Genomic DNA, 43,921 nt, shown 5'->3' with positions numbered 1-43,921 from the left:
ACGCTCGCCCCGTTCCGGCAGCAGCCCTGAGCTCAGCTCAGAAGATCACTGCCTTCGGACCGCTGTGGAGGGAGCCACGGCCGTCACATACTTGATGCTCGCGCGGCTACCTGAAGGAGGCTTGTGTGCCTTCGACGCTTATGAAAGCGCTGTTTGTCGGCGCGCCCGCGTGCGGTTAGGCGCGCCCCGACCAGGACGTCGTCGAGGCCCGCGGGATCAGGTCGGGCTCGACCAGCACGCTCCGGGGCGCCCGATCAGGATCTTCCAAGCGGTCCAGCAGCAGCCGCGTCGCCCGCGCGCCTACGATCTCCGGGTGCCCCGCGGCGCTGGTGAGCGGCGGTTGCTGGAAGGCCGCGTCGGGCACATCGTCGAAACTCGCCACGGCGACATCGCGCCCTGGGATGATTCCCCGGGCCCTGAGCCCGTTCATGACGCCGACGGCGTACATGTCGTTGTACGCCACGATCGCGTCCGGGCAAGGGATCCGCTCGAGCATGCGATCCACCAGCGAGATCCCGCCCTCGTCGCCGATCGCGGGCAGCGACAAGGCCAACGGCGACGTCACGCCGGCGCTTCTCAACCCCACGTTGAGCCCCTCGATGCGATCACCGCGCGCGGACGATCCCTCGGCGCCTCCCAGGAACGCCGCCGAGGAGACCCCGAGCGTGCCCAGATGCTCGCCGACCAGCACGCCGGACCGCACGTTGTCGGCTCCCACGTAGTCGCAGTCGTACCCGCGCACCGAGCGAGCAATCAGGACGTGCGGCAGTCTCGCCCCGCCCAGGGCCTCCCGCAGGTCCTCCTGGCGGGAATCGTGGGAGGGCAGCAGGATGAGCCCGTCGATGCGGTGCTCGGCCATCGTCTCCAGGAGCCGCCGCTGCCGCGGCACCTCGTCCCGGCTGAAGCCCTGGAACAACGTGTAGCCGTTCGTGGAGGCGGCGTCCTCGATGGCCATCGTGAGCTCGGCGAAGTACGGGTTGCGGAGATGCGTGACGACCAGCCCTAGAGTCCGCGACCGCTGGCTGCGCATGTCGGCGGCCCGCCGGTTGTAGACGTAGCCGAGCCGGACCATCGACTCCCGCACCCGCTGCTTGGTGTCCTCGCCGATCTGCGGGCTGTCCCGAAGCACCAGGGACACGGTCGCCTTGGAGACACCGCAGTCAGCGGCTACGTCCTTGATCGTCGGACGTCTCATCACCCCTCCATGGCCGGCCCCCGAACACGCCGTCCAAAGCTACCGGAACGGGATCTCTCTCAAGGTCGTTCTCTCCTCGACCCGGCGGCCCGCCACCAGCTCGGCAGATCATCTGACTGGCTGACTCCGGATAAAGGCATCGAAGGCGGACCTGTCGATGAGCGTCAGCTGGGTATGCGTCTGATCGGAGGCGGAGGGGTCGAGGTCGCCGAGGAGGGCGTGGGCGTGGCGCCAGTGCTCGCCGGCCACCGCGTGGTCGCTGGCGACACGCCTGCACCAGATGCCCCCAGCTTCGGCCGGATCCCGCCCAAATGCCGCGGCTGCCGCAAATCCGCGACAACCTCCTCGCTCGCTTCCAGGAGGCCAAGGACCAAGGCCGGCTCGGCGAAGTCGCCGCGATCGAGGTCAGCATCACCGCAGCCGACCAGAAACTCGACGCCATGCAACGTCTGGCGGTCACGCACACCACCGTCGATCTCGGCATGCCGGACTTCCATTCTTCCGCTGGCCGCACCGCTCCCGAGCCCTGGTCCCGCAGGCGCCGTTGTCATCCCCAGTAGGGGGCCGCCTCCAAATTCGTGCGCTCAACCGAGTACGCCCAAATCCGTATATCTGGCAACACCGGAATCGACGGCATATAGCGGCCGAATTGGCCTGAATTCAGTTAAGGTCAAGCGCATGGATCGCCTCTCCGAAATCACCTTCTCTTTGCCCACGACTCCGGAGTCACGTACCTTTCTCGGCGAACTACGCTCGCTGCTCGCCGAGGTCGTATACGCCACATCCGGCGGGGCGGCTGACCATCTGATCCTCACCCCGCCACAGCCCGCCGGCGCCCGTCCGGTGACGGCGTTCAAATTGGCCGACGTGCCCGCGCCGCAGGTCGTCTTCGACACGGGCCAATCCATCGGCGTCTGGCGGGGCGAAACGCCCGATGCACAGACGCCGCCTGCCACGGTCGAAATAGGGGACCTGACCCGCCGTCTCGCCGGGCACGTCCAGCGGGTCGATCACACGGGTGTGAACCTGCCCGCCGGCCACACCTCGCCCGAGCAATGGCAGAACCTTGTCAACGCACTCGCCTCGGCCTCCACCATGTACCGCTTTCCCACCGGTGAAACGTGGCCCTTCGTCCTTCCTTCGACATCAGATGAGCTTCTCGGCGACATCCACGATTTCGTCGCCGGCCGCGAGCCCCGGTTCGAGTTGGTCTACGACCAAGGACTAACGCAGACGGAATGGCAGTTCGCGCTCTGGACCGACCTGACCCGCGCAGAGCTGGAGCAGCTATTCCCCGAACCCGAAGGGACCACATTCCCAGGCCTTGAGGAGATCTTCCGCGTCGTCACGGTCAACCATCCCTGGTCGAACCTCGAGATCCGATTCGACCTGTGCTACCGCATCGAAGACGGCCCATCCGATTGGGAAACCGGCGAGTGGCTGGTCACCGAAGGCGGCCGCATCCGGTAGCACCCGCCAAGATTCTTTGCGCTACTTTCTGTGAGCGAAATGGCGGCAACCAAGCCATCTGGAAGCTTAAAGACCATTTCGGTTAAGAGCCGCCATGGGGAGATGGTCCCGAACAGGCGTCACGCCCCCGAGTGCAGGAACGCCGCCCGGCCGACGGCTGCCCCGGCTGCGCGACGGCGGCCGGATCATCAACATCTCCACGATGCTGACCCGCGGCTCGGCCATGCCCCAGTCCATCAGCTATGCCATGTCCAAAGGGCGCGCTCGACGTGCTCACCACGACGCTCGCCAAGCAGCTCGGGCCCCGCGCGATCACCGTCAACACCGTGGCACCCGGCGTCATCGACACCGACATGCACCAGGGCAGGCTCGTCGGAGACGCGCTGGCGCGGCTGTCATCGCTGTCGCCCATGGGCCGTGTGGGCGCACCGGAAGATGTCGCCGACGCGGTGGCCTTCCTGGCCTCCGACGACAGCCGCTGGGTGACCGGGCACTGGCTGGACGCCTCGGGAGGAACCCTGCTGTGACCGAACGGCGCGCCGGCTCACGTCTCGCAAGCCGGCGCGCCGTCTTCACCACGGCCTTGGCGGCCAAGACCCTCGCCCGCTACAGGTCGAGCTGCAGTGTCACCCTCTTGTGGGTCGGCACGTAGCCGAGCGCGTCATTGATGACGCGCATATGGCGGTTGCTATCGGCGGTGTCGGTCAGCAGGCCGTCCAGGTCCGGGTAACGCTCGCGTGCCTGCCGGATAGCCTCGGCCTTCATCCAGCGGGCCAGGCCGTGCCCGCGATGCTCGGGGAGCACACCCGTGGCGTAGTGCTGGGCATCTCCCTTGCCGTCTCCCGGGACGACCAACTCGGTGAACCCTGTGATCGAGCCGTCGGACTCGTCGACGGCGACGACGGTGTGCAGGAGGTCGCCCCGGTTCGCGATCGCCTGAGCTGCGGCCCGCACGCGGTCCACGTCCCAGCTCACGGTGCCGTAGTCGGTGTCGTCCATCGGCATGTCGTCCATGGCGCGGCGGGAAGCGGCGAACGTCTCGGCCAACTCCTCGGGCACGGTCCCGTCCCACGAGACCAGCCGGTAGCCGGGATGCGGGCTGTGCACGATCTCCCTGAGGGCGGCGAGGTCGGTCTGTGCCAGCGGCAGCCGCGTGTAGGTCAGGGTCAACACCTTGCGGAAGCCGCGCGCCGACAGGAAGACGTCTCCCGGCGAGCCAGGCTCGGCCTGCGCGATGACGCAGCGTCGACCCTCTTGGCGGGCTGCGGCCACCGCGGCCGTCAGCAGGCGAGAACCGACGCCGCTACGCTGCTCGGCCGGGTGGACTTGGAGATCGAGCTCGGCCAGATGATCCTGGCCCGCCCTGATGAACAGGCGGAGGAAGGCCGATCCGAGGGGTACGCCTGTGGATCGGGTGGCGAGCCAGGCAAAGCGCCGGCTGGACGGCGAGAGCTGAGAGTCAATCAAAGGGGTGATGCGAATCGACACGATGTCTCCGGCTTGACGAGGTTGGAAGAGCAGAGCTGCGGCTTTGCTGCTGAACGGTCCTGCGCATCTGCTGCACACCTCCTGAAGAACGGCCTCGACATCGGACGTGATCCAAAACCATAGCGGCAGCACCGCATCGCCCACCAGTTCGGCCCGCACCGCCGCACCAAGGTGACCTTGGTCAGGTCCCGCATGCGGAAGTGAGGGGATCTTTGTGCCGCGGCAAGCGCCACGGTCACCCGGGAGAGCACAGCCGACCTGTTCACGCTCGGACGCACACAAACGGTCCTGACCGGCCCGTACGGGACACTCCCGGACGAATGCCAGGATGGGGGGTCATGGGCGCGGGGGAGCTGTACGGGAGAAAGCCCGAAGCGGATACGATCGCCGAACTGCTGGCGGGAGCCCGGGCGGGCACCAGTTCGTCGCTGGTGCTGCGTGGCGAGCCGGGCATCGGCAAGACGGCGTTGCTCGACCACGCCGCCGCAGCGGCCGGGGACATGCGGCTGGTCCGCGGTACGGGGGTTGAGTTCGAGGCGGAGCTGCCGTTCTCGGGGCTGCAGTTGTTGCTGCGCCCGGCGCTCGGATCCCTTGCCGCGCTGCCCGGCCCGCAGCGCGAGGCGCTGGAGGCGGTGTTCGGGCTCGGGCCCGCGGCCGGCTCCGAGCCGATGCTGGTGGGGCTGGCGGTGCTCTCCCTGCTGGCGGAGCACGCGGACGAGACCGGGCTGCTGTGCCTGGTCGACGACGCGCAGTGGCTCGACCGGGCGTCGCGGGACACGCTCCTGTTCGCCGCCCGGCGCCTGCACGCCGAGGGCGTGGTCATGATCTTCGCCGCCCGGGACGGCGAGGGTTCCTTCCCCGCCCCCGGCCTTCCCGAGTTGCGCCTCTCCGGGCTGGCCCCGGAGGCGGCCGCGGCCCTGCTCGACCGGCATCCGCTCGCGCCCGCCGTGCGCTACCGCGTGCTCGCCGAGGCCGGCGGCAACCCGCTGGCTCTGCTGGAGCTGCCGGTCGCCCTGGCCTCCGAAGGCGGCAGCGCGTTCTCGCCGGGGGCGCTCCCCCTCACCAGCCGCCTGCAACTGGCCTTCCACGGCCAGGTCAGCCGGATGCCGGAGGCCTGCCAGAGTCTGCTCCTGGTGGCTGCGGCCGACGAGACCGGCGAGCTCGCCGTGATCCTGCGTGCCGCCGCCGCGCTGGGGGCGGCCGTCGAGGACCTGTCCCCCGCCGAGCGGGCCGGACTGGTGCTCCGCGGCGACGCCGACGGCACCACGATCCGCTTCCGCCATCCTCTGATCCGCGCCGCCGTCTACCAGCGGGCGCCGCTCGGGCAACGCCTCGCCGTCCACCGCGCGCTCGCCGCCGCCCTCGGCTCGCCCGAGCACGCCGACCGCCGGGCCTGGCATCTGGCGGCCGCCGCCACCGGAGCCGACGAGGAGGCCGCCGCCGCGCTGGAAAGCACCGCCGCCCGCGCCCGCGAGCGCAGCGGCCACGTGGCGGCCGCGGCGGCGTACGAACGGGCCGCCCGCCTGAGCGTCGAGCCCGCCGCCAGGGCTCACCGCGAGGCCCTGGCGGCGGAGGCGGCGCTGGAGGCGGGTGATTTGGAGCGTGCCCGAGCCTTCGGGGGCCGCGCGGCCCGGCGGCTGGAGGAGGCTCCGGCGGTGAAGGCGCGGATCGCCCAAGTACGGGCGCTCGCGGACTTCTGGCAGGGCTCCTACCCCGCCGCCCACCGGTTGCTGCTCGACGGCGCCGAGCTCATCCGCGACACCGATCCGGGCCAGGCCGCCGTGTTGCTGATCCAGGCCGTTCACACCTCCTGGTACCTGGGAGAACGGCAGCTCGCGGCAACGCTGGACAGGCTGATAGCGCTGCCGTTGGACGATGCGGATCCACTCGCGCCGGTGGGGCCCTACCTCGTCCACCTCGACCGGGGCCGTTGCGAGCGGCCGCCGCCGCTGGGCGACATCCTCGCGGCGGTGCGGCGGCGGGGCCGGGCCCCCGACCAGGCGTTGATGATCCTCTGCGGAGCGGCACTCGCGTTGGGCCAGGACGCCGACGCCTACGAGCTTGCGACCGCGCTCGCCGCCGAACACCGCGCCCGGGGCGGCGCCGGGCGGCTGCCTACAGTGCTGTTCTTCATGGTCGAGGGCGAGGTGTTCACCGGACGGCACCTGGACGCGCTCGCCACGACGACCGAGGCCCTGGGGCTCGCCCGCGACACCGGCCAGCAGCAGTGGGTCAGCCAGTTCAGCAGCGTGCTCGCCTACCTCGACGCGGCCAAAGGGGAAGAGGCGGCCTGCCGGCGCAACGCCGAGCAAGGGCTGGCGGGGGCCACCGCCGGGGCCGTCTCCCCCGGCGCGCCGTGGGCGCACTGGTCGCTCGGGCTGCTGGACCTCGGCCTCGGCCGCGCCGAGGCGGCGCTCGCCCGCTTCGAGCGCCTGACCCGCGAGCCGATGCGCCATCACATCTGCGCCACCCGTTCCACTCCCGACCTGGTGGAGTCGGCCGTACGGGTGGGAGCGCCGGAACGCGCCGCCGAGCCTCTGGCGCGCTTCGAGCGGTGGGCCGGGTCGGTCCGGCAGCCGTGGGCCGACGCGCTCGTGCTGCGCTGCCGTGGGCTGCTCGCCGCCGACGACCAGGCCGAGGCGTTCTACACGGCGGCCCTCGAACTGCACGACCAGGACGGCCGCGCGCTGGAGTACGCCAGGACCGCGCTGCTCTACGGCGAGTGGCTGCGCAGGGCTCGGCGGAAGGCCGAGGCACGCGGTTCGTTGAATGACGCCCTGGAGGTCTTCGACCGGCTGGGCATGCGGCCGTGGGCCGAACGCACCCGCGGCGAGCTCACCGCGACCGGCGCCCAGGACCAGGGCGCCAGGCCCGCCGAAGGCGTGGCCGCCGGCCTCACCCCGCAGGAACTGCAGATCGCCCGGCTCGCCGCGCAGGGCCTGTCCAACCGCGACATCGCCGCGCAGCTCTTCCTCAGCCACCGGACGGTGGGCTACCACCTCTACAAGGCCTATCCCAAGCTCGGCGTCGCCTCCCGGGGCGAGCTCAAGGATTTCGCCGATCAACTGGGGCTGTGAGATCGTGTCGCGGTGATTACTCCGGAACAGGTGCTACCTGGACAGATACTCCCCGTGGACGTCGACGAGGTCCCGCCGATCGAGCTGGGTCCCGGCGTCCACGTACGGACGCTCCCTGGCATGCCGGGGATCAGGGCGTGGGTGATCGACATCGCCCCGGGCGCCGAATGGCCGGACCTCGACGTCCACGAGACCTACGGCGAGGCGTACTTCGTCGTGAGCGGCGAAGTCATCGAGGGCGACCGCACCCACGGCCCGGGCACCTACGTCGCCTTCGGCCCGAAGACGAGTCACCGGCCCCGTACGGAGACCGGTGTGCGCGCCTTCGGCTTCAACTACGACGTCACCGCTTGACGAACTCCAGGAGATCGGCGTGGAGCCGGTCCTTGTGGCCCCCGAGGACTCCGTGGCCCGCCGCCGGGTACTCCTTGCAAACCGCCCCCGGCACGAGAGGCGCGATCCGGCGGCCGGTCACGTCAGCCGGGCGCGGAGAAGTCTCGCGCTGCCGGCCCGGCCCGAACCCGGGGGCTACCCGGCAGGCAGCGCCTCCCGCATCGCCTTTGCGGTGGAAGCCGGGTCGTAGCCCTCGGGGATGCCTCCGACCAGGACGATGTCGCTCTCGACGTGCCGCGAGCGCAGCGGTGCGATCTCCTGGTATGCGGGTGAGTCCCACCAGGCCCGCGCCTCGGCGAGCCCGGGGAAGGCGATCATCACGACGTGCCCGGGCCAGTTGCCCTCCTTCACCTCGTGCTGCGTGCCGTGCACGAGGAAGCGGCCGCCGTACGGCTCGAAGGTAGCGGAGATGCGCTCGATGTACTCGACGATCTCCGGGTGCGGAGTGACTTCCTGCAGGTGTGCTATGGCGTAAGCGGTCATGGTTCCTCCTGTTTTCCATGGACGACTGGTGCGGAGCGGCCCAGCGGTCCGCCCCGAGGTGTTCAGGTTCCGGCCGGCACCTTGTCGAGGAAGCCGAGCACCTGGCTGATCCGCCCGTCGTCACCGATCACCGCGACGTCGAAGCCGATGACGATCGGCTCGGCGCCCTCAGGTCCCAGGTGCCAGGTGAACCGGGCGATGTCGTGGTGGGCGTCCACGGCGCCGCCGAGGCTGAAGACCAGCCCGCCGAACTGCCCCTGGACCGCCGCAATGGTGGCGTCGAGCCCGTCCCTGCCCCGGACGGAGACCAGCGGGTCGGTGTACACCGCGTCCTCGGCGAAGACCTCCGCCAGAACAGCCTGCCGCGCGGCGGCGTCGGTCTCGTTCCACGCGGCGAGGTAGCGCTGGACCAGCTCGTTCATGTCGCTCATGTCTCTCTCCTCAGTGGTCGTGCTCTCTTGTGACCACCAACTTAGGGAGACGGGAACGACGGGGAATCTGACATGCTTAAGTACTTCCGCCCATCCCTTCAGTACGCGGCCGGCTCGCCACGTCCGTGTGAGCCCGGGCCGCGCGTCAGGACGGTGGCCGCGACAGCCGCGGCGACGGCGGCAAGGACCAGCCGTCGCGTCCGGGACCGCGCATCTGGCGCCCGCCGGGCGCTTCCGGTACGGGCTGGATCGCGTCCTCAACGGAATCGGCGCGCAGATCGCGCCTCGTTGACCTCGGCATGCCATTAGATCGTACCGATCGGTTCGTTCTACTGCTAGCATCCAACTTCGTACCGATCGGTTCGATGTTTGGGAGTGCCATGGCAGAACTTCTCGCCCCGCCGATCGTCCGGGACGCCTCGGACGATCGGGCCGCGCCGCCCCAGGGCGCTGCAGCCCCGGGGTGGGCCCGATGACGCAGGCCGAGCCAGAGGCGGGGCCCAGGGAGGCATGGCGGGCGGGACGGCTGGCGCTCGGCACCGCCTCGGCGCTCGGGCTCGCCCGCTTCGCCTACGGGCTGCTCCTGCCGGCCATGCGCGAGGATCTGCGCTGGACGCTGGCCGAGGCCGGCGCGATGAGCGCCGCCAACGGGCTCGGCTACCTTCTCGGCGCGTTGATGACCAGCGCAGCCGTCCGCCGCCGGGGCGCCGCTGCCGCCTTCCGGGCGGGGATGGTCCTCACGGCCGTGTCGCTGGCCGCCACCGCCGTGAGCGACGGTTATCCGGCGCTGCTGGCCGCGCGGGCCGCGGCCGGAGCGTCGGGCGCGGTGGTGTTCATCGCCGGCGGCGTGATCGCCTCACGCGTCGCCGCCCGCACCGCCTCGAGCGTGCCTATCACGGTGTACTTCGCCGGCACCGGGCTGGGCATCGTGGTCAGCGGCGTGACCATCCCGGCGATGGGCGTGCACTGGCGTCTGGCCTGGGTCGTCCTGGCGGTCGCCGCCGCGCTGGCGACCGTGGCGAGCTGGACCGCGGCGGGCACGGAGGAGGACTCCCAACCTGCGGCGGCCGGCCGGGCCCGCATGCGCTCACTGTGGGGTCCCGCTCTGGCCTACCTGATGTTCGCCGCCGGATACATCACCTACATCACGTTCCTGTCCGCCTACCTCGCCGACCGCCACGCCCCGCCCGCGCAGGTGGTCCTCACCTGGACGGCGCTGGGCGCGGCCGTCGTGGCCGCGCCCGCACTGTGGAGCCGCCCGACCGCCGAATGGCCCGGCACCAGAGCCCTGGCCACCCTGCTCGCCGTCCTGGGCGGCGGCGCCGCGCTGGCGCTGGCAGCGCCCACGCCACTGGTCATCCTCGCCTCCGCGCTCGTCTACGGGGCGACGTTCATGGGCGTCCCCGCCGCCGTCACCGCCCTCATCAAGAGCAACGTCCCGCCGGTCGATTGGACCGCCACGCTGGCGGCCTTCACCACCGTGTTCGCGGCCGGGCAGACCGCCGGTCCGTGGATCGCCGGCGTCGTCGCCGACCACACCTCCACCGAGGCCACCCTGGCATGGACCGCGATCCTGTGCGCCATGGCCGCCGCGATCGCCGCCGTCGGCGGCCGCGTCCCACGAGCTGCGAAATGACGAATCCGACCAGAGAAAGAGATCACCATCATGTCCGACTTCGTCCTCATCCCGGGAATGTGCCACGGCGGCTGGTGCTTCGAGGAGCTCACCTTGGAGCTTCGCGCCCACGGGCATGCCGTCTACCCGCTGACGTTGACCGGGCTCAGCGAGCGCAGCCATCTGCTGCACGGCGGAGTGAACCTCGACACGCACATCCAGGACGTGACCGGCGTGCTGACGGCTGAGAACATCCAGGACGCGGTGCTGGTCGGCCACAGTTACGGGGGGATGGTGATCACCGGTGCCGCCGACCGTGCGCCTGAACGCGTGAATGCGCTGGTGTACCTGGACGCCATGGTGCCGGGGCCCGGCGACTTCTGCTGGGGGCTCGTCTCGGATCAGGAGCGGCAGTGGTACGCGGACGTGGTGGAGACCGGCTACGCGGTACGGCCGCTCCCCTTTTTCGACCCCCGGGCCACGCCCCACCCGCTCGCCTCGCTGCTCCAGCCGCTCCGGCTCACCAGCGACCTCGCGCACATACGCCGAAGAGAGTACGTGTACGCCACGGGATGGGACGGCCCGTCCCCGTTCACCACCCTCTACCAGCGGTTGCGCAAGGAGCCGTCGTGGCGGACGCACGCCCTGGACAGCGGGCACAACCTCATGCGGGACGCGCCGCAGGAGCTGTTGAAGATCTTGCTCCAGGTCGTTGCACCGGCCGAAGAGCCGAGGATCGAGCCACCCATGACCCGCTGATGCCCCTGGTGGCCGCCGGGCACGCGTTCGGCGGCCAAGCCCCGTCAGCACCAGCAGCGGAGCCGGCGGATGCTCATCGCAGCCGGTGGCGCCGGCCCGCCCGCTCGGCCGCGTTCGGGCCGGTGAGAAGAGCAGATGCGGCTCATGCGCGGCGATCAGCCGTTTGAGCCGGCCCCGTAGCCATGCAGGAAGGCGTGGACGCCCGCGGTGACCGTCTCGTCGATCTCTTTGGGACCGGGCTCGTCGGCACCCGCCGGCAGTCCGGCCGCGACCAGCAGCATCAGGTGCAGGGCGGCGCGCTCGGGATCGGCGGTCGCGAGGAGCCCGCGCTCGGCCATGGCCGCCAGGTGTTTGGCCAGTTCCCGGCGGACGCGCCGCGGCCCCGCCTCCTGCCAGGCCTCGACGGCCTCCGGCGGGATGTGCCCGGCCTCGGCCTTGACCTGCCGGACCAGCGCGAAGTGCGGGGCGTACTCCGGCATCGGCGTCACCCATTCACGGCCGAAGTCGATCAGATCGGCCTTGACGTCGACGACCTTGCGCAGATGGCGCTCGACGATCGCGATCTGCGCGTCCGCCGCCCTGGCGGCGCTGTCGTGGATGACGGCCAAGAACAGCTCGGCCTTGTCGGTGAAGTGGTTGTAGATGGTGCGCGTGGACACCCCGGCCGCGGCGGAGATCGCATCGACGCTGGCGCGGGTGTAGCCGTCGCGGGCGAACACCGTCAGCGCCCCCGCCATGATCGCCCGCCGCTTGTCCGCCAGCCCGCCGCGCGGCCTCCCCTTCGCCCCGTCCTGCCCGCCCACACCCGTCTCCTTGCTGCCATCGTTGCATTCATTGCCGTGTACGTTTTACTTTACTCGTCGTCGCGCCACCACACTGCCATGAGGAGAGACCAATGTGATCGGATTCGCCGTCAGCGCCGCGCCCTCGGCCCTTCCTGCGGATCTTGATGCCGCGCACGCCTCTCGCCGCGACCTGCATGATCTCGTACGGGTGCCCGTGTGCGTCCAGCGCGGCCATCGCGTGCAGGGCCTCCTCCTCCTCGCCGTCGTCCGGCCCGGCCGGCCCGCTCGACGGCGCGCCGGACGGCGGGCAGGTGGACGTGGAACGGCCGGACGACCACCGCACTGGCCGGCAGCGCGTCGCGCACGGCGTGGGGACGCCCCTGCTGATGCCGCTGAGTACCTCCCGCAGCACAGAGAACAGCGTGGCACCGGGCGAGCGGCGCACGTCGACGCGCACCTCGTCCAGTGAACCCAGTGACAGTACGCCTCCGGCCACGCGAGTCTCCTTGTCGCTCGACCCGACAGCGCCGGTGAGCCCGCGCCGGGGATGGCGCGGGCTCACATCGGTGGTCGAACGAGGTGTGTCAGGGGGTGTCGAGAGAGACGGCGATGTCGGTGATGGTCAGGGGGAAGGGGTTGCCGACGGGGGTGGCGGCGCCGGTGAGCAGGTCGACTGTGTTGAGCGTCGCGTCGCCGCTCGGGGTGACAATGGTGGCGAAGGCCGAGTTCGAGACGGTCTTGCCGTTGCTCAAGTCGCTGAAGATGTCGAGACCCGCGTTCGTGGCGACAGGCGTGCCGAGTTCGCCGGTCGGGGCCAGCAGGCCATTGTTGGCCGGTGATTGGATGACGATCTGAGCGGTCGTGGTGTTGATGTCGAACAGCGTGGTCACGGTGGCGCCGTTGAGGTCGTTGTTGGTGTAGGCGGCGGCGGTGACCCCGGCGGCCGGCGAGCCTGGGCCGTTGCTTAAGGGGATGTCCGACACCGTTGTGCCGTCGTTGAGGTTGTGCCGCAGGTTCTGGCCGGTGTCACTGATCACGCGCAGCCGGTCGGCGGCGGGGTTGAAGTCGACGCCGAACGCCGTGCCTTTGAGCCCTACGCTGAGCTGGGAGACCTTCGTGACTATCACGTTCTGGTTGCCCGTCGGAAGCGAGATCGTGTAGATGCCGCCGTGGTTGCCGACGGCGTAGAACTTGCCGTCCTGCACGCGGAAGTCGATCCCGATCACGAAGGTGTCGGTGACCAGCCCGGTGATCCGTCTGACCCAGTCGAGTTGCTCGGGGTTGTCGGTCGTGAACGTGGCCATCAGCCTGCCGTCATCGGTGATCCCGTACGCCCGCAGTGAGGCGGCCGCGGCTGAACTGGAGCTTGCCGCCAGGCTGGTCCCCGCCGGCCCGACAGCGATTGCCGCCGCTGCCGCCAGCGCGATCAGCAAGGCGACCTTCCTCTTGATTCGTCCCCGCATCAGGTGCTCCTTCATCGAGTTATGCCGGCAAGTTCAGACGGTCCTTGTCACCTGGATTTACCGACGTGTCTGTGAGCAGCAGCTTGCCTGGAGCCGGGGGGGAAGCGTCTTCGTGACAAATGTGAATATGCCCCGCCATGAGCAAGGCTGGATTTGTTATCTCTCGCAACCTTGGCGCTGATGAACCCGGCGCCGGCAGCGAGGCCGCAGTAACGCCGATCCTGAATTCGTGTATGCGCCTAGGAAAAACGTGCGGTCATGGAGTCGTACGCGAACCTCATCGACGGCCGCCCCCTGATTTCGCCACAGACGACCTTCTTAGGGCGCGAGTGATTCCAGGAGAGTGTGAGCGAACGCCGCGGCCGCCTTGTCGTCTCGCTGGCCGGACGGCGACATGTGGCCCAGGAAGGCGAATTGGAAGCAGGCTCCGAGCAGCAACCCCGCCGGCATATCCAGGCCACCATCGCCCAGCCGCACAACCGGGCCGCCCACCGGCGGGCCGAAGGACGGCACAGTGGACGGCCGCCCGCCTTCGATCGCGCCCGCTACCGGCGCCGCAACAATCATGGTCTGGTTACGCGCCCACCCGGACCGAGCTCACCCTCCTGATCCAAAAAGACACGCTCTAAGATCGGACCATGGCCTTGACCGCGAACGACGTCGACCGGTTCGAGGCCTCCAGGCCGCGCCTGGAGGCGATCGCCTACCGCCTCCTCGGCTCCGCCGGGGAGGCCGAGGACGCCGTGCAGGAGACGTTCCTGCGCTGGCAGGCCGCCGATGTCGACCGCATCGAGGTCCCCGAGGCCTGGCTGTCGAAGGTCCTCACCAACCTGTGCCTCAACCAGCTCACCTCCGCGCGGGCGCGCCGCGAGACCTATGTGGGCCAATGGCTTCCCGAGCCGCTGCTCGCCGGGGACCCGATGCTCGGCCCGGCCGACACCGCCGAGCAGCGCGAATCGGTCTCGTACGCGGTCCTCACCCTGATGGAGCGCCTCTCCCCCAACGAGCGGGCGGTGTACGTGCTGCGGGAGGCCTTCGACTACCCGCACCGGGAGATCGCCGAGATCCTCGACATCACCGAGGCCGCCAGCCAGCAGATCTTCCACCGCGCCAAGAAGCACCTCGCGGACGGCAAGGCCCGCACCGAGATCGACGAGGCCGCCGCCCGGCGGATCGTCGAGGAGTTCCTGGCGGCCGCCACCAGCGGCCAGACCGAGCCGCTCGTGCGCCTGCTCACCGAGGACGCCATCTCGATCGGCGACGGCGGCGGGAAGGTCCCGGCCCGCGCCAAGGCGTTCGAGGGCGCCGTCGCGGTCGCGAAGTTCCTGCGGGGCCTGTTCAAACCCGGGGAGGCCAAGCGCGCCCTGGTCGGCGGCGCGCCCGAGGTCTACGCCTGGATCGCCAACGGCGACCCCGCCGTCGTGGCCGTCGTGGACGGCCGGGTCGTCGCCGTCATGTGCCTGGAGGTCACCGCCGAGGGCATCGCCGCGTTCCGCAACCAGGTCAACCCCGACAAGCTCGTACGCGCGACCGCGCACTGGGCAGCCGCCGACCACGGGGAGCCCCTGTTCAACGCCTTCTGATCGCTATGTGAGGTGCTTCACATCGCGTTCCTGTCAGGAAACGGCGGGCCGCCCGGTTCAAGTGGCAAACCCGCGCAAGACAGGAGCGAGGAAATGCAGCACCGCATCATCGTCCTCGGAGCCGGATACACCGGAGCCATCGCCGCCGGCCGCCTCGCCAAGCGGCTCCGCCGCGAGGACGTCGCCATCACCCTCGTCAACGCCGAGCCCGACTTCGTCGAACGCGTCCGCATGCACCAGCTGGCGGTCGGCCAGGACCTCAAGCCCCGGCCATTCAGCGAGATGTTCGCGGGCACCGGCGTCGAACTGAGACTCGCGAAGGTCACCGGCATCGACGTCGACCGAAAGACCGTCGCCGTCATCGACGCCAACGACGCCGGCGTGATCGCGCCCGGGTCCGGCGCCGGCGTGATCGCGCCCGGGTCCGGCGCCGAAGAACTCGCCTACGACACGCTCGTCTACGCCCTCGGCAGCGGCTGGAACGCCCAAGGCGTCCCCGGGACCGCCGAGCACGCCTATGAGATCGCCGGCCGCCCCGGAGCACTCCGGCTGCGCGAGCGCCTGGCCCGCCTCGACGCCGGGCGGACCGTGGTCGTCGTCGGCGGCGGCCTCACCGGCCTGGAGGCCGCGACCGAGATCGCCGAAGCCCGCCCGGACCTCGACGTCGCCCTCGCCGCCCGCGGCGGCCTCGGCGACTGGCTCTCGCCCAAGGGCCGCGAGCACCTGCGGAAGGTCTTCGGCAATCTCGGGATCACCGTGTACGAGCACGCCGCCGTCACCGGCGTCGAAGCCGACCGCGTCGCCACCGCCGACGGCAAGGCCATCCCTGCCGCGGTCACCGTGTGGACCACCGGCTTCGCGGTCCACCCGATCGCGAAGGCGACCGCCCTGGAGGTCACCGGCACCGGCCAGATCGTCGTCGACGGGACCATGCGCTCGGTCTCGCACCCGGACGTGTACGCCGTCGGCGACGCGGCCATGGCGATGGGCCCCGGGGACAAGCCGCTGCGGATGTCGTGCGCCTCGGGAACTCCGACCGCCTGGCAGGCCGCCGACGCGATCGCGGCGCGCCTGACCGGCGGGAAGCTCCCGAACACGCCGATCCGCTACTTCAACCAGTGCATCTCACTGGGCCGCAAGGAGGGCTTGATCCAGTACGTCACCGCCGACGACCGCGCCGTGCAGGCGGTCCTGACCGGACGGCTCGCCGCCGTCTACAAGGAACTGGTCTGCAAGGGCGCCGCCTGGGGCGTCGCCAACCCGATGCTCAGGCTGCCGACCCGGCGCCGCCGCGTCACGCGGGAGCGGGCCGCGGCGGGCTCGGCCGTCAAGGCGACGGCGTAGAGCACGAAGCGAAGCGGACGCCCTCGATGCGAGGGCACGCTCGTAGACGGTGAGCCCCATGGGCTCGGCGTGGCAAGACCATCACGAACTGCTGGGCCTGGAGGGCCTGGCCGTCGCCAGAGTCGTCGCTTCGAAAGGAGGGGCCGGTCGTGCGTCTGGTCACGGCCGATGAGCGGGCTCGGGCGTGATGGCTTTCCGCTACCAACTTCAGAACTTCAGATGGTCGAAGGCTTCGGATTCTCCACGGACCAGCGGCGCCCACGCCCCGATGACCATCGGGGCGTGTCGGTCGAGCCGCGACTCCAGTGCCTCCAGGATCTGGGTCAACGTCGCCCCCACCTGCCGCCGCCACAGGCGATCAGAGTGAGCATCCGCCCGGCCCACCTCCTGGCCGAACCGGGAGGAGACGCGCAGCGTCCCCGTCTTCTCAGCCTGATCCAGACCCGCGGCGAGGAGGAAGGCGAGGCCCTGCTGCTGAGGAAACTCCCCGCGAACCCCTCGCGTCGTCGCCCTGTCCGCGCACGCGACGCTGCACGTGTACGCCGGATGGCGCAGCAGGACGGCCGTGCTGTCGCAGGAGCAGGTCATGCGGCTGCGCCCGGCGCCGCCGCGGGAGGCGGAGATCCGCCTGAGCGAGCGGGATGACGCGCTGCTGCGGGTGCTGGCCCGCGACGGCCGGGCCGGGCTCGGGGAGCTGGCGGCGGCGCCCACCTGTTTGACCGCACCCGTGATCCGCACCGTCAAACGGGTGGGCGCCGTGTTTCCGTCCTGACGCCCGAGCTCCCGGCCCGACGGCTCACGGCATCGAGCAGGATTTCATCCGGTACAGCACCTAAGGTGTTGCCTTGCCGGAGCAGATGTTCCTCCGAGGGGCAGGCGGCGGCCTCTACGGATTCGATGCGAAGCGATTTGCAGATTGTGGGGTATGCGTGTCGATCGGACCACATTCGCAGGCGGCGGCAGGAGAGCCACGACTGTACAGGCGGATGATCATGCTGGCGGCGCTGGTCGTCCTCATCGATCAGACGTCGAAGGCCTGGGCGGTCTCGGCGCTCTCGGACGGCGAGCGCATCACGGTGATCCCTCCGCTGATCGGGCTGCGGCTCCTGTACAACCCCGGCGCCGCGTTCTCCATCGGGGCGGGAGCGACGTGGGTGTTCACGTTGGCGGCGGCCGCCGCGGTCGCCGCCATCCTGTACGCGGGGCGGCGGCTGCGCTCCCCCGTCTGGACCGCCGCGCTGGGCGGGCTCCTGGGCGGCGCCGCGTCCCACCTGCTTGATCGCCTCTCGCGTCCACCCGGGTTCGGCCAGGGGCATGTCGTCGACTTCATCGACTATGGCGGCCTGTTCGTCGGCAACGTCGCCGACATCGCCCTCACCGGGAGCTGTGCCGTGCTCATGCTGCTCAGCCTGCGTAGCGTCCCCCTCGGGGACGTAGCCGACAAGGGGCACGCCTGAAATCCCGATGGCCGAGCCGGTCTCCGCGGCGTGCACCGGTTGAACACCGGTGCACGTGCTCGACGGCGCACTCCTCAGCGGATCGGGATCAGCCCTCTCTGATAGGCGCGGACCAGCGGGCGGGGCACGAGCAGCTTGCGCCCGTCCACGGTGATCGGCACCAGGTCGGGGACGGCGGCCTTCCACTGGCTGCGGCGGTGCCGGGTGTTGCTGCGGGAGGTCTTGCGCTTGGGTACGGCCACGGTCACCAGCTCGCCTTCGTGACGCCGGGCAGCTCGCCCCGGTGCGCCATCTCGCGGAACCGCACCCGCGAGAGCCCGAACTTGGTCAGATGCCCGCGCGGCCGGCCGTCGACGGTGTCCCGGTTACGCACGCGGGTGGCGCTGGCATCACGCGGCTGGCGGGCCAGCTCCCCTGCGGCCTGCGCCCGCTGCTGCGGCGTGCCGGTGCGGATGAGCTCCTTGAGCTCGGCCCGCCGCGCGGCATAGCGCCGCACCACGGCCTTGCGGCGCTCGTTGGCCGCGATCTTGCTCTTCTTGGCCATCAGATCTTCTCTCCTCGCGCCCGGATCCGGGCGACGGCCTGCTCGATGCCGATCTTGTCGACGGTCTTGATCGCACGGGCGCTGAGCGCGAGCCGGACGAAGCGGTCCTCGCTGGGCAGCCAGTAGCGGCGGCTCTGGATGTTGGGGTTCCAGCGGCGCCGGGTGCGCCGGTGGGAGTGGGAGACGTTGTTGCCGAAGACCGGCTTGACGCCGGTGAGCTGGCAGTGTGCGGACATCGTTTCCTTCCATGGCGCCGGCGTGGGCGCGGTCATCGCTCTTCGCGGAACGGCACGTGCCTGCGCACGATGGGGTCGTACTTGCGCAGCGTGAGCCGGTCGGGGTCGTTACGCCGGTTCTTCGTCGTCACGTACGTGTAGCCGGTTCCGGCGGCCGAACGGAGTTTGATCACCGGACGCAGCTCGTTTCTTGCCAAAGCGGGTCCTTCCAGGTTGCGAATCCCTGCCATGATAACGACAACGGTTTTCATTTTGGCAACTGGAGGCGCACTCATGGGGCTCCGGCCCGGGCCCGGCCGCCCTATCGTGGTCCGGTGGACACCATCGAGACGCCGCTCCTCAGCCTGCTCCCCCTGCGCCCGGAGCACGCCGGCGAGATGGCCGCCGTGCTCTCCGACCCCGCCCTGCACAAGTTCACCGGCGGCGCCCCGCTCACCGAGCAGGAGCTGCGTACCCGCTACGAGCGACTGGCCGCCGGGCCGCCCGGCTGGCGCAACTGGGTGATCCGGTTGCGCGAGGAGGAGCGGCTGGTGGGCTACGTACAGGCCACGATCGACGGCCGCACCGCCGAGGTCGCCTGGGTGATCGGCACGCCGTGGCAGGGCCGCGGCCTGGCCAGAGCGGCCGCCAGGGCCCTGGTCGACCGGCTCACGGAGCAGGAGATCGACACGGTCGTCGCGCACATCCACCCGGATCACGCGGCCTCGGCGGCCGTCGCCGCCTCGGCCGGCCTGCGCCCCACGGACCGGTGGCTGGATGGCGAGGTCTGCTGGGAACGCGGGCCGGCCGGCACGATCCCTTCCGACAGGCCAGGCTGGTTCCTGAGATCCACACGAGGGGCAGCATGAGACAACTCCGGGTTCACGGCTGTGCCAGGCACTTGGCACCGGCGATTCCCACGGAGAGCTCCTTGCCGGACCTGCCCTGCACACTGATGGAGTTGGTGTCGCCGGAGTAGGCCACCTCGGCTGCTGAGTCGCAGATCTTCTGTGCTGTGTCTGACTCGCCGTCGCCGAGGGTGGTCTCGATTGACACCAGCGTGCACTGGCCCTGCATGGTGACCGATCGGATTTCGGGCTGCTGCGCATGCTGCTTGACCTTGCCGGCGGTCTCGCCGCAGGGGTCCTGGGCGGGTGCCGGGGTTGCGCTCTGACCGTCCCCGGGTGGTGGGCTCGGCGAGGGTGGGCCGGCTCCCGTCTGGCCGCAGCCGGACGAGATGACGAGAGCGATGGCCAGCAGGGCGTTCCTGGAGATCCTTGCCATCAGGCGGTCACCGAGAGGGTCCAGCCCTGCTTGCAACTGGAGCTGTAGGTTCCGTTGTCGCAGCCTTCGACGATGAATCGGTAGCCGCTGGTGGTCATCACGCGGACCCGCATCCGGCCGCTGGTGCCGCCGCCGATGTCTCGCTGTGTTCCGGCTCTGTCCGCGGCGCTGGTCCAGCGGACGAGGAAGCGGTCGTAGGAGCGGGGGGCGGTGGTGCGCCAGTCGACGTAGGCGTATCCCCCGATCGACCAGGCCGACACCACCAGCTTGGGCCCTTGCCGGGGTGACCAGACCATCTGCCCGCGCAGGAAGTTCTGCCTGCGTCCGGCCCAGACGCCGTTCAGGTAGACGTCCACCTCGGAGGTGCGCGGGCAGCCCAGCGCGCTGTTCTCGCCGCCGAGTTCGCTCCACCGTGCGCCGATCAGGCCGTAGGGCTGGATGCCGCAGGCGCTCGTCGCGGCCGCCATGGTGGCCGCCGTTGCGGTGCCGGCATGGGCGGGGACCCCGGCGCACAGCGTTGCGGCCAGCGCGAGCGGGGTGCTGATCGATAGCGCGCGGCGCAGGGTCATTGCTGTGGATGTACGGCTGGTGCCAACACTTGCCATGATGCGATCGTCTCGATTCTGGTGGTGTGTGAGGTTTCTTCGGGGCGCGCCAGGCGTGCGGCACCCATGATCGGCACGACGGCAGGAGCGCGTGGTCCGGGCATCCGCCGATCATGGTGCGGCCACGGCGGTGACCAGCCAAACCCGGCGGGAACCGGAAGCCGGCGCCGGGCCTGCGGAACCCTTCGAACAGCCGGGGGTGCCCGGTGCGCGAGCGCGGCACCTGGGCCCGGCTTCCCATGCCGGAGTGGCTTGGCCGGCCCGTGGTGAAGGGCTCATTGCTGCCGGCATCCCGACGAGGCCGGAGTGGATGGGAGCGGGACCGGCTCGTCGGCCGGCGTGCGTCTGCCGTTGCCTGATCTCGCGATCGACGCCAGGGGGACGAGGTCAACGATGGGCGGGCACGAGATGAGCTGGTAGGGACGCTGCCGAGGCCACGTGACCTGGCTCTGGTCAGGTCGTACTGGGCCCCAGAGAGCCGTCAGGCATTGGCGAGTCGCTCGCGGCTGGTTCCTTCAGCTCAACAAAGATCGTGTGTGTGTCGGTGTCGCCGATGTTCTCGCCGGAATGCTCTTGAGCGCCGACCCATCGCACCTGCCCGGCTTGGAGCTCGACATCCACCTGCCGGCCGCCGGCCGCGACCCTTCTCTTGAAGGAGCTCAGCGTGTACATGACGCTGTCGGGATGCCGATGGGGTGTGGTCTTGTCGCCCGGCTTGTCCTTGTACTCCAATACACGGATGCGCGCGTTCTCGAAGATCAGTTTATAGAGGTCGGGATTCGTGGCGGTGGGATCTTGGTCCATGAGCGCATCACCCGGTCTGCTTCGTCAGAGCACTGACGCCGATATGGGACTCAAGTCCCATGGGACGAAGATACCATGATGGGCATGCCAGTACCATATGAGTCGGGTGGCCGTCATCAGCAAAAGGCCCGCACGCGTCAAGCGCTCATCTCGGCCACGCGTGAGCTGCTGACACAAGGGGCCATCCCCACCGTGGAGCAGGCCGCGGCCGCAGCAGGGATCTCCCGGACAACGGCGTACCGGTACTTCCCCAATCAGCGCACGCTGCTGCTCGCCATACATCCCGAGACCCAGCAGCAGTCGCTGCTGCCCGAGCATGCGCCCAGCGATCCGCAGGCCCGGCTCGACCTGGTCATGGAGACTTTCACCCGGATGACGGTCGAATGGGAACCGCAACTGCGCACCTCACTGCGCCTGTCGCTGGAACCGGCCACTGACACCGACCAGCCGGTTCTACGCCAAGGGCGAGCCATCGGCTGGATAGAGGACGCCCTGGCGCCCCTGCGCGAGACCAACCCCGAGATCGACGTGCATCGGCTCGCCGTGGCGATCCGATCCGCCAGCGGCATCGAAGCGCTGATATGGCTCACCGACATCGCCGGCCTCTCCCATGAAGAGGCGGTGGAAACCATGCGCTGGTCGGCACGCGCCCTGCTGCAAGCGGCGCTCGTCAGCGCGGCACCCTCACCGTCGAGGCCCCGCTCATCCGCCTCCGAGCCCCATGCGAGAAACAACTCCTAGTGGAGCGGCCCCACATCGCACGGGGCAGGCCCGAGCCGCCGAACCGCTCGGCCACGTACGGCTGCATCTGCGTGATCTTGCGCCTGCGGGACGGGCTGCGCACGGGGGACGTCTTCGTGCCGCTACGCCGGCCCGGCCACCACCTGTACACGCCCGAGCAGCGGGCGCCCCGGCGAAGCGAGTACTGCCGCCTGGCAGGCAAGCCGCCGAGCGCGGCGGAGGCGCTGGAGCAGGGCAAGGAGGAACTGCACGCTGCCCTGGAAGAGCGGACGGCCGACTGAAGACCGTGGCCGGCGTCGAGGGTCAGCAGTATGGTCGGGACCGTGTTCAGGCGCGCTCACGCTCGGCCCGCTGCCGGACCAGTTCCTCGACCGCGCTCGGCAGGGTCGTCTCGAAGTCGATCAGCTTCGCCCACGTCGGGGTCACCACGATCCGGACGGCCTTCGGGGAGGATCGGACCGGATTTTGGCGCTAGAGAGACGATCTTGAAGACGATTCGGTGACGAGGGCTGTTTGCCCTGGTTGAGCGCTCTAGCGTGCCTGCTCATGCCCGTGGATTTCCTCTCAGATGAGCAAGTAGCCCGCTATCGCCGGTCCCGGCCCGAGGTGTCGGTAGCCGAACTCGAGCAGTTCTTCCGGCTGGATGCCAGGGCGCTGGAGGCGCTGGTGGGTAAGCGCCGCCCGGCGACCAAACTGGGTTGGGCGGTGCAGTGGGGCACCGTGCGAATGCTCGGCACCTTCCTGGCCGAAGATCCCCTGGATGTGCCGGGGGTGGTGCTGGCGTTCGTCGTCGAGCAGCTCGGCATCGACCCGGCGTGCGCGATCGAGTACCTGACCCGGCCGAAGACCGCCTACGAACACGCCTGGGACATCCGGGACCTGCTGGAGCTTTCGGAGTTCTCCAAACGTGAGCAGGAAGTCCGCGACTACCTGGCCGCCCGGGTGTGGTCGACGATCGAGGGACCGCGAGCGCTATTCGACCGCGCCGTGGTGCACATGCTGCGCGAGGGCATTCTGCTGCCCACGGGGATCACGACGCTGACCCGGCTGATCAGCGAGGTTCGCCGGGCCGAGCACGCGCGGTTGTATCGCACGCTGGCCGAGCGCGCGGGCCCGGAATCGCGGGCGCGGCTGGCCGATCTGCTGCGGGTTCCTGCTGATCGGCGGGTGTCGGAGCTGGAGCGGTTGCGTACCGCGCCGACGCGGGCCTCGGGCCGGGTGATGGTGGCGGAGTTGCATCGGGTGGCCGAGATCGTCGGGTTGGGCGCCGGGGCGGTGCGGGTGGAGCCGGTGCCGGTGGTGAAGCTGTCGGCGCTGGCCCGGTACGGGCTGGTCTCCAAGGCGCCGACGCTGCGGGATCTGGAAGGCGATCGGCAGGCGGCCACGCTGCTGGCCACCGTGCGGCACCTGGAGACCTCGTCGGTCGATGACGCCCTGGACGTGCTGGATTTGCTGATCACCTCGAATTTGCTGGCCCGGGCTGAGCGGGCGGGCAAGGCCGAGCAGCTGCGCACGTTCCCGAAGCTGCGTAAGGCGGCGCGCACGATGGCCTCGGCGGTGGAGGTGCTGATGTCGGCGCCGGAGGCGACTGCTGGCGATGGTGCGCATGGCCGCGGCGATGGCCAAGGGGCGTCGCCGCTACGGCCCTGGCGACGTCGCCGAGCACGAGGCGCTGATAACCGGGTCGTGGCGGCCGCTGGTCTACCGCAACCCCGATGTTCCGGAGGGGCAGATCGACAAGGCCGCGTTCGTGCTGTGCGCGGTCATGCACCTGCACGGCGCGTTGCGCCGGCGCGATGTGTTCGCCGAGGGGTCGGAGCGGTGGAGCGATCCGCGGGCCCGGCTGCTGGACGGGGATGCGTGGCAGCAGGCGCGGCCGCGTATCCTCACCTCGCTGGAGTTGGAGGTCGAACCGGCCGGGCATCTGGCCGAGCTCGCCGGCGCGCTGGAGGGCGCTTATGCCCGGGTGCTGGACGGGCTCGGGGCCAACACCGCGGTGCAGTTCGTCGGCGGCCGGCTGCAGTTGGAGAAGCTCGGCGCGACCGAGGAGCCGTCGCTGATGAAGGAGCTGCGTTCCCTGCTGGATGACATGCTGCCCCGGCTGGACTTTCCCGAGCTGCTGCTGGAGGTCTTTGACCGCACCGGTCTGCCGGCCGACTTCACTCACATCTCCGGTGCCGATCCGTCGATGGAGGACTTCGGGGTCAGTCTGGCCGCGCTGATCGTGGCCGAGGCGTGCAACGTGGGCCTGGTGCCGATCGAGAAGCCGAACGTGCCCGCGCTGACCAGGGCCCGGCTGCTGCAGGTGGATCAGGGTTACCTGCGTGGTGAGACGATCGCGGCGGCCAACGCCCGCTGATCGCCGCCCAGGCCGAACTCGACATCGTCCGGTGCTGGGGTGGCGGGCACATCGCCTCGGCCGACGGGCTGCGCTTCGTGGTGCCGGTGCAGAACCTGCACACCGGCCACAACCCGATCTACTTCGCGAGGCAGCGCGGTGCGACCTGGCTGAACGTGGTCAACGACCAGGTGATGGGCATCGGCGGGCTGGTGGTGCCGGGCACGCTGCGCGACTCGCTGTTCATCTTGGACGCCATCCACAACCTCGACGGTGGGCCCAAGCCGGATACGGTGGTCACCGACACCGCCAGCTATTCCGACATCGTCTCGGGCCTGTTCGCGATCTGCGGTTACCAGTTCTCCCCGCGTATTGCCGACCTGGCCGACACCCGGCTGTGGCGGACCAACACCCGCGCCGTCTACGGGCCGCTGGAGCACATGTCCCGCCACACCATCCGGCTGGACAAGATCCGCGCGCACTGGGGCGACATGCTGCGGGTGGCCGGCTCGCTGACGATGGGCACGGTGCGCGCCTACGACCTGATCCGGATGCTGTCGGCCGACGGCCGCACCACCGGCCTGGGCAAGGCGTTCGCGCACTACGGCCGCATTTCCAAGACGCTGCACCTGCTGCAGTTCATCGCCGACGAAGGCTACCGACGGATGATCGGCACCCAGCTGAACGTGCAGGAGGCCCGCCACCGGCTGGCACGGAAGATCGCCTTCGGCAACCGGGGCCAGCTGCGCCAGCGCTACCGCGAAGGTTTGGAGGATCAGCTGGGCAGTCTGGGTCTGGCGTTGAACGCGGTCATCTGGTGGAACAGCCTGTATCTGGATGCTGCTGTCAAGCACCTGCGCGAGCAGGGGTTCCCGGTCACCGATGAGATGTGCGCGCGGCTGTCGCCGATCCAGTACGACCACATCAACTTCCTGGGCCGCTACGCCTTCTCACGAGCTGATGTGGCCGGGGGTTTGCGTCCCTTCCACGACGGTGCCCACGCGAGCAGCTGAGCGTCGGTTCAGGGAACTGATCAGGAGGCCGCGCGAACATGGAGCTGGGTGAAGGTCAGTCAGTGGTTGACCGCCACGGTGCATGGGGCTCGGCACGGCGGGCGTCGGCGCGGACGCTCAGGGCGTAGATGGGACGGTCGTTGCCGGGCGCGGTGCCGAGGTAGAGGTGGCCGGTCAGATGGCACCAGGCCGGGGAGCGGCCGGACTAGAGCTGATCTTGTCCCCACCTGCCAGCCCCCGTGTCCGGGGGCAGGTCACGTACTCCTGAACAGCCGGTCCAGATGCACGTCGATCGCGGCGAGCGCGTCCTGGGGCTCGATCACGTCGAGTTCGATCAGGGAGGTGAAGCCGGTCAGGGCGAGGAGCAGGTTGGTCTCGGTCGCCGGGTCGCGGCCGGAGTCGATGTGCCCGTCGGCGATCGCCTGGCGGACCAACTGCTCGACGAGGGCCCGCCCTTGGACGAGGCCGCGGCGCGCCTGCTCGTGCACGGCCTCGTCGTGCAGCGCCTCCAGGACGTAGGCGGCGCTCATCCGGCTGGTCGCGCGGGCGTCGGCATGCAGGGGGAGCATTTCCGCGAGCGTCAGTCGCAGCACGTCACGGGGGTGCGGACGGTCACCGAGCTTTTCGAGCCCCTGGTGTACGCGCACCGAGGTCTGCTCGGACGCGAAGTCCATGGCGAAGGAGAGCATGGCGGTCCGGGAGGCGAAGTAGTGCTGCAGCTGCCCGAGTGACATGCCCGCCTCTTGCGCCACCACACGCATCGTCAGCTGTGTGACGCCGCGCTGCTCCACCACCCGCCACAGTGCGCGGGCGATCGCTTCGCGGCGTCCGCGGTGATCCACCTGTTTCGGCATCGCCGACCCCTCCCTCGTACCCCGGGACTGTTCCAATACGATTGACATAATACACCTGACCCATAATCCTGAGGTCCACTCGAGGGAAGGAATCGTCATGTCCGAACAGCCAAAGGTACGGACCACGGAAGGCGTGGTGCAGGGGCGCCGGCGGCAGGGGCACGCGGTGTTCCGCGGCATCCCCTACGCCCAGCCCCCGGTCGGAGCGCTCCGCTTCGCCGCGCCCGCGCCGCCGCACCGCTGGGAGGGGACGAGGCAGGCGGTCGAGTTCGGCCCCGTGGTGCCGCTGTCCCTGCCGATCGACGTGCCCCCGCAGGGCACCGACTGGCTGACGCTCAACGTCGGCACTCCGGATCCCGGCGCGGCGGGACTGCCGGTGCTGGTGTGGATCCCCGTGGGCGGCTACCTCTCGGCGGCGTCGAGCGACCCGATGTTCGACCCGGCAGCGCTGGCCGAGGCGGGAGTCGTCGTGGTGACCATCAACTGCCGCGTGGGCGCGGAGGGTTTCGCGTTCCTCGACGACGTGCCGCCCAACCGCGGATTCCTCGACCAGATCGCGGCGCTGGAGTGGGTGCAGCGCAACATCGCCGCCTTCGGAGGCGACCCCGGCCGGGTCACCGTGGCCGGGGTGTCTGCCGGGGCAGGGTCGGTCGCCGCCCTGCTGACGATGAAGCCGGCGCGCGGCCTGTTCCGGCGGGCCATCGCCCATTCGGTGCCGGGGCTGCACAGCACCCCCGCGCTGGCACGGCAGGTCACCGCCGCGTTCGCGGACCGGCTCGGCGCGGCGGCCCCCACCGCCGAGGCCCTGCGCGACATCGACCCATGGCACCTGGCCGCCGAGCTCACCTCCTTCAACGCCGGCCTCCACGCGCACCGGGAGAGCTGGGGACGCCTCACGGAGACCGGCACCGCGCTGTGCCCCGTCGTCGACGGCGAGGTCCTGCCGGAAACGCCCTGGCCCGCGCTGACCGGGGCGCGCGCGAGCGGGACCGAACTGCTCGTCGGCCACACCCGGGACGAATTCCGGTACTTCAGCGTCATGAGCGGACGGTACGGCACCTTCACCGAGGAGGACGCCCACGCAGCCCTGGACCTGCATGCCCCGCAGCCGGACGGCGCGCGGGCCTACCGTGCCGCGTTCCCGCAGGCAGGCCCGGAGGAGCTGGTGGAGACGGTGTACTCCGACGCCCTCTTCCGCATGCCGTCACAGAAGCTGGCCGAGGCGAACGCCGCAGCCGGCGGCACCTCGTACCTGTTCGAACTGTGCTGGGTTGCCCCGGCCCTCGGCGGCATCCTGGGCGCCTGCCACAGCCTCGACGTGCCCCTGGCGTTCGGCACGCTGGACAGCCCCGTCGGCACCCAGCTCATCGGCGAGGAGCCCTCTCCCGAGGCCGTCGCGCTCTCCCGCGAACTCCAGGAGGCATGGGTCCGCTTCGTCACCACCGGCGACGCGGGCTGGTCCGCCCACCGGCCCGGCGGGCACCTCACCCGCGTCCTGGACACCGAGTCGAAGACTCTGCCCTACCCCGAACAGGCATCCCGCCAGATCTGGGAAGGCCACTCCCCCGCCCCCTTCGATCTCTCGTAATTGTCCGGGTCGGCTCCTACGACTGCGACGCCGCCACTCACCTGCCCGTCGGGGACAGCGCGAATTGGCGTACAGCCAGGCAACACCCGGCCCGCTTGGCATCAGATCCCACCCGAGGGTGACGGACGACATCAAGAGCCGGGAGAGGCCGACGGGAGAGGGCCCAGGTCACGGATGATCCCGGCCAGGGCCCGGATGGGCTCGCTCTCCGCCTCCCTCCGCCACACCAGCGCGTACGGCAGCGGCTCCAGATCGGTGACCGGCAGGTAGGCGATGTCCGGCCGTGCCCAGTAGCGGGTGATTATCTGGGGTCCGTCTGGACCGTCAGGCAAGTACGGCAAGTGGCCTTCTGGGAACTTGCCTGACGGATTATCTGGGGTTGTCAGGCAAGTAGGGCACGTCAGTGGCGTGAGGTTTCTTGGATGACTCTTTGTAGTCAGATATGTGTGGCATGTAACGTGATCGCGTCTTGCCTCACGAGTGACTTCGGGGGTCTTCGGCATGTCAGGCATGTCAGGTGCACTGCCTCGGTTCTACCGGCCCGAGCGGGCGGTGGGCGCCGACGGGTCGGTGTGGTGGGTGGTGGTCGATGAGGATCTTAGGTTGCATGTCGAGGCGTGCGCGTACCTGGCAGGGCTACGCGCGGCGGGCCGGGCGTTCAACACCGAGAAGACCTACGCCGGCCGGATCGCCTTGTACTTGTCGTACTGCCTGGGGCACGGCGTGGACTGGTCGAGCCCGAGCCTGGCGCAGCTGATGGCGATGATGCGGTGGCTGGTGGACAAGCCGATGCCGGCGCGCACGCGCCGGCCGGGGGCGAAGGAGCAGTATCGCAGCGAGGAACCGCGAACGCGATCATGGGAACGGTGGGTGAGTTCCTGTCGTGGTGCTGCCTGCGGGGATGGGTGCCGCCGACGCTGGTCAACGCGCTGTCCCGGCCGAAGTATCTGCACTATCTGCCTGCGGGATTCGACGCGGGCGAGGACGGCCAGAACCGGACGGTGATGGCCCGGACGATCAAGTTCCGGGTGGCGGTCCCGGGCTATGAGTGGCTGTCGGATGAGGAGATCGGCGTGCTGCTCGGCCTGGCCCGGCACGCCCGCGACGCCTTCTTGATTCAGCTGCTGGCGGAGACCGGCATGAGGATAGGTGAAGCGCTGGGGCTGCGCCGCGAGGACATGCGCCTGCTGCCGGACTCCCGGGTGCTGGGCTGCCGGCACGAGGGACCGCATGTCCACGTCCGGCGCCGCCTGAACGCCAACGACGCCTTCGCCAAGGCGCGGCAGCCGCGGGCGATCCCGGTGGAGCGCGACACGATCGAGCTGTATTCGCACTACCAGTACGAGCGGGACGAGGTCAGCGAGGCCGCCTCGATTGACCTGGTGTTCGTCAACCTGTTCCACCCTCCGCTGGGCGAGCCGATGAAGTACGACAACGCCCATGAGCTGTTCTGCCGCCTGGCTGAGCGCGCCGGATTCCGGGCCCGGCCGCACATGATGCGGCACTCGGCGATCACGAAGATGCGGCGGGCCGGGGTGGACCGCCGGGTGGTCCAGGAGATCGCCGGCCATGTCTCGGCCTCGTCGCAGGATGTGTATTCCCACGTCACCGACTCCGACAAGCGCCAGGCCGTCGAGATGGTGGCCGCCGCGAGAAGGCAGGCGCGGTCGTGAGCGGGCCGGACAGCGTCATCGACAACGTGATCGCTCTCCGCCGCCCGGCCGAGGAGGGCCAGGCGGCCCCTGGGGCGCTGGCGCCCGCGGAGGCTGCGGCCTGGACCGAGTGGCTGGCGGCGAACACGCCGTCGCCCTGGCGGCCCGGGGAGTGGGACGCGAACACGAGGCTGTTCACCGGCGATGTCGACAACCGGTCCACGATGGCCTACCGCTGCACGGTGGCGGCCTGCGACCGGATCTCGCGCACCCAGGTCTTGTGTGATCTGTGTGAGAAGGCGTTCGCCAAGTCGAAGCTGACGGTCGAGGAGTTCCGGGCCACTTTCGTCCCGAACCGCAGCCTTGAGGATGGCAAGTGGGAGGTTGGCGAGCAGGCAGTAGCCGCGGCCGCGATCCCGCTCGGCGTGGTGTCCGGGTGGCCGGACGAGGGCATACGACATGTCGACCTCCCCTGCCAACACGGCGCGGACCGCTTCGGCCACCCCGCCCGCGCTCAGGGCGGCGATGTCGAAGGCGCCGGAGCCGAATCCGGCGAAGTCCCCGAGTTCGCCCCCTCCGGCTGCCGATAGCCGCCTGAACTCCTCGATGTATCCGGCGTCGTGCGCCCGGAGCAGGTCTTCGGTGTCCAAAGGAACGGGGTGAAGGGGGTGGCAGCAGGCCCGACTTGGCCAGCAGGTTCAGCAGGCGTCGGCGTGACGCCGGGGTTTCCAGCTCGGCTCCGGGCTCGATGTCGCCTCCCACGGCGACGATGGACTGGTGCCAGAAGTACCGTTCGTGGGTGACCAGGCCTACCCGGCGTAGGGCCCGGGGCTGCGTGCCGCCGGCACACAGCCCTTCGGTGAGGTAGTCGCCGATGCGGCGCACGGGGTTGATCGAGGCTCGAGGATCCTGGAAGATCATCGAAACCCGGGTGCGCCGCAACTCTCTGAGCTCCCTGTGGCCTGCGGCCAGCACGTTCATGCCGGCGACAGTGACGGTGCCGGTGGCGCTCGCCCCGCGTGGCAGCATGCCGAGGGCCGTCCTCGATGTGAGGGACTTGCCCGAGCCGGACTCGCCGACCAGGCCAACGGTCTCGCCGCGTCCCACGCGTACGGTGACGTCGGCCAGCAACGGCGTCGTTCCCAGCGACAGGTTCAGCCCCGAGATGTCGAGGGCCGTCGTCTTCTCCGTGAGCACCTTCATGCTCCTTCACCGTTCTTGCGGCCGACGGAGGCGCCGATGTGCTCGCCGATGACGTTGACGCTCACCACGGTCAGGAGCACCGCCACGCCCGGCACCAGCCCGCTCCACGGCGCGCCTTGCAAGATGGCGCTCTGCGCCTGGCTGATCATCGACCCCCAGTCGGCGTCCGGTGGGCGCACGCCGAGTCCCAGGTACGACAACGAGGCCAGGTCCACCAGCGCGTACCCGAAGGACAGCGCGCTCTGCGCGATGAGGACCGGCAGCACGTTGGGCAGCAGGTGGCGCAGGGTCACCCACACCTCGCCGAATCCCATGACGCGGTAGCTCTCCATGTACGGGCGCGTCCCCTCCTGGATGGCCACGCTGCGCACGACCCGGCCGATGAACGGCGTGTAGCTGACGGCCAGCGCGCAGACCGGCGCGATGACCCCCGGGCCGAACACGGCCACGACCAGCATCGCCAGCAGCAGGCTGGGAAAGGCGAAGACGATGTCCATGCTGCGTGAGAGCACGGCGTCCACCCATCCGCCGGCCCGCGCCGCGAGCAGCCGATCGCGGTGCCGAGCAGGCCTGACAGCAGCACCACGCCGAGAGGCGCGAGCAGCGACAGCCAGGCACCGTACATCACCCGGGACAGCACGTCCCGCCCGGTCGAGTCCGTACCCAGCCAGTGGGCCTGCGTGCCGGGCGGGAGCAACGAGTTCAGCAGGCTCGTGGCGTCGGGCGAGTGGGGTGCCATCACGGGCGCCAGCAGGGCCGTCACGGCGGCGAGGGCGAGGAAGGCGATGGCCAGGGTGACTGTGAGCGGCCGGCGGCGGCGCCGTCGCGCGTTCCTGGTCCGCAGTGCGGGGATCGTCAGCGGCTGGTCCGCTGATCCTGCCCGGCCGGCACGTCATCCGCTGACTGCGTACCGGCTCCCCCGTCGAGGAGCCAGGTCAGCTTCGCGATCACAGCGGAAGCAGAGGTCAGACCCGGCTTCGGTGGCTTTGCGGTCATTTCGGCAGGCGAAACTGATCTTGCGCCTGTAATGTTTCCTGCGTCGTTCGCCGGGCTCCTGGGATGCGTTCCCGCGGCGTGCCGGTGACGTCTTCATAGACACGACGAAAATGAGGAAAGCTCGTGATCCGACGCTCCAGGGCTCTGTTACCCGCAGCGGCCATCCTGCTGGCCTGTACCGTCGCGCAGCCCGCTGCCGCGGACGACGCCAGCATCGGCGGACCCGCCATCATACGGCCGGTCTCGGGCATCAGCCCGCTGCCCGCAGACTGCGGACTTCCCCCAGCCGACGGTTACACCCTGAACCCCAACACCGAAGTCCTGCCCATGCTGGCGCGGGACCCGAACCGCCCCAAGCACCTCGTCACGGTGTACCAGCAGGATCGCTGGAGCCGCTACGGCAGCAATGGCGCCGTCACCGCCGTATCGGACGACTACGGCCTGACCTGGCAGCGCTCCAAGAACCTGCCCGCCTTCTCCCGGTGCAACGGCGGCACGAGCGCCAACGGCGGGGACTACGACGTCACGACCGACCACTGGGTCACAGTCACACCATCGGGCGCCGCGGTGGCCGCCTCGTTGTCGATGTCCCGCGCCGGCGATGTGACCGCCATCCTGGTGGCCCGCTCCGGCGACGGCGGCCGGACCTGGGACGCGCCGGTCACCCTCCAGCGGGACGACAGCCCCCGCTTCTTCAACGACCGCCCGTCGGTGACCGCGGACCCGTACCGCCCAGGCGTGGTCTACGCCGTGTGGGACCGCATCGATGACCAGTCGACCAGCACCACGCCGAACTGGGTACAGCCGGTCTACCTGGCCAAGTCGACCGACGACGGACGCACCTGGACCACGAGCAAGGTATATGACGTACCCACCAACAGCGGCGTCATCGGCACCCAACTGGTGCCGCTCCCAGACGGGACGCTGCTGATCGCCATGCACCACGAGACGATCACCGACGGCTCCACCCAGGTCATCCGCTCGATCGACGGCGGCAAGACCTGGTCGACGCCGACGCTGAACGTCCCGGCCCCGCTCGCGGTGGGCCCCCGCATCCCGGACCCCGACAACTCGGGTGACCCGGTACGCAACGCCGCCCTGCCGCTGCTGGCCGCCCAACCGGGCACCCAGGTGGTCAACGCCGTCTGGCAGAGCCAGGAGGCCGACGGCACCTTCCACGTGGCCTACTCGCGCTCGGCGGACGGCGGACAGACATGGTCCGCCCCGATCCGCCTGGACAAGACACCCACCGGTTCCGCCGCCGTGCCTGTCGTCGCCGCCTCCAAGACAGGCACCGTGGCAGTCACGTACTACGACTTCCGCAACAACACGCCCGACCCGGCCACCCTGCCCACCGACCTGTGGGCCGTGACCTGCGCGAGCAACTGCACGAAGTCCGGGGCGTGGCGCGAGCAGCACATCGAGGGGCCGTTCGACACGCGGAAGGTCCCGTTGACGAGCGTGGGACGACTGCTCGGTGACTACACCGGCCTCGTCTCGGTCGGCAACGCCTTCACGGCCGTGTACGGCGTCTCCACCGACAATGCCGCCAACCCGGTGGACCTGCACAGCGCGATCTTCTCCGGCTGAGCGGTCCTACGCCGCCGGCGGGGTCCAGCCGGACCGGGCCCCGCCGCCTTCGTTGGGCGTTGACCTGCGGCGGCGCAATCGCGTGTACCTGGTGGTGCGAGTCATCGTGCGCCACCAGGCGCTGTCGTACCGAATGGAGATGAAAGACCGTCCATCTCCCCGCCGTCGTAGTGGTCGGGGTGAAGCTGTAGACAGCCTGAACCGCAAGTCGCCGGGGAGGGCGGGAGCAGCCTCGGCAAAGTCACGTCGGTCCAGCACTGCCGGACGGGCCGGGCACGGTGAGAGAGAGATGGGAAGGCACCATCCGCGAGGAACCGATGTTTTACGCCTCTTGACGCTGTCACCAGCTCTAACCCGGTGGATGCGGGCTGGGTCGCGGTGCGCACCCACTCCCCCTCGTGCGAGGCGGGGAACGCCATCCGTGGCCGCCGCTGGGACTGGAACGAAACCGGCACCACGCACTCGCCCGGCGTTCAGCCCGCCGACGTGCACGAACAGCTCGACCGAGGCTGTCAGGTCATCATGCTGTCCCGCGGTATGCCGTTGGCGCTGCAGACTCGCCCAGAGACCCTCGACCACCTCCGGGCCACGACGTCGGCCTCGGTTGTTGAAGGGCGTGCGGGCGGAGCCCGCTCCTTCGATGAGCAGGTGTTATTTTTGCTCAAACCCAACGCCTTTACATTGTAGATTCATAAGGTCACATCGGCGTCTCTACAGAGAGGTTCGTAGGTTCTGCTCGGGCAGAAACGAGCCTCCGGCGTTCCCTGTCGTGCCAGTCAGGATGGCGATGCATCCGGCGGTCACTGGCCATGCGGAGTGGCGTGTCCATGGTGGACCACCTGCACCGGCCATCTTGGATTGTCGGCCTCTTTTACCAGGTCAGAGCGAGATGATCTCTTCTGGCACGTGACGTCGCGGGCGTGCCGGGCCAGGCCCAGCAGCACGGCGATCTCCTCATCCGACAGCCACTCATAGCCCGGGACCGCGACCCGGAACTTGATCGTCCGGGCCATCACCGTCCGGTTCTGACCGTCCTCGCCCGCGTCGAACCCGGCAGGCAGAAAGCGCAGATACTTCGGCCGGGACAGCGCGTTGACCAGCGTCGGCGGCACCCACCCCTGCAGACAGCACCACGACAGGAACTCACCCACCGTCCCCATGATCTTGTTCGCGGTGTCCTCGCTGCGATACCGCGCCGTCGCCCCCGGCCTGCGCGAGCGCGGCCGCATCGGCTCGTCCACCAGCCACCGCATCATCGCCATCAGCTGCGCCAGGCTCGGGCTCGACCAGTCCACGCCGTACCCCGTGCAGTACGAGAGGTACAAGGCGATCCGGCCCGCGTACGTCTTCTCGGTGTTGAACGCCCGGCCCGCCCCGCGCACCCCCGCCAGGTACGCGCACGCCTCGACATGCAACCCGAAGTCCTCATCGACCACCACCCACCACACCGACTCATCGGCGCCTACCGCTCGCTCAGGGCGGTAGTACCGAGGCGCCGCACCTGACATGCCTGACATGCCTGAAGACCCCTAGATATCTGTGAGGCAAGTACACGCCAACGTTACTTGACGAACATGTCTGACTACCAAGAGTCACCCAAGATAACTCAAGCGATGCCGGGCCGAACGGATAGAGCCGCCCTCGCCGAACTGATCAACCAGTACGCGCAGGAGGAAACCGACCCTGAGCGGCAGCTGACGGCCTGGGAAGCGCCCGAAACCCTGGGTCTCCTGGTCTGAAAGCCTTCAGTGCCTGTTTTCAATAAGCGGCCCGATGACCAGGACACCGAGTCGTAGCGTTCACCGGGAATCGCTACGACTCGATGGCAGAATTCGACCCATGCCCGCACAAGATCCGCGCATCCACCTGTTGCAGGCCAGCCGGTCGCTCGCCGAATGCGAGTTCCTGCTTCGGCAGTTCAGCGGCGAACGGGCGGTCCCTGGCCTGATCGCCCAGGCTCGCCACCACTGCGACCAGGCCGAGCAGGGACCGCACGAAGACGCCGAGACTGCCGCCACCCTCGCGATCCTGCGTGCGGTGGCCTCGACCTTCGCCCTTCGGCAGGTGGTGCTGTCAGACGTGTGCTGCGATTTCGACGATGACGACGGAACGCTGCTCAACGGCTTGGGAAAGCATGACAGAAAGGGCGTGAGCCGTCCGCTCGCCGAGGAAGCCATCCTTACCGCAGAGGCGGCCCTTGTCGCGGACCCCCACGACGCCCTCATGCCGCTCTACCTGGGCCATGCCCTCACCTGGACGGGCGACCAGAACGCCGCAATCGCCGCCTACGAGGAAGCCCTACACCGCGCGCCCGACGACCATTGCGCCCGTTCCGCCCTCTCTTACCTTCATGCTCCGTCCGCTAAAAGGCCTCAGAGCGAGACGAGCCACCCCCGCCACGCCTTCGCGTTACTGCGCAGCGCCTACTGGATCAACAACAACGAATGGGAGGACGCCCTCTTCCTGTTCACCTCCGTCGCCGACGTTCGCACGCACCTGGCCGCCGTCCTCGGCCCCGGCCCCAACGCCGGCTCCCGATCCCCCTGCCTGACCGGTGAAGACCTGGACGATGAGGGTGCGGAGCTGACCCTGCACATCCACCGCCCCGGCCACCCCATTACCAAGTACGACCTGAACGCTCGTCTCCACGAGAACACCGAGACCACGTCCATCGACTGGACCGGCGTCCCAGTGGACGAGTTGCTGGAACCGCCTCTCCCACCCGGCCGCCCTCTTCGCCTCCACTCCAGAGTCTGCTTCCCCCACGACTGGTTCTTGCCGCGGCCGTAGGTGTGGCACAGGATCCGCCGGGGCGAGGTGTGTGCGTTCGGCCGCAGCCAGCAGGTGATGTCGGCGGCCAGCACCAGCCGGCCGTCCGCTGCCAGGGGCAGAGGGACAGCGGCCAGCGCCCGTCGTAGCCGTACCACCTCCACCTGGCCGGCGGCCAGGGCGTCATACAGCCCGCCGTGCCCGCGGCGGTGCTCGCCCACCAGCGACAATTCCACCAGCGACCGGACCGGGCCGTCCGCACACAGCACGGCATCCGCCAGCTCGAACAACCCATCCGCACGCTTGCTCAGGCAGGAGTAGAACTCACCCCCGGAAGCGTGACAGTTCCGCCAACGGCTCCCCGCTGGACGGCGTGATGCAACAGACTCATCCCACGGCCTTCGTGCTGGGCATGTGTATTCCTTGGTCGGAGCACATGATCAGCCGAAGGCCGCCTGCACGTACAGGAGTTACCGACGCGAGCGATCAAGTTCGAGACATCGTTCGACCGCCAAGCTTAAAGATCAAGCTGAGGGAGAGACGGACGGGTTTTGTCAGTGGGGCCGGTAAGAATGGCGTGATGACTCACGCCATACCCGTACCGCTACCGTCGCCGCTCGTTGATCACCACGCTATCGACCTGGAACGCAAGTACACCGACGGCTGGGGCGTGAAGGTCGACGACGTCGCCACCGCGTCCTCAGGAGAGATCTACGCCCTCTACAGCGTCCACCGCCACACCTGTGGCGTGGCGGACGAGGAAGCCGATCCGGCGAAGGCGGACTTCGGCTACTCGCTGGTGACCAGGTACGCGCCCGACGGCACCCTGCTCGCCACCGCGGTCTCGGGGCAGAGCGAGTACCTGCGCCAGGACACGACACTCGGCGGCCCCACGACAGGGCTGGGCAGGGACCTGTGGTGGGCCAAGGGGCTGTGCGTCCTGCCCGACGGGACGCTCGCCGCCACCGGGTCGGGAGACCACACCCATCTGGTCACCGCGGACCTCACGGCGGTGACGGCGCACCACGGAATGCCCCACCGACGCTACGACGACGGCCAGCGCGACCCGTTCGCCACCTGGATCAGCACAACCCCGGATGGCCGCCTGCTGTGCACGACCGGCGAGTACGGGCTCTACAACTACGCCAACCTGCTCGACAACATAGTGTCGATCACCGACCAGTCCCTCACCTCGACCTCGAAGCCGACGCTGCGGGCCCTGGCATCCATGGAGGCACAGCCCGTCAAGCACACCGAAGCCGACTTGCGGCCGGACGTCCTGTTCAACGGTGAGCCGGTCGGCATGGACCACCGGCCGCGTCCCTCGCTGACCGAGCACCTCACCGAGCTCGAGCAGACCGCGAGGCAGTGGGACTGGCACGACGCCCGGCTCGGCCGGCCCGCGGTGGTCCGTGAGGACCTGTTCGTCGTCCCCGTCTACGGGCACATCTACCGGGGCGGCAGCCGCGGCCAGAGGTTCGCCTTCGTCCTGGTCAGCGACGAAGGCGAATTCGTCGGCCAGCTCGGCGGCATGCACCTGTACCGCGACAGCCCCTTCACTGGCTTCTGCTTCGAAATCGCCGCCGACCCTGTACGCGAGCGGATCTACCACCTCAACCGGTACGGGCTGTTCGCCTGGACGGGCGGAGTGCGCGCCCAACGCCTCGATCTGGAGGACAAGCGGTACAAGCCGCTCAAGCACTTCACGCTCATGGACTGCACCCCTGCGGGCGAGCTGATCCTCGTTCACCGCACGCAGAACCTGCTGCTCCGCATCCCGTGTCCCGCTTCCCTCGGTGACCTCGGCCAGGTGGCGGAGGAGGCTGTGCGCTCCTACGCCAAGGAGCGCACGACCCTCAAGAAGCAATGGCAGCCGACGAATTGGCACTGGGTCGACAGCACGGCTTCGGTTCACCGCCTCTGATCGCGGAGCGCGGCCGGACTCGCGCCGTCGGACAGGCCGCTGGCCCTGAGGTATGAAGACCATGACAATAGAGTGATCCGTGTGCAGAACGTCCAGCCCCCAGCTGATGGGTGCGGAATCTGCAGGAGAAGTGCCGCTTCCCGAGCCGGGGGCGGCGCACGGGCCGAGGAAGTGGACACAGCCGCGGGACGAGGCCCTGGGGAACGCGCCGGCAAGCAGCCACTGGTCGCACGGTTCGGCGGGATACCCCTGACACGGAACAAGGACGCCAAGCTCAACGATCGCGTCCCTGCCCCGATCCGGCACCCTCGCAAGGAGTTGGTCGCTCGGCTCCTCAAGCGGCGGTGTGAACTGTGCGGCGACGCGGCCAAGGTGATGGTCCACCAAGTCCGCAAGCTCGCACGGCTCCCCGGCCCGGGACAAGACCAGCCCGCCTGGGCGGCTCTCATGATCAAGAAGCGGCGCAAGACCCTTGTGGTATCCGGCCCACATAAGCCCAAAACCCACATTGAGTCGATCTTGAACGGCGTTTCGGCTGGTGGCTGCGTCGCAGTCAATGAGTACGGCTGCGGGGAGCCAGGACCTCGGTGACCTTGGCGATGGCTTCGGCGCCGGGTTTGACGTAGCGCATGGCGGTGTGGGGGTTCTTGTGGCGGGTCTTGCCCATGATGAGCTGCAGCGGGACCTCGGCCTCGCCGAGGTGGGTGGCGGCGCTGTGGCGCAGTTGGTGCAGGTCGAGGCCGGCGTATTTGTCCAGCAGGACGCGGGCGCGGTCGTAGCCGAGGCGGGCGCGGCCGGTGTGCGGGCAGATGTCGGCGGCGGCCGGGCGGCGGGCCGGGACGGGGCGGCGTTCGGACAGGAACAGCGGGCCGTGGGTGCGCGAGGTGCCGTCCGGGAGCCGGAGCAGGCGGGGCAGCAGGTGGGTGGTGCCCGTCTCCCAGTACACCCACTCGACGGCGCCGCCCTTGGACCGGACGGGCGCGCGCCGGTGCTCTAGGTCGAGGTCCTCGACGTTCAGCGCCAGGATCTCCGCGGCCCGGGCCGCCGTTTCGTAGAGCATCCGCCACAGCGCCCGCTCCCGCAGTGGGATGTCACGGCGTGACAGCAGCCGGTGGATGGTGGTCTTGGCGACCGCGCGGGTCTCGTCGGCGCTCTCCTTGCGGCGTTCGGCGTCGGCCGGGACCGATGGGGCGGCCCAGTGCTTCTTGGTCTGGCACCAGGACAGCCAGGAGGTGACGGCGGCGCGATTGCGGTTCCAGGTGGCCGGTGCGCTGGTTCCCCACAGGGCGGTGAGCGCGTGGCCGATCTCGGCGTCGGCGACCTCGGCGAGCGACCGGTCGCGGCCGAGCCGCTCGATGGTGCGGTCGATGGCGGAGGCGTAGGCGCGGTGGGTGTTGGGGTTGGCCGTGCGCGGGGTGACCAGGAAAGCGTCGGCGGCCGCGGCGAGGGTGATGTGCCCGCCGCGCAGGGCGGTGACTTTCGGTGCGGCGCTCATGCTGGCCGCCCGGTGGCGCTCGTCGCATGGGTTCGGAGGATGTACCGGATAACGTGCCGGAGTCGCACACTGAACCGGCGCAGGCTTCTCCTGGTCGCCGCGCCGTCATGATCGCTCATGTACGTGATAATAAGCTGTTATTACATACATGAATATGACTGCGCGCAGATCCTGTGACTAGCGGCTCTGCCTCTCGCTCGGGAGCACGAGATGTGCGATCCATCCGCATCGTTGTGGGCGCTTGTTGATCGGGGCCGCCGCCGGTGTTGATAGATGCCACCAGCTGGACCGTGAGACGCCGGTGCTCCGGCAGCTGAAGAAGGAGCCCCGGGCGCCGAACTCGCCGGCTGAAATGCGGGCACGTCCTCGCCCGGTTTCCGCATGGCGGCGGTCTCAGTCGGCGAGGCGGGCGACCAGACCGTGGAGGACGCAGTCGAGCCCGGTGTCGAAGTCGTCGTCGCGGGTGCCGCCCGGGTTCTGGCGGCGCTGGGCGGCGTATAGTTTCCGCAGCCGCGGGTAGGCCTGGACGGCTTGTTCGGCGGCTGGCCACAGGCGGCCGGCCCACTCCTGCTCGTTTTGGCCGCTGCGGGCGAGCGTGGTCAGCCACGCGGCCTCGCTGGTCGAGATCCCGATGACGTAGGCCACGACGGTGTTCATGGCCTGGTCTGCCGCTTCGAGTGAGAAGCCCGCTTCTTCGAACACGGCGAGTATGGCCTCGCTTAGCCGCAGCATGTTCGGTCCTAGGTAGGCCAGGCCCGCCTCGCCGAGTACGGAGACGATCCAGGGGTGGCGCAGGAGCGTTGAGCGCATGCTGTGGGCGCAGCCGGTGATGGCCGCTCGCCAGCCTGCCGCGTCGCCGGTGCCCGGTGCCTGGACCTCGCCGTAGACCTCGTCCACGACGAGTTCGATCAGCTCGTCCTTGTTGGCCACATGGGTGTACATCGAGGTGGCCCCGGCGTTCAGGAGGGCACCGAGTTTGCGCATGCTCAGGGCGTCGATGCCCTCGGTGTCCAGCAGCTGAAGCGCCGCGGCCACGATCTGCTCCCGGCTCAGCGCCGGCTGCTCCCGCCGTTGCCGCTGCGCACGGGTCCACACCGATGGGAACGGCTGCTTGTCGGCTGGCATGCGCTCTCCTCGTGTCTCACGACCACTCTCCGCACAGTGTACGGCTTTGCCAACATCGTTCGTTGACCGTACAGTGTGCGGAGCGCCGAACACTGTGCGGCGCGATTATTCGGAGGTAATCTCTTCATGTCTTCACCACGATTCGATGTTGAGCGCTGGCAGGCCAGGCTCGATGAGCTGCGCGCCGCCCATCACGTGCCGGGAGCTTCCCTGGCCGTGCTGACCGGTGGAAACATTCACGAACTGGCCAGCGGCGTGCTCCACCGGGGCACAGGGGTGGAGGTGACGACCGACTCGGTGTTCCTGGCCGGCTCGCTGGCCAAGGCCTACACCGCCACGCTGGTGATGCGGCTGGTCGACTCCGGCGCCCTGGACATGGACGCGCCGGTCGTCAGCGTGCTGCCGGAGTTCGCCACCCCCGACCCGCAAGCCACCAAGACGATCAAGATCCGGCAACTGCTGTCGCACACCGGCGGGGTAACCAACGACTTCAACTATGACAGTGGGCGTGGTGACGACTGCCTGGCCAAGTACGTCCAGGCGGCCAGAGAGGTGGCACTGGACTGCCCGCCCGGAACGGCGATCTCCTACGGCAGCCTCGGCTACGTTGTGCTGGGCCGCGTCATCGAGGTGCTGACCGGCAAGACCTGGGATCAGGCGCTCAAAGACCTGCTCTTCACCCCGCTCGGGCTGGAGCACTCCATAACGCTGCCGGAGGAGGCGCTGCGCTTCCGGGTGGCGATGGGCCACCAGGGCGAACCCGGCCAGGACCCCGATCCGGCGCCGGTCTGGGACCTGATGCCGCGCTCGGCTGGGCCATACGGCAGGGTCATCGTCTCGGCCGGCGATGTCGCCCGGTTCGCCAAGATGCACCTGGACGGCGGCCTCGCCGCCGACGGCACCCGCGTCCTGTCCGCCGACGCCGTTGCCGCGATGCAGCGCCGCGAGGTCGACAGCCCAGACAAGTGGTCGATGTCGGCCGACGGCTGGGGCCTGGGGTGGACCCTGCACGACTGGGATGGCATTCCCGGCTACGGCCACGATGGCAGCGCCGTCACCCAGCACTCCTACCTGCGCGTCGTCCCGCACGCGGGCGTGGCCGTCGTCTTGCTGGCCAACGGCGGCGACTTCAGCCGACTGTATGCCGACCTGGTCGCCGAACTACTGGCCGAGCTGGCCGGGGTGCGCATGCCGCCCCCCTTCGCCCCGGCGGCGACCCCGCCCCAGGTGGACATGACGGAGCTGGTGGGCGCCTACAAGCGCGAGGGCGTCCTCACCACCATCACCCAACAGGACGACGGAGCCGCACGCATCCGGTATGAGTTCGTGGACGGCATGAAGGACTTCTCCCCACCGCTGGAGGCGGACCTGACGCCGGTGTCGCAGACGGTGTTCGCCGCCTCCGGCGGGCCTTTCGGCGACAACTACATCCCGGTGGTGTTCTCCACCCTGACCAACGGCACTCCCTGCGTGTACGTCAGCATGCGCTGCACGCCCAAGATCGCCTGACCTCGACCGCCCCAGCATCGCCCCGGCTCCTTCCAGTCCGCTCACATCGGAGAGCCGGGGTGCTGCGGGCGCCGGTTGCCGGGGCGTGCTGCTCAGGTCGCCCCGAACCCCCTTGAACGGAGCTCCTCATGCCGCACCCGCGCCGCTGGTGGACCCTCGGTGTCCTGTGCACGGTCCTGCTCGTGATCAGTGTCGACAACATGATCCTCAACCTTGCCGTCCCCACCCTGATGCGGGATCTGGGATCCACCCCGGCCGATGTCCAGTGGATCCTCGACGCCTACATCCTCGTCTTCGCCGGGTTCCTGATCACCGCGGGCAGCCTGTCGGACCGTTTCGGCCGCCGCCGCTTCCTCATCATGGGCCTGACCATCCTGGGCACGGCGTCGGTCTTGGCAACACTGGCCGAACAACCCTGGCACCTGGTCGCCTGCCGCGCGCTCATGGGCTTGGGCGCCGCGTTCGCGATGCCCAGCACCAAGTCGATCCTCATCGCCGTCTTCGACGAGAGCGAACGCCGCAAGGCGATGGCCGCATGGTCGGTGGTCGGCATGGTCGGCATCGTGGCAGGCCCCGTCCTGGGCGGGCTGCTGCTGCAGCACTTTCGCTGGTCGGCGGTGTTCTTCATCAACGTGCCGCTCGCGGTGATCGGGATCTTGGCGGCCTACGCGATCGTGCCGGAGTCACGGGGGCCCGCGCGGCCTTCCGACCCGCTAGGTGTGGCATTGTCCATCACCGGGATGGCCACGCTGGTCTGGGCGATCATCTCGCTGCCACACGCCGGATGGTCGGCGTCGGTGGCCGCGGCGCTCGCTGTCGCGGTGCTCGCGCTGGTTGCGTTCGCGGTGTGGGAGTCGCGTTCCCGCCATCCGATGCTGCCGTTGACGATGTTCGGCAACCGCGACTTCAGCGGGGCCAGCCTCTCGGCGGCGCTGCTGATGTTCGCCACCGGCGCGGTACAGCTGGCGCTGACGCAGTACCTGCAGCAGGTCCTGGGCTTCGACACGATGACGGCGGCGTTCGCGCTGGCGCCGCTGGCGCTGGCCGTGGCCCTCTTCAACGTCGTCGGCGCCACGCTGGCCAAACGCCTCAGCAACAAGACGCTGGTCGTGTCCGGCATGCTGGTGATCGCCGCCGGGTTCTGGATCCTCTCGCTGATCGGCCCTGGCAACGGTTACCTGCCGCTAACGCTCAGCCTGGTCGTCGTGGGCGTGGGCACCGGCCTGGCCACGCCAGGCGCCTACGCCGTGCTCATGAACGCCATTCCGCCCGAGCGCGGTGGAGTAGGATCGGCGGTCAACGACACCATCCAGCAGGGCGGCATGGCACTCGGCGTGGCCGCGCTGGGCGGCATTCTGTCGGCAGCCTACTCCGCCGCGCTGCCCCCGCACGTACCCAACGCGGCCAGGACGTCACTGACCGACGCACTCAGCACGGCCACCGCGACCGGTTCCGCCGAGCTGGCCAATACGGCGCGAGAGGCCTTCGTCTCGGCCATGTCGATGGTGTGCCTGACCGCCGCCTGCCTGTCGGTGGCCGGGGCCGTTTTCGCGCTCGCGACCCTGCGTAACCCGTCCCGCACGCCTGCCCTACCCCGCCAGCCCGACGGCGCGACCGCCCGCTGAACGTCCACGATCGACGGCACAGTGTTGGCCGGCAAAACGCGCCGAGAAGGCGACCTGAGCGAGGTGGTCTTACTACGCCGCCTCGGCCAAGGTGGTGAAGTCGATCTCGGGTAGGTCGGGGTCGAAGTCGTCGGGGCGCAACCGCAGCACGTCGGTGGCGTAGAGGCCGAACCGGCTGATGTGCGCGGTCAGGTAGGGCGACAGCTGCGCGACGTCCTCAGCGCTGATCTCCCAGCCCTCGGCCAGCAGCTGGCGCATCACCGCCATCATGTGGGTTTTGGGCTTATGTGGGCTGACCCCCTTCTAGGACAATTTCGTGCGTGAGCATCTTCGCCTCACCCCTGGGCTCGACAAAGGTCACAGACCATGACCACCGTCTATCGTTGGCCAGCTGGGCGGTGGGTGGGAAGTTCCTTCGGAGTCGGCACGCCCCGCAGCAGAAGATCCCACATGCCGGTCAGGTTATCCGGTGCCACCAGCACCGGGGTCGGCCAGCGTGACCAT

General features: G+C 69.4%; 48 protein-coding genes and 4 pseudogenes. 26 read left to right on the top strand and 26 right to left on the bottom strand.

What is annotated here, in order from left to right; genetic code table 11:
- Positions 1–175: 175 nt before the first annotated feature.
- Positions 176–1,195 (bottom strand): LacI family DNA-binding transcriptional regulator, encoded by a 1,020-nt coding sequence (locus ACTMTI_RS52910; RefSeq protein WP_441128603.1) that lies wholly within the window; start codon positions 1,193–1,195, stop codon positions 176–178.
- Between the two features lie 311 nt (positions 1,196–1,506).
- On the opposite strand from ACTMTI_RS52910, the gene ACTMTI_RS52905 reads away from it, so the two are divergent.
- The 3 genes from ACTMTI_RS52905 (at position 1,507) to ACTMTI_RS52895 (ending at position 3,192) form a co-directional block, all read left to right on the top strand.
- Positions 1,507–1,755 (top strand): hypothetical protein, encoded by a 249-nt coding sequence (locus ACTMTI_RS52905; protein ID WP_441128601.1) that lies wholly within the window; start codon positions 1,507–1,509, stop codon positions 1,753–1,755.
- Between the two features lie 118 nt (positions 1,756–1,873).
- A complete protein-coding gene (locus ACTMTI_RS52900) occupies positions 1,874–2,665 on the top strand; it encodes a hypothetical protein (RefSeq protein WP_441128599.1) in 792 nt (263 codons plus the stop codon).
- 242 nt (positions 2,666–2,907) lie between these two features.
- Positions 2,908–3,192, top strand: a complete 285-nt coding sequence (locus tag ACTMTI_RS52895; protein ID WP_441128597.1) for an SDR family NAD(P)-dependent oxidoreductase — start codon at positions 2,908–2,910, stop codon at positions 3,190–3,192.
- 79 nt (positions 3,193–3,271) lie between these two features.
- On the opposite strand, the gene ACTMTI_RS52890 is transcribed toward ACTMTI_RS52895, so the two are convergent.
- Entirely contained in the window at positions 3,272–4,312 is a 1,041-nt protein-coding gene (locus ACTMTI_RS52890) for an N-acetyltransferase family protein (RefSeq protein WP_441128595.1), read from the bottom strand.
- 179 nt (positions 4,313–4,491) lie between these two features.
- On the opposite strand from ACTMTI_RS52890, the gene ACTMTI_RS52885 reads away from it, so the two are divergent.
- The gene (locus ACTMTI_RS52885) at positions 4,492–7,230 is read left to right on the top strand and encodes an AAA family ATPase (protein ID WP_441128594.1); all 2,739 of its coding nucleotides are present in this window, start codon (positions 4,492–4,494) and stop codon (positions 7,228–7,230) included.
- A 54-nt stretch (positions 7,231–7,284) separates the two neighbouring features.
- Positions 7,285–7,584: a cupin domain-containing protein gene (locus ACTMTI_RS52880; RefSeq protein WP_441128592.1), complete on the top strand. Its 300-nt coding sequence runs from the start codon at positions 7,285–7,287 to the stop codon at positions 7,582–7,584.
- 174 nt (positions 7,585–7,758) lie between these two features.
- Here the strand turns inward: ACTMTI_RS52880 and ACTMTI_RS52875 are convergent, their stop codons facing one another.
- Together ACTMTI_RS52875 and ACTMTI_RS52870 are read right to left on the bottom strand one after the other, a co-directional pair.
- A complete protein-coding gene (locus ACTMTI_RS52875; protein WP_441128590.1) occupies positions 7,759–8,106 on the bottom strand; it encodes a DUF1330 domain-containing protein in 348 nt (115 codons plus the stop codon).
- 62 nt (positions 8,107–8,168) lie between these two features.
- Positions 8,169–8,537 (bottom strand): nuclear transport factor 2 family protein, encoded by a 369-nt coding sequence (locus ACTMTI_RS52870; RefSeq protein ID WP_441128588.1) that lies wholly within the window; start codon positions 8,535–8,537, stop codon positions 8,169–8,171.
- 472 nt (positions 8,538–9,009) lie between these two features.
- Between ACTMTI_RS52870 and ACTMTI_RS52865 the strand changes: the two genes are divergently transcribed.
- Positions 9,010–10,173 (top strand): YbfB/YjiJ family MFS transporter, encoded by a 1,164-nt coding sequence (locus ACTMTI_RS52865; RefSeq protein WP_441128586.1) that lies wholly within the window; start codon positions 9,010–9,012, stop codon positions 10,171–10,173.
- 30 nt (positions 10,174–10,203) lie between these two features.
- A complete protein-coding gene (locus tag ACTMTI_RS52860; protein WP_441128584.1) occupies positions 10,204–10,911 on the top strand; it encodes an alpha/beta fold hydrolase in 708 nt (235 codons plus the stop codon).
- 155 nt (positions 10,912–11,066) lie between these two features.
- Here ACTMTI_RS52860 and ACTMTI_RS52855 read toward each other — a convergent pair whose 3' ends face one another.
- The 3 genes from ACTMTI_RS52855 to ACTMTI_RS52845 form a co-directional block, all read right to left on the bottom strand.
- On the bottom strand, positions 11,067–11,714 hold the full coding sequence (locus tag ACTMTI_RS52855; RefSeq protein WP_441128582.1) for a TetR/AcrR family transcriptional regulator: 648 nt from the start codon (positions 11,712–11,714) through the stop codon (positions 11,067–11,069).
- Positions 11,715–11,742: 28 nt separating this feature from the next.
- Positions 11,743–12,192 (bottom strand): hypothetical protein, encoded by a 450-nt coding sequence (locus tag ACTMTI_RS52850; protein ID WP_441128580.1) that lies wholly within the window; start codon positions 12,190–12,192, stop codon positions 11,743–11,745.
- A gap of 88 nt (positions 12,193–12,280) precedes the next feature.
- Positions 12,281–13,159: a DUF4394 domain-containing protein gene (locus ACTMTI_RS52845; RefSeq protein ID WP_441128578.1), complete on the bottom strand. Its 879-nt coding sequence runs from the start codon at positions 13,157–13,159 to the stop codon at positions 12,281–12,283.
- Positions 13,160–13,797: 638 nt separating this feature from the next.
- On the opposite strand from ACTMTI_RS52845, the gene ACTMTI_RS52840 reads away from it, so the two are divergent.
- Positions 13,798–14,742 (top strand): RNA polymerase sigma-70 factor, encoded by a 945-nt coding sequence (locus ACTMTI_RS52840; protein WP_441128577.1) that lies wholly within the window; start codon positions 13,798–13,800, stop codon positions 14,740–14,742.
- Positions 14,743–14,835: 93 nt separating this feature from the next.
- Positions 14,836–16,086, top strand: a complete 1,251-nt coding sequence (locus tag ACTMTI_RS52835) for an NAD(P)/FAD-dependent oxidoreductase (protein ID WP_441128576.1) — start codon at positions 14,836–14,838, stop codon at positions 16,084–16,086.
- Positions 16,087–16,293: 207 nt separating this feature from the next.
- Here the strand turns inward: ACTMTI_RS52835 and ACTMTI_RS52830 are convergent, their stop codons facing one another.
- Positions 16,294–16,674, bottom strand: coding sequence for a hypothetical protein (locus ACTMTI_RS52830; protein ID WP_441128575.1), 381 nt, complete (start codon positions 16,672–16,674; stop codon positions 16,294–16,296).
- Here ACTMTI_RS52830 and ACTMTI_RS52825 point away from each other — a divergent pair.
- Together ACTMTI_RS52825 and ACTMTI_RS52820 are read left to right on the top strand one after the other, a co-directional pair.
- The gene (locus ACTMTI_RS52825) at positions 16,673–16,858 is read left to right on the top strand and encodes a hypothetical protein (RefSeq protein WP_441128574.1); all 186 of its coding nucleotides are present in this window, start codon (positions 16,673–16,675) and stop codon (positions 16,856–16,858) included. The genes ACTMTI_RS52830 and ACTMTI_RS52825 overlap by 2 nt on opposite strands.
- 214 nt (positions 16,859–17,072) lie before the next feature.
- Positions 17,073–17,543 carry a signal peptidase II gene (locus ACTMTI_RS52820; protein WP_441128572.1) on the top strand — a complete coding sequence of 157 codons (471 nt, stop codon included), beginning with the start codon at positions 17,073–17,075 and terminating at the stop codon, positions 17,541–17,543.
- Between the two features lie 74 nt (positions 17,544–17,617).
- Here the strand turns inward: ACTMTI_RS52820 and rpmF are convergent, their stop codons facing one another.
- The 4 genes from rpmF to rpmG are packed head-to-tail and all read right to left on the bottom strand — an operon-like array spanning position 17,618 to position 18,520.
- Positions 17,618–17,785 (bottom strand): 50S ribosomal protein L32, encoded by a 168-nt coding sequence (gene rpmF / locus ACTMTI_RS52815; protein ID WP_441128606.1) that lies wholly within the window; start codon positions 17,783–17,785, stop codon positions 17,618–17,620.
- A gap of 2 nt (positions 17,786–17,787) precedes the next feature.
- Positions 17,788–18,087, bottom strand: a complete 300-nt coding sequence (gene rpsN / locus ACTMTI_RS52810; protein ID WP_441128571.1) for a 30S ribosomal protein S14 — start codon at positions 18,085–18,087, stop codon at positions 17,788–17,790.
- Complete coding sequence (gene rpmB, locus ACTMTI_RS52805) at positions 18,087–18,323, bottom strand: 50S ribosomal protein L28 (RefSeq protein ID WP_441128569.1); 237 nt, start codon at positions 18,321–18,323, stop codon at positions 18,087–18,089. Before rpmB ends, rpsN begins: the two co-directional genes overlap by 1 nt.
- A gap of 32 nt (positions 18,324–18,355) precedes the next feature.
- The gene (rpmG, locus tag ACTMTI_RS52800; protein ID WP_441128567.1) at positions 18,356–18,520 is read right to left on the bottom strand and encodes a 50S ribosomal protein L33; all 165 of its coding nucleotides are present in this window, start codon (positions 18,518–18,520) and stop codon (positions 18,356–18,358) included.
- A 117-nt stretch (positions 18,521–18,637) separates the two neighbouring features.
- On the opposite strand from rpmG, the gene ACTMTI_RS52795 reads away from it, so the two are divergent.
- Positions 18,638–19,171 carry a GNAT family N-acetyltransferase gene (locus ACTMTI_RS52795; RefSeq protein WP_441128566.1) on the top strand — a complete coding sequence of 178 codons (534 nt, stop codon included), beginning with the start codon at positions 18,638–18,640 and terminating at the stop codon, positions 19,169–19,171.
- Between the two features lie 13 nt (positions 19,172–19,184).
- Here ACTMTI_RS52795 and ACTMTI_RS52790 read toward each other — a convergent pair whose 3' ends face one another.
- From ACTMTI_RS52790 to ACTMTI_RS52780, 3 genes are all read right to left on the bottom strand, one after another.
- Entirely contained in the window at positions 19,185–19,586 is a 402-nt protein-coding gene (locus ACTMTI_RS52790) for a hypothetical protein (protein ID WP_441128565.1), read from the bottom strand.
- On the bottom strand, positions 19,586–20,155 hold the full coding sequence (locus ACTMTI_RS52785) for an LGFP repeat-containing protein (RefSeq protein WP_441128564.1): 570 nt from the start codon (positions 20,153–20,155) through the stop codon (positions 19,586–19,588). The genes ACTMTI_RS52790 and ACTMTI_RS52785 overlap by 1 nt, the downstream gene beginning before the upstream one ends.
- Positions 20,156–20,644: 489 nt before the next feature.
- Complete coding sequence (locus ACTMTI_RS52780) at positions 20,645–20,995, bottom strand: cupin domain-containing protein (RefSeq protein WP_441128563.1); 351 nt, start codon at positions 20,993–20,995, stop codon at positions 20,645–20,647.
- A gap of 75 nt (positions 20,996–21,070) precedes the next feature.
- Between ACTMTI_RS52780 and ACTMTI_RS52775 the strand changes: the two genes are divergently transcribed.
- From ACTMTI_RS52775 to ACTMTI_RS52760, 4 genes and pseudogenes are all read left to right on the top strand, one after another.
- Positions 21,071–21,736, top strand: a complete 666-nt coding sequence (locus ACTMTI_RS52775) for a TetR/AcrR family transcriptional regulator (protein ID WP_441128560.1) — start codon at positions 21,071–21,073, stop codon at positions 21,734–21,736.
- Positions 21,736–22,017 carry a hypothetical protein gene (locus ACTMTI_RS52770; protein ID WP_441128558.1) on the top strand — a complete coding sequence of 94 codons (282 nt, stop codon included), beginning with the start codon at positions 21,736–21,738 and terminating at the stop codon, positions 22,015–22,017. The genes ACTMTI_RS52775 and ACTMTI_RS52770 overlap by 1 nt, the downstream gene beginning before the upstream one ends.
- Before the next feature lie 265 nt (positions 22,018–22,282).
- Entirely contained in the window at positions 22,283–23,824 is a 1,542-nt protein-coding gene (locus tag ACTMTI_RS52765; protein ID WP_441128557.1) for a DUF4158 domain-containing protein, read from the top strand.
- A pseudogene (locus tag ACTMTI_RS52760) lies at positions 23,796–25,087 on the top strand (transposase). Before ACTMTI_RS52765 ends, ACTMTI_RS52760 begins: the two are co-directional and overlap by 29 nt.
- A gap of 254 nt (positions 25,088–25,341) precedes the next feature.
- Here ACTMTI_RS52760 and ACTMTI_RS52755 read toward each other — a convergent pair.
- On the bottom strand, positions 25,342–25,941 hold the full coding sequence (locus ACTMTI_RS52755; RefSeq protein WP_253744700.1) for a TetR/AcrR family transcriptional regulator: 600 nt from the start codon (positions 25,939–25,941) through the stop codon (positions 25,342–25,344).
- A gap of 97 nt (positions 25,942–26,038) precedes the next feature.
- On the opposite strand from ACTMTI_RS52755, the gene ACTMTI_RS52750 reads away from it, so the two are divergent.
- Positions 26,039–27,529: a carboxylesterase/lipase family protein gene (locus ACTMTI_RS52750; RefSeq protein ID WP_441128555.1), complete on the top strand. Its 1,491-nt coding sequence runs from the start codon at positions 26,039–26,041 to the stop codon at positions 27,527–27,529.
- A 131-nt stretch (positions 27,530–27,660) separates the two neighbouring features.
- Here ACTMTI_RS52750 and ACTMTI_RS52745 read toward each other — a convergent pair whose 3' ends face one another.
- Together ACTMTI_RS52745 and ACTMTI_RS52740 are read right to left on the bottom strand one after the other, a co-directional pair.
- Complete coding sequence (locus ACTMTI_RS52745) at positions 27,661–27,870, bottom strand: hypothetical protein (protein ID WP_441128553.1); 210 nt, start codon at positions 27,868–27,870, stop codon at positions 27,661–27,663.
- A 333-nt stretch (positions 27,871–28,203) separates the two neighbouring features.
- The gene (locus ACTMTI_RS52740; RefSeq protein WP_441128551.1) at positions 28,204–28,332 is read right to left on the bottom strand and encodes a hypothetical protein; all 129 of its coding nucleotides are present in this window, start codon (positions 28,330–28,332) and stop codon (positions 28,204–28,206) included.
- A 63-nt stretch (positions 28,333–28,395) separates the two neighbouring features.
- Between ACTMTI_RS52740 and ACTMTI_RS52735 the strand changes: the two genes are divergently transcribed.
- Positions 28,396–29,202, top strand: a complete 807-nt coding sequence (locus ACTMTI_RS52735) for a tyrosine-type recombinase/integrase (protein WP_441128549.1) — start codon at positions 28,396–28,398, stop codon at positions 29,200–29,202.
- A 392-nt stretch (positions 29,203–29,594) separates the two neighbouring features.
- Here the strand turns inward: ACTMTI_RS52735 and ACTMTI_RS52730 are convergent.
- From ACTMTI_RS52730 to ACTMTI_RS52720, 3 genes and pseudogenes are all read right to left on the bottom strand, one after another.
- Positions 29,595–29,831: pseudogene (locus tag ACTMTI_RS52730) on the bottom strand (class II histone deacetylase); the annotation flags it as partial.
- Positions 29,832–30,090: 259 nt separating this feature from the next.
- Positions 30,091–30,384 (bottom strand): annotated as a pseudogene (locus ACTMTI_RS52725) (ATP-binding cassette domain-containing protein); the annotation flags it as partial.
- Positions 30,381–30,896, bottom strand: a complete 516-nt coding sequence (locus ACTMTI_RS52720; protein ID WP_441128548.1) for an ABC transporter permease — start codon at positions 30,894–30,896, stop codon at positions 30,381–30,383. The pseudogene ACTMTI_RS52725 and the gene ACTMTI_RS52720, both read right to left, overlap by 4 nt.
- Positions 30,897–31,503: 607 nt before the next feature.
- On the opposite strand from ACTMTI_RS52720, the gene ACTMTI_RS52715 reads away from it, so the two are divergent.
- Both ACTMTI_RS52715 and ACTMTI_RS52710 read left to right on the top strand, forming a co-directional pair.
- Positions 31,504–32,970: a sialidase family protein gene (locus tag ACTMTI_RS52715; RefSeq protein WP_441128546.1), complete on the top strand. Its 1,467-nt coding sequence runs from the start codon at positions 31,504–31,506 to the stop codon at positions 32,968–32,970.
- A 357-nt stretch (positions 32,971–33,327) separates the two neighbouring features.
- Positions 33,328–33,657, top strand: a complete 330-nt coding sequence (locus tag ACTMTI_RS52710) for a hypothetical protein (protein WP_441128544.1) — start codon at positions 33,328–33,330, stop codon at positions 33,655–33,657.
- Between the two features lie 113 nt (positions 33,658–33,770).
- Here ACTMTI_RS52710 and ACTMTI_RS52705 read toward each other — a convergent pair whose 3' ends face one another.
- A complete protein-coding gene (locus ACTMTI_RS52705; RefSeq protein ID WP_441128542.1) occupies positions 33,771–34,409 on the bottom strand; it encodes a hypothetical protein in 639 nt (212 codons plus the stop codon).
- Positions 34,410–34,583: 174 nt separating this feature from the next.
- Between ACTMTI_RS52705 and ACTMTI_RS52700 the strand changes: the two genes are divergently transcribed.
- Positions 34,584–34,709, top strand: coding sequence for a hypothetical protein (locus ACTMTI_RS52700; protein WP_441128540.1), 126 nt, complete (start codon positions 34,584–34,586; stop codon positions 34,707–34,709).
- Positions 34,710–34,809: 100 nt separating this feature from the next.
- On the top strand, positions 34,810–35,760 hold the full coding sequence (locus tag ACTMTI_RS52695) for a hypothetical protein (protein ID WP_441128608.1): 951 nt from the start codon (positions 34,810–34,812) through the stop codon (positions 35,758–35,760).
- A 38-nt stretch (positions 35,761–35,798) separates the two neighbouring features.
- Here ACTMTI_RS52695 and ACTMTI_RS52690 read toward each other — a convergent pair.
- A pseudogene (locus tag ACTMTI_RS52690) lies at positions 35,799–36,008 on the bottom strand (transposase); the annotation flags it as partial.
- Between the two features lie 311 nt (positions 36,009–36,319).
- Here ACTMTI_RS52690 and ACTMTI_RS52685 point away from each other — a divergent pair.
- Together ACTMTI_RS52685 and ACTMTI_RS52680 are read left to right on the top strand one after the other, a co-directional pair.
- A complete protein-coding gene (locus ACTMTI_RS52685) occupies positions 36,320–37,663 on the top strand; it encodes a hypothetical protein (RefSeq protein ID WP_441128538.1) in 1,344 nt (447 codons plus the stop codon).
- Positions 37,664–37,735: 72 nt separating this feature from the next.
- Entirely contained in the window at positions 37,736–38,254 is a 519-nt protein-coding gene (locus ACTMTI_RS52680) for an HNH endonuclease (RefSeq protein ID WP_441128536.1), read from the top strand.
- On the opposite strand, the gene ACTMTI_RS52675 is transcribed toward ACTMTI_RS52680, so the two are convergent.
- Together ACTMTI_RS52675 and ACTMTI_RS52670 are read right to left on the bottom strand one after the other, a co-directional pair.
- The gene (locus tag ACTMTI_RS52675) at positions 38,217–39,158 is read right to left on the bottom strand and encodes a tyrosine-type recombinase/integrase (protein ID WP_441128535.1); all 942 of its coding nucleotides are present in this window, start codon (positions 39,156–39,158) and stop codon (positions 38,217–38,219) included. The genes ACTMTI_RS52680 and ACTMTI_RS52675 overlap by 38 nt on opposite strands.
- A 393-nt stretch (positions 39,159–39,551) precedes the next feature.
- Positions 39,552–40,283, bottom strand: a complete 732-nt coding sequence (locus ACTMTI_RS52670; RefSeq protein WP_441128533.1) for a TetR/AcrR family transcriptional regulator — start codon at positions 40,281–40,283, stop codon at positions 39,552–39,554.
- Between the two features lie 126 nt (positions 40,284–40,409).
- On the opposite strand from ACTMTI_RS52670, the gene ACTMTI_RS52665 reads away from it, so the two are divergent.
- Together ACTMTI_RS52665 and ACTMTI_RS52660 are read left to right on the top strand one after the other, a co-directional pair.
- Positions 40,410–41,792 (top strand): serine hydrolase domain-containing protein, encoded by a 1,383-nt coding sequence (locus ACTMTI_RS52665; RefSeq protein ID WP_441128531.1) that lies wholly within the window; start codon positions 40,410–40,412, stop codon positions 41,790–41,792.
- A gap of 128 nt (positions 41,793–41,920) precedes the next feature.
- On the top strand, positions 41,921–43,417 hold the full coding sequence (locus ACTMTI_RS52660) for an MFS transporter (protein ID WP_441128530.1): 1,497 nt from the start codon (positions 41,921–41,923) through the stop codon (positions 43,415–43,417).
- 72 nt (positions 43,418–43,489) lie between these two features.
- Here the strand turns inward: ACTMTI_RS52660 and ACTMTI_RS52655 are convergent, their stop codons facing one another.
- Entirely contained in the window at positions 43,490–43,684 is a 195-nt protein-coding gene (locus ACTMTI_RS52655; RefSeq protein WP_441128605.1) for a hypothetical protein, read from the bottom strand.
- Positions 43,685–43,921 lie beyond the last annotated feature (237 nt).

The sequence above is a fragment of the Nonomuraea sp. H19 genome, assembly GCF_052068215.1.
Lineage (GTDB): Bacteria > Actinomycetota > Actinomycetes > Streptosporangiales > Streptosporangiaceae > Nonomuraea.
The sequence above is the reverse complement of the archived record's forward strand: the minus strand, read 5'-3'. Positions and strand labels throughout refer to the sequence as shown.

What these genes read in the sequence shown, in the direction of transcription:
- ACTMTI_RS52910 (WP_441128603.1), bottom strand. Translation starts at nt 1,195, where the DNA reads ATGAGACGTCCGACGATCAAGGACGTAGCCGCTGACTGCGGTGTCTCC.
- ACTMTI_RS52905 (WP_441128601.1), top strand. Translation starts at nt 1,507, where the DNA reads ATGCCGCGGCTGCCGCAAATCCGCGACAACCTCCTCGCTCGCTTCCAG.
- ACTMTI_RS52900 (WP_441128599.1), top strand. Translation starts at nt 1,874, where the DNA reads ATGGATCGCCTCTCCGAAATCACCTTCTCTTTGCCCACGACTCCGGAG.
- ACTMTI_RS52895 (WP_441128597.1), top strand. Translation starts at nt 2,908, where the DNA reads ATGCCATGTCCAAAGGGCGCGCTCGACGTGCTCACCACGACGCTCGCC.
- ACTMTI_RS52885 (WP_441128594.1), top strand. Translation starts at nt 4,492, where the DNA reads ATGGGCGCGGGGGAGCTGTACGGGAGAAAGCCCGAAGCGGATACGATC.
- ACTMTI_RS52875 (WP_441128590.1), bottom strand. Translation starts at nt 8,106, where the DNA reads ATGACCGCTTACGCCATAGCACACCTGCAGGAAGTCACTCCGCACCCG.
- ACTMTI_RS52870 (WP_441128588.1), bottom strand. Translation starts at nt 8,537, where the DNA reads ATGAGCGACATGAACGAGCTGGTCCAGCGCTACCTCGCCGCGTGGAAC.
- ACTMTI_RS52865 (WP_441128586.1), top strand. Translation starts at nt 9,010, where the DNA reads ATGACGCAGGCCGAGCCAGAGGCGGGGCCCAGGGAGGCATGGCGGGCG.
- ACTMTI_RS52860 (WP_441128584.1), top strand. Translation starts at nt 10,204, where the DNA reads ATGTCCGACTTCGTCCTCATCCCGGGAATGTGCCACGGCGGCTGGTGC.
- ACTMTI_RS52845 (WP_441128578.1), bottom strand. Translation starts at nt 13,159, where the DNA reads ATGCGGGGACGAATCAAGAGGAAGGTCGCCTTGCTGATCGCGCTGGCG.
- ACTMTI_RS52840 (WP_441128577.1), top strand. Translation starts at nt 13,798, where the DNA reads ATGGCCTTGACCGCGAACGACGTCGACCGGTTCGAGGCCTCCAGGCCG.
- ACTMTI_RS52835 (WP_441128576.1), top strand. Translation starts at nt 14,836, where the DNA reads ATGCAGCACCGCATCATCGTCCTCGGAGCCGGATACACCGGAGCCATC.
- ACTMTI_RS52825 (WP_441128574.1), top strand. Translation starts at nt 16,673, where the DNA reads ATGCGGCTGCGCCCGGCGCCGCCGCGGGAGGCGGAGATCCGCCTGAGC.
- ACTMTI_RS52830 (WP_441128575.1), bottom strand. Translation starts at nt 16,674, where the DNA reads ATGACCTGCTCCTGCGACAGCACGGCCGTCCTGCTGCGCCATCCGGCG.
- ACTMTI_RS52820 (WP_441128572.1), top strand. Translation starts at nt 17,073, where the DNA reads ATGATCATGCTGGCGGCGCTGGTCGTCCTCATCGATCAGACGTCGAAG.
- rpsN (WP_441128571.1), bottom strand. Translation starts at nt 18,087, where the DNA reads ATGGCCAAGAAGAGCAAGATCGCGGCCAACGAGCGCCGCAAGGCCGTG.
- rpmB (WP_441128569.1), bottom strand. Translation starts at nt 18,323, where the DNA reads ATGTCCGCACACTGCCAGCTCACCGGCGTCAAGCCGGTCTTCGGCAAC.
- ACTMTI_RS52790 (WP_441128565.1), bottom strand. Translation starts at nt 19,586, where the DNA reads ATGGCAAGGATCTCCAGGAACGCCCTGCTGGCCATCGCTCTCGTCATC.
- ACTMTI_RS52785 (WP_441128564.1), bottom strand. Translation starts at nt 20,155, where the DNA reads ATGACCCTGCGCCGCGCGCTATCGATCAGCACCCCGCTCGCGCTGGCC.
- ACTMTI_RS52780 (WP_441128563.1), bottom strand. Translation starts at nt 20,995, where the DNA reads ATGGACCAAGATCCCACCGCCACGAATCCCGACCTCTATAAACTGATC.
- ACTMTI_RS52775 (WP_441128560.1), top strand. Translation starts at nt 21,071, where the DNA reads ATGATGGGCATGCCAGTACCATATGAGTCGGGTGGCCGTCATCAGCAA.
- ACTMTI_RS52765 (WP_441128557.1), top strand. Translation starts at nt 22,283, where the DNA reads ATGCCCGTGGATTTCCTCTCAGATGAGCAAGTAGCCCGCTATCGCCGG.
- ACTMTI_RS52755 (WP_253744700.1), bottom strand. Translation starts at nt 25,941, where the DNA reads ATGCCGAAACAGGTGGATCACCGCGGACGCCGCGAAGCGATCGCCCGC.
- ACTMTI_RS52750 (WP_441128555.1), top strand. Translation starts at nt 26,039, where the DNA reads ATGTCCGAACAGCCAAAGGTACGGACCACGGAAGGCGTGGTGCAGGGG.
- ACTMTI_RS52700 (WP_441128540.1), top strand. Translation starts at nt 34,584, where the DNA reads ATGCCGGGCCGAACGGATAGAGCCGCCCTCGCCGAACTGATCAACCAG.
- ACTMTI_RS52695 (WP_441128608.1), top strand. Translation starts at nt 34,810, where the DNA reads ATGCCCGCACAAGATCCGCGCATCCACCTGTTGCAGGCCAGCCGGTCG.
- ACTMTI_RS52685 (WP_441128538.1), top strand. Translation starts at nt 36,320, where the DNA reads ATGACTCACGCCATACCCGTACCGCTACCGTCGCCGCTCGTTGATCAC.
- ACTMTI_RS52675 (WP_441128535.1), bottom strand. Translation starts at nt 39,158, where the DNA reads ATGAGCGCCGCACCGAAAGTCACCGCCCTGCGCGGCGGGCACATCACC.
- ACTMTI_RS52670 (WP_441128533.1), bottom strand. Translation starts at nt 40,283, where the DNA reads ATGCCAGCCGACAAGCAGCCGTTCCCATCGGTGTGGACCCGTGCGCAG.
- ACTMTI_RS52665 (WP_441128531.1), top strand. Translation starts at nt 40,410, where the DNA reads ATGTCTTCACCACGATTCGATGTTGAGCGCTGGCAGGCCAGGCTCGAT.
- ACTMTI_RS52660 (WP_441128530.1), top strand. Translation starts at nt 41,921, where the DNA reads ATGCCGCACCCGCGCCGCTGGTGGACCCTCGGTGTCCTGTGCACGGTC.
- ACTMTI_RS52655 (WP_441128605.1), bottom strand. Translation starts at nt 43,684, where the DNA reads ATGGCGGTGATGCGCCAGCTGCTGGCCGAGGGCTGGGAGATCAGCGCT.